The organism is Telluribacter roseus (genome assembly GCF_017355915.2).
Taxonomy (GTDB): domain Bacteria; phylum Bacteroidota; class Bacteroidia; order Cytophagales; family Spirosomataceae; genus Telluribacter.
On record NZ_JAFEUV020000006.1, the window covers coordinates 230,686 to 286,965 of the forward strand.

The 56,280-nt window shown below is 51.6% G+C and carries 59 protein-coding genes and 1 tRNA gene (2 of these 60 cut by a window edge); 25 read left to right on the forward strand and 35 right to left on the reverse strand.

Going from position 1 to position 56,280, the window contains the following annotated elements; all coding sequences use genetic code 11:
* On the reverse strand, positions 1-44 hold the start of the coding sequence (locus tag JTN23_RS13565; protein ID WP_247235381.1) for a DinB family protein. It extends 412 nt beyond the left edge of the window; the window shows 44 of its 456 coding nt (coding positions 1-44); the start codon lies at positions 42-44; its stop codon lies off the left edge, out of view.
* Between the two features lie 198 nt (positions 45-242).
* Positions 243-671: a hypothetical protein gene (locus JTN23_RS13570; protein ID WP_247235382.1), complete on the reverse strand. Its 429-nt coding sequence runs from the start codon at positions 669-671 to the stop codon at positions 243-245.
* Between the two features lie 247 nt (positions 672-918).
* Here JTN23_RS13570 and JTN23_RS13575 point away from each other — a divergent pair, with 247 nt between their 5' ends.
* Together JTN23_RS13575 and JTN23_RS13580 are read left to right on the forward strand one after the other, a co-directional pair.
* A complete protein-coding gene (locus JTN23_RS13575) occupies positions 919-2,217 on the forward strand; it encodes a dicarboxylate/amino acid:cation symporter (protein ID WP_247235383.1) in 1,299 nt (432 codons plus the stop codon).
* A gap of 158 nt (positions 2,218-2,375) precedes the next feature.
* Positions 2,376-3,794, forward strand: a complete 1,419-nt coding sequence (locus tag JTN23_RS13580; RefSeq protein WP_247235384.1) for a dicarboxylate/amino acid:cation symporter — start codon at positions 2,376-2,378, stop codon at positions 3,792-3,794.
* 57 nt (positions 3,795-3,851) lie between these two features.
* On the opposite strand, the gene JTN23_RS13585 is transcribed toward JTN23_RS13580, so the two are convergent.
* The gene (locus JTN23_RS13585) at positions 3,852-4,289 is read right to left on the reverse strand and encodes an SRPBCC family protein (protein ID WP_247235385.1); all 438 of its coding nucleotides are present in this window, start codon (positions 4,287-4,289) and stop codon (positions 3,852-3,854) included.
* Between the two features lie 111 nt (positions 4,290-4,400).
* Positions 4,401-4,751 carry a hypothetical protein gene (locus JTN23_RS13590; RefSeq protein ID WP_247235386.1) on the reverse strand — a complete coding sequence of 117 codons (351 nt, stop codon included), beginning with the start codon at positions 4,749-4,751 and terminating at the stop codon, positions 4,401-4,403.
* Positions 4,752-4,869: 118 nt separating this feature from the next.
* On the opposite strand from JTN23_RS13590, the gene JTN23_RS13595 reads away from it, so the two are divergent.
* Both JTN23_RS13595 and JTN23_RS13600 read left to right on the forward strand, forming a co-directional pair.
* Positions 4,870-5,226 (forward strand): ArsC family reductase, encoded by a 357-nt coding sequence (locus JTN23_RS13595; protein ID WP_247235388.1) that lies wholly within the window; start codon positions 4,870-4,872, stop codon positions 5,224-5,226.
* Between the two features lie 58 nt (positions 5,227-5,284).
* A complete protein-coding gene (locus JTN23_RS13600; RefSeq protein WP_247235389.1) occupies positions 5,285-6,286 on the forward strand; it encodes a glycosyl hydrolase family 18 protein in 1,002 nt (333 codons plus the stop codon).
* Positions 6,287-6,310: 24 nt separating this feature from the next.
* Here the strand turns inward: JTN23_RS13600 and JTN23_RS13605 are convergent, their stop codons facing one another.
* Positions 6,311-7,573, reverse strand: coding sequence for a THUMP-like domain-containing protein (locus JTN23_RS13605; RefSeq protein WP_247235390.1), 1,263 nt, complete (start codon positions 7,571-7,573; stop codon positions 6,311-6,313).
* A 245-nt stretch (positions 7,574-7,818) separates the two neighbouring features.
* On the opposite strand from JTN23_RS13605, the gene acs reads away from it, so the two are divergent.
* Positions 7,819-9,708 carry an acetate--CoA ligase gene (gene acs, locus JTN23_RS13610; protein ID WP_247235391.1) on the forward strand — a complete coding sequence of 630 codons (1,890 nt, stop codon included), beginning with the start codon at positions 7,819-7,821 and terminating at the stop codon, positions 9,706-9,708.
* 54 nt (positions 9,709-9,762) lie between these two features.
* On the opposite strand, the gene JTN23_RS13615 is transcribed toward acs, so the two are convergent.
* The 10 genes from JTN23_RS13615 to rsmI all read right to left on the reverse strand — a co-directional run bounded on the left by JTN23_RS13615 (position 9,763) and on the right by rsmI (position 19,347).
* Positions 9,763-12,243 (reverse strand): AsmA-like C-terminal region-containing protein, encoded by a 2,481-nt coding sequence (locus tag JTN23_RS13615; protein ID WP_247235392.1) that lies wholly within the window; start codon positions 12,241-12,243, stop codon positions 9,763-9,765.
* A gap of 325 nt (positions 12,244-12,568) precedes the next feature.
* A complete protein-coding gene (locus JTN23_RS13620; protein ID WP_247235393.1) occupies positions 12,569-12,724 on the reverse strand; it encodes a FeoB-associated Cys-rich membrane protein in 156 nt (51 codons plus the stop codon).
* A 41-nt stretch (positions 12,725-12,765) separates the two neighbouring features.
* Complete coding sequence (locus JTN23_RS13625) at positions 12,766-13,299, reverse strand: YfiT family bacillithiol transferase (protein ID WP_247235394.1); 534 nt, start codon at positions 13,297-13,299, stop codon at positions 12,766-12,768.
* 37 nt (positions 13,300-13,336) lie between these two features.
* Positions 13,337-14,098, reverse strand: a complete 762-nt coding sequence (locus tag JTN23_RS13630; protein ID WP_247235395.1) for a class I SAM-dependent methyltransferase — start codon at positions 14,096-14,098, stop codon at positions 13,337-13,339.
* Positions 14,091-15,017, reverse strand: a complete 927-nt coding sequence (locus JTN23_RS13635; RefSeq protein ID WP_247235396.1) for a glycosyltransferase family 2 protein — start codon at positions 15,015-15,017, stop codon at positions 14,091-14,093. The genes JTN23_RS13630 and JTN23_RS13635 overlap by 8 nt, the downstream gene beginning before the upstream one ends.
* Positions 15,017-16,111, reverse strand: a complete 1,095-nt coding sequence (locus tag JTN23_RS13640; RefSeq protein ID WP_247235397.1) for a DegT/DnrJ/EryC1/StrS family aminotransferase — start codon at positions 16,109-16,111, stop codon at positions 15,017-15,019. Before JTN23_RS13640 ends, JTN23_RS13635 begins: the two co-directional genes overlap by 1 nt.
* A 29-nt stretch (positions 16,112-16,140) precedes the next feature.
* Positions 16,141-16,539: a sugar 3,4-ketoisomerase gene (locus JTN23_RS13645; RefSeq protein WP_247235398.1), complete on the reverse strand. Its 399-nt coding sequence runs from the start codon at positions 16,537-16,539 to the stop codon at positions 16,141-16,143.
* Positions 16,540-16,692: 153 nt separating this feature from the next.
* Positions 16,693-17,484, reverse strand: a complete 792-nt coding sequence (locus JTN23_RS13650; RefSeq protein WP_247235399.1) for an inositol monophosphatase family protein — start codon at positions 17,482-17,484, stop codon at positions 16,693-16,695.
* A complete protein-coding gene (locus JTN23_RS13655; protein ID WP_247235400.1) occupies positions 17,481-18,674 on the reverse strand; it encodes a lipoprotein N-acyltransferase Lnb domain-containing protein in 1,194 nt (397 codons plus the stop codon). The genes JTN23_RS13650 and JTN23_RS13655 overlap by 4 nt, the downstream gene beginning before the upstream one ends.
* Before the next feature lie 4 nt (positions 18,675-18,678).
* Positions 18,679-19,347 carry a 16S rRNA (cytidine(1402)-2'-O)-methyltransferase gene (gene rsmI, locus JTN23_RS13660; RefSeq protein WP_247235401.1) on the reverse strand — a complete coding sequence of 223 codons (669 nt, stop codon included), beginning with the start codon at positions 19,345-19,347 and terminating at the stop codon, positions 18,679-18,681.
* Between the two features lie 139 nt (positions 19,348-19,486).
* On the opposite strand from rsmI, the gene JTN23_RS13665 reads away from it, so the two are divergent.
* Complete coding sequence (locus JTN23_RS13665) at positions 19,487-19,948, forward strand: DUF4112 domain-containing protein (protein WP_247235402.1); 462 nt, start codon at positions 19,487-19,489, stop codon at positions 19,946-19,948.
* Positions 19,949-19,981: 33 nt separating this feature from the next.
* Here JTN23_RS13665 and JTN23_RS13670 read toward each other — a convergent pair whose 3' ends face one another.
* Positions 19,982-20,356: a helix-turn-helix domain-containing protein gene (locus JTN23_RS13670; RefSeq protein ID WP_247235403.1), complete on the reverse strand. Its 375-nt coding sequence runs from the start codon at positions 20,354-20,356 to the stop codon at positions 19,982-19,984.
* Positions 20,357-20,500: 144 nt separating this feature from the next.
* Positions 20,501-21,103: a DUF4468 domain-containing protein gene (locus tag JTN23_RS13675; protein WP_247235404.1), complete on the reverse strand. Its 603-nt coding sequence runs from the start codon at positions 21,101-21,103 to the stop codon at positions 20,501-20,503.
* Positions 21,104-21,455: 352 nt separating this feature from the next.
* Here JTN23_RS13675 and JTN23_RS13680 point away from each other — a divergent pair, with 352 nt between their 5' ends.
* The gene (locus tag JTN23_RS13680) at positions 21,456-22,097 is read left to right on the forward strand and encodes a fibronectin type III-like domain-contianing protein (protein ID WP_262918521.1); all 642 of its coding nucleotides are present in this window, start codon (positions 21,456-21,458) and stop codon (positions 22,095-22,097) included.
* A 132-nt stretch (positions 22,098-22,229) separates the two neighbouring features.
* Here the strand turns inward: JTN23_RS13680 and JTN23_RS13685 are convergent, their stop codons facing one another.
* From JTN23_RS13685 to JTN23_RS13700, 4 genes are all read right to left on the reverse strand, one after another.
* Positions 22,230-24,404 carry a polysaccharide lyase family 8 super-sandwich domain-containing protein gene (locus JTN23_RS13685; RefSeq protein ID WP_247235406.1) on the reverse strand — a complete coding sequence of 725 codons (2,175 nt, stop codon included), beginning with the start codon at positions 24,402-24,404 and terminating at the stop codon, positions 22,230-22,232.
* Between the two features lie 186 nt (positions 24,405-24,590).
* The gene (locus JTN23_RS13690; protein ID WP_247235512.1) at positions 24,591-24,839 is read right to left on the reverse strand and encodes a 4a-hydroxytetrahydrobiopterin dehydratase; all 249 of its coding nucleotides are present in this window, start codon (positions 24,837-24,839) and stop codon (positions 24,591-24,593) included.
* A gap of 86 nt (positions 24,840-24,925) precedes the next feature.
* The gene (locus JTN23_RS13695; RefSeq protein ID WP_247235407.1) at positions 24,926-26,029 is read right to left on the reverse strand and encodes a sialidase family protein; all 1,104 of its coding nucleotides are present in this window, start codon (positions 26,027-26,029) and stop codon (positions 24,926-24,928) included.
* 48 nt (positions 26,030-26,077) lie between these two features.
* Positions 26,078-26,875: an NYN domain-containing protein gene (locus tag JTN23_RS13700; protein ID WP_247235408.1), complete on the reverse strand. Its 798-nt coding sequence runs from the start codon at positions 26,873-26,875 to the stop codon at positions 26,078-26,080.
* 166 nt (positions 26,876-27,041) lie between these two features.
* Here JTN23_RS13700 and JTN23_RS13705 point away from each other — a divergent pair, with 166 nt between their 5' ends.
* Positions 27,042-27,470 (forward strand): OsmC family protein, encoded by a 429-nt coding sequence (locus JTN23_RS13705; protein WP_247235409.1) that lies wholly within the window; start codon positions 27,042-27,044, stop codon positions 27,468-27,470.
* 97 nt (positions 27,471-27,567) lie between these two features.
* Entirely contained in the window at positions 27,568-28,362 is a 795-nt protein-coding gene (locus JTN23_RS13710) for a thymidylate synthase (protein WP_247235410.1), read from the forward strand.
* A 72-nt stretch (positions 28,363-28,434) separates the two neighbouring features.
* Here the strand turns inward: JTN23_RS13710 and JTN23_RS13715 are convergent, their stop codons facing one another.
* On the reverse strand, positions 28,435-28,695 hold the full coding sequence (locus JTN23_RS13715; protein ID WP_247235411.1) for a 2TM domain-containing protein: 261 nt from the start codon (positions 28,693-28,695) through the stop codon (positions 28,435-28,437).
* 50 nt (positions 28,696-28,745) lie between these two features.
* On the reverse strand, positions 28,746-29,027 hold the full coding sequence (locus JTN23_RS13720; protein ID WP_247235412.1) for a 2TM domain-containing protein: 282 nt from the start codon (positions 29,025-29,027) through the stop codon (positions 28,746-28,748).
* Positions 29,028-29,433: 406 nt separating this feature from the next.
* Between JTN23_RS13720 and JTN23_RS13725 the strand changes: the two genes are divergently transcribed.
* From JTN23_RS13725 to JTN23_RS13775, 11 genes are all read left to right on the forward strand, one after another.
* The gene (locus tag JTN23_RS13725; RefSeq protein ID WP_247235413.1) at positions 29,434-29,706 is read left to right on the forward strand and encodes an acylphosphatase; all 273 of its coding nucleotides are present in this window, start codon (positions 29,434-29,436) and stop codon (positions 29,704-29,706) included.
* 289 nt (positions 29,707-29,995) lie between these two features.
* Entirely contained in the window at positions 29,996-31,612 is a 1,617-nt protein-coding gene (locus tag JTN23_RS13730) for a hypothetical protein (RefSeq protein ID WP_247235414.1), read from the forward strand.
* Positions 31,613-31,695: 83 nt separating this feature from the next.
* Positions 31,696-32,181: a DUF4188 domain-containing protein gene (locus JTN23_RS13735; protein WP_247235415.1), complete on the forward strand. Its 486-nt coding sequence runs from the start codon at positions 31,696-31,698 to the stop codon at positions 32,179-32,181.
* 140 nt (positions 32,182-32,321) lie between these two features.
* The gene (locus JTN23_RS13740; protein ID WP_247235416.1) at positions 32,322-33,428 is read left to right on the forward strand and encodes a hypothetical protein; all 1,107 of its coding nucleotides are present in this window, start codon (positions 32,322-32,324) and stop codon (positions 33,426-33,428) included.
* 119 nt (positions 33,429-33,547) lie between these two features.
* Complete coding sequence (locus JTN23_RS13745; RefSeq protein WP_247235417.1) at positions 33,548-34,012, forward strand: GNAT family N-acetyltransferase; 465 nt, start codon at positions 33,548-33,550, stop codon at positions 34,010-34,012.
* A gap of 48 nt (positions 34,013-34,060) precedes the next feature.
* On the forward strand, positions 34,061-34,669 hold the full coding sequence (locus JTN23_RS13750) for a trimeric intracellular cation channel family protein (RefSeq protein WP_247235418.1): 609 nt from the start codon (positions 34,061-34,063) through the stop codon (positions 34,667-34,669).
* 242 nt (positions 34,670-34,911) lie between these two features.
* Complete coding sequence (locus JTN23_RS13755; RefSeq protein ID WP_247235419.1) at positions 34,912-35,790, forward strand: manganese catalase family protein; 879 nt, start codon at positions 34,912-34,914, stop codon at positions 35,788-35,790.
* 305 nt (positions 35,791-36,095) lie between these two features.
* Positions 36,096-36,767: a hypothetical protein gene (locus JTN23_RS13760; RefSeq protein WP_247235420.1), complete on the forward strand. Its 672-nt coding sequence runs from the start codon at positions 36,096-36,098 to the stop codon at positions 36,765-36,767.
* A gap of 227 nt (positions 36,768-36,994) precedes the next feature.
* Positions 36,995-37,882 (forward strand): alpha/beta fold hydrolase, encoded by an 888-nt coding sequence (locus tag JTN23_RS13765; protein ID WP_247235421.1) that lies wholly within the window; start codon positions 36,995-36,997, stop codon positions 37,880-37,882.
* A complete protein-coding gene (locus JTN23_RS13770) occupies positions 37,879-38,238 on the forward strand; it encodes a YrdB family protein (RefSeq protein ID WP_247235422.1) in 360 nt (119 codons plus the stop codon). Before JTN23_RS13765 ends, JTN23_RS13770 begins: the two co-directional genes overlap by 4 nt.
* Positions 38,239-38,511: 273 nt before the next feature.
* Entirely contained in the window at positions 38,512-39,159 is a 648-nt protein-coding gene (locus tag JTN23_RS13775; protein ID WP_247235423.1) for a hypothetical protein, read from the forward strand.
* Between the two features lie 201 nt (positions 39,160-39,360).
* On the opposite strand, the gene JTN23_RS13780 is transcribed toward JTN23_RS13775, so the two are convergent.
* Together JTN23_RS13780 and purL are read right to left on the reverse strand one after the other, a co-directional pair.
* On the reverse strand, positions 39,361-39,552 hold the full coding sequence (locus JTN23_RS13780; RefSeq protein WP_247235424.1) for a cold-shock protein: 192 nt from the start codon (positions 39,550-39,552) through the stop codon (positions 39,361-39,363).
* A 373-nt stretch (positions 39,553-39,925) separates the two neighbouring features.
* Positions 39,926-42,220, reverse strand: a complete 2,295-nt coding sequence (gene purL, locus JTN23_RS13785; RefSeq protein WP_247235425.1) for a phosphoribosylformylglycinamidine synthase subunit PurL — start codon at positions 42,218-42,220, stop codon at positions 39,926-39,928.
* A gap of 204 nt (positions 42,221-42,424) precedes the next feature.
* Here purL and JTN23_RS13790 point away from each other — a divergent pair.
* The 3 genes from JTN23_RS13790 (at position 42,425) to JTN23_RS13800 (ending at position 43,977) form a co-directional block, all read left to right on the forward strand.
* A tRNA-Ser gene (locus JTN23_RS13790) sits at positions 42,425-42,509 on the forward strand.
* Between the two features lie 490 nt (positions 42,510-42,999).
* A complete protein-coding gene (locus JTN23_RS13795; RefSeq protein WP_247235426.1) occupies positions 43,000-43,428 on the forward strand; it encodes a response regulator transcription factor in 429 nt (142 codons plus the stop codon).
* 120 nt (positions 43,429-43,548) lie between these two features.
* Positions 43,549-43,977, forward strand: coding sequence for a response regulator transcription factor (locus JTN23_RS13800; RefSeq protein ID WP_247235427.1), 429 nt, complete (start codon positions 43,549-43,551; stop codon positions 43,975-43,977).
* A 24-nt stretch (positions 43,978-44,001) separates the two neighbouring features.
* Here JTN23_RS13800 and JTN23_RS13805 read toward each other — a convergent pair whose 3' ends face one another.
* The 4 genes from JTN23_RS13805 to JTN23_RS13820 all read right to left on the reverse strand — a co-directional run bounded on the left by JTN23_RS13805 (position 44,002) and on the right by JTN23_RS13820 (position 45,737).
* On the reverse strand, positions 44,002-44,427 hold the full coding sequence (locus tag JTN23_RS13805; protein ID WP_247235428.1) for a response regulator: 426 nt from the start codon (positions 44,425-44,427) through the stop codon (positions 44,002-44,004).
* A gap of 288 nt (positions 44,428-44,715) precedes the next feature.
* Positions 44,716-44,946, reverse strand: a complete 231-nt coding sequence (locus JTN23_RS13810) for a hypothetical protein (RefSeq protein ID WP_247235429.1) — start codon at positions 44,944-44,946, stop codon at positions 44,716-44,718.
* 174 nt (positions 44,947-45,120) lie between these two features.
* Positions 45,121-45,351: a hypothetical protein gene (locus tag JTN23_RS13815; RefSeq protein WP_247235430.1), complete on the reverse strand. Its 231-nt coding sequence runs from the start codon at positions 45,349-45,351 to the stop codon at positions 45,121-45,123.
* A gap of 161 nt (positions 45,352-45,512) precedes the next feature.
* The gene (locus tag JTN23_RS13820) at positions 45,513-45,737 is read right to left on the reverse strand and encodes a hypothetical protein (protein WP_247235431.1); all 225 of its coding nucleotides are present in this window, start codon (positions 45,735-45,737) and stop codon (positions 45,513-45,515) included.
* 249 nt (positions 45,738-45,986) lie between these two features.
* Between JTN23_RS13820 and JTN23_RS13825 the strand changes: the two genes are divergently transcribed.
* Both JTN23_RS13825 and JTN23_RS13830 read left to right on the forward strand, forming a co-directional pair.
* Positions 45,987-46,403 carry a response regulator gene (locus tag JTN23_RS13825; RefSeq protein WP_247235432.1) on the forward strand — a complete coding sequence of 139 codons (417 nt, stop codon included), beginning with the start codon at positions 45,987-45,989 and terminating at the stop codon, positions 46,401-46,403.
* A 290-nt stretch (positions 46,404-46,693) separates the two neighbouring features.
* Complete coding sequence (locus JTN23_RS13830; protein WP_247235433.1) at positions 46,694-49,015, forward strand: PAS domain S-box protein; 2,322 nt, start codon at positions 46,694-46,696, stop codon at positions 49,013-49,015.
* Between the two features lie 119 nt (positions 49,016-49,134).
* Here JTN23_RS13830 and JTN23_RS13835 read toward each other — a convergent pair whose 3' ends face one another.
* From JTN23_RS13835 to JTN23_RS13860, 6 genes are all read right to left on the reverse strand, one after another.
* Positions 49,135-49,314, reverse strand: a complete 180-nt coding sequence (locus JTN23_RS13835) for a CsbD family protein (RefSeq protein WP_247235434.1) — start codon at positions 49,312-49,314, stop codon at positions 49,135-49,137.
* A gap of 151 nt (positions 49,315-49,465) precedes the next feature.
* Positions 49,466-50,605: an acyltransferase family protein gene (locus JTN23_RS13840; protein ID WP_247235435.1), complete on the reverse strand. Its 1,140-nt coding sequence runs from the start codon at positions 50,603-50,605 to the stop codon at positions 49,466-49,468.
* Positions 50,606-50,738: 133 nt separating this feature from the next.
* The gene (locus JTN23_RS13845) at positions 50,739-53,093 is read right to left on the reverse strand and encodes a TonB-dependent receptor (RefSeq protein ID WP_247235436.1); all 2,355 of its coding nucleotides are present in this window, start codon (positions 53,091-53,093) and stop codon (positions 50,739-50,741) included.
* A 529-nt stretch (positions 53,094-53,622) separates the two neighbouring features.
* Positions 53,623-54,381, reverse strand: a complete 759-nt coding sequence (locus JTN23_RS13850) for a LytR/AlgR family response regulator transcription factor (protein ID WP_247235437.1) — start codon at positions 54,379-54,381, stop codon at positions 53,623-53,625.
* Positions 54,378-55,961, reverse strand: a complete 1,584-nt coding sequence (locus JTN23_RS13855; RefSeq protein WP_247235438.1) for a sensor histidine kinase — start codon at positions 55,959-55,961, stop codon at positions 54,378-54,380. The genes JTN23_RS13850 and JTN23_RS13855 overlap by 4 nt, the downstream gene beginning before the upstream one ends.
* A gap of 272 nt (positions 55,962-56,233) precedes the next feature.
* Positions 56,234-56,280, reverse strand: partial view of a sensor histidine kinase gene (locus JTN23_RS13860; protein ID WP_247235439.1) — the final stretch only. Its footprint extends 574 nt past the window's final position; the window shows 47 of its 621 coding nt (coding positions 575-621); the start codon falls outside the window, past its right edge — the gene reads right to left on this strand; the stop codon is at positions 56,234-56,236.

Sequence of the window (56,280 nt, forward strand, 5' to 3'; positions counted from 1 at the left end):
TAGATATTCCGGCTGGTTTTCCAGGTTTTTAATAAGGCTTCCATTACTACTTTTTGTTCTGATAGTTTCTGCGCCTAAATGTAGAAACGATGCCAGTAAAAACTAGGAGTTGATAAATAAATATGACTGGTACAGCTTGTCAGGCACTCGTGAATGGGGTGAATGCATTAGAAGTGGAGCCATTGTTAGCCAGGTGGAAGCAGTAAAACAGGTACGGGCGCAGCGCCCGTACCCTTCGTGGCTCAGGAGTACTTGCTCCGGATCTGGAACAGGACCCAGAAGCCGATGGCGCCGCCAATGAGCAGACTCAGAATGTTGAGCTGGATGAGACTACCGAGCAGATTGAGCAGCAGGGCGTAGTACAGGATACGCCAGCCCTGGATACGGCGGTCGCGCAGCGGCGTAAACGCTACCAGGTACATGACCAGTACCAGGGCAGACAGGACAATCCCCAGCCAGAATACTGGTGTACTACCATAGGGGACTATGGCAAGCGCAACGGTACCCATACCCAGGGCCGTCAGGATGGCAAGCAGCCCCATGAGAGCCCCTATCAGCATCAGGTAGGGGCCGTACTTTACCAGAAACTCTTTCACCTCCTCCGGAAAGTCAGGGAATTTGCCCAGAAAGATAGGTTCCAGTTCTTTTTCGAGAAGCAGTTTTTGTTCCATGGTGGTTAAGGATAAGATGAGTGGGAAAGAAGCGTGTAACGACTAAAACTAGTTTATTACCGGCAGAATGTCAATAGCTTACGAACCGAAGGTGGCAGAGGTACGCGGTAGGGGCGGTTGCCAAATTGGCTGCTAACTCAGGCGATGTGCCGTTTTATGGCTATGTTTAGTGTATCAATGGCCGCCGCACGCACCTGTTTGTTCTGATTTCTAACCTAAAGTAGTCCGTATTTTCTAAGCCAAACGTATGAAACGACTCGCACTGCACTGGCAGATCTTGATTGGTATGGTAGCTGGTGTAGGCGCCGGATATGCTCTATCGGCCTTTACCTGGGGTACCCAGTTTGTCATCGATTGGATCAAGCCCTTTGGTACCATTTTCATCAATCTGCTGAAGCTGATTGCTATTCCGCTCATAGTGGCTTCGCTGATCAAGGGAGTATCAGACCTGCAGGATATCCGCCAGCTTTCGCGGCTGGGTACCCGTACCATCGGCCTGTATCTGGTTACGACCATCGTTGCCATTACCATAGGATTACTCGTAGTCAATTTGATTAGTCCGGGAAGCTTTATTCAGGAGGCTACCCGTACCGAACTCATGGGCAGCTTCGGCGCCAATGCGGATCAAAGCATGTCTGCCGCCGCGGCCAACAAGAACCGGGGGCCCCTCACGGCGCTGGTTGAGGTGGTACCCGACAACATCATCGGAGCGGCGGGCTCCAACAGCAATATGCTGCAGGTGATCTTCTTTGTGGTCTTCTTCGGCATTGGGCTTATCCTGATCGCCCCCGAAAAGGCGGAGCCGGTCAAGCGTTTTTTTGACGGAGTCAATGAGGTCATCCTCAAGATGATCGACCTGATCATGCTCGTTGCTCCCATTGGAGTATTTGCTCTGCTGGCGGCCCTGGTGGCCGAGTCGCCTTCCCCGGATATATTCAAGGCGCTGGGCGTATACGCCCTGACGGTGCTGATCGGGCTGGCGGCGCTCATCTTCCTGTTTTATCCTACTCTGGTTCGCCTGTTTGCGGGAGTGTCGTACGTTCGTTTCTTTAGGGGAATAGGTCCGGCTCAGCTACTGGCCTTCTCCACCAGTTCCAGCGCCGCCACCCTGCCCGTAACCATGGAGCGGGTAGAGGAGCATATCGGGGTAGAGAAAGAAGTAACTTCGTTTGTACTGCCGGTAGGGGCTACCATCAATATGGACGGTACCAGCCTGTACCAGGCAGTGGCGGCGGTATTCATCTCGCAGGCCTTCGGGGATGATGTCACTATTATGGAGCAGCTGACCATCGTGCTGACGGCCCTGCTGGCCTCCATAGGCACAGCGGCCGTACCGGGAGCGGGCGTACTGATGCTGGTGATTGTGCTGGAGTCCATCGGAGTCAATCCGGCGGGTATCGCCCTGATACTGGCCATTGATCGCCCGCTGGACATGTGCCGCACGGTCGTCAACATCACCAGCGACGCCACCGTGGCGATCATAGTAGGTAAAAGCCTCGGCAAACTCACGTCGCCTCATCCCAAAAACTGGGACGATAACTTCTAGATTTTGGGTTATTTGTCTTAACAATTGTATTATTCTTTATTTAAGTTGTCTTACGTAAGTAATTGTTAGTAAGCGGGGCTACGTTCGCTTTTATCTTTCCGCTTTTTTTTTATGTTTGCTAATTATAACAGACATTGTAGCCTCCCTTTACTAATCGTATGAAGAAAAATCTAATCCTACTTAATTGGGTACTGATTACAGTCGCCGCACTGACCACGGTACTAAGTGAATACGGAATACTCGCGATATCAGATCCGGTTTTGCTTTCGCTACGCTGGCTGGCGCTGGCCGGGCTGCTGACGTACGCTTTCATAAAGAAAAACCTTACGACCTCTATTCTGGTGGCCATGCTGGTCGGGACTGAAATAGGCTACGATTTTCCCGAATTTGCTACCAACCTGCGCTTCCTGCGTCAGATATTCCTGCAGATGATCAAGACGGTCATTGCTCCGCTCTTGTTTGCTACGCTGGTTGCGGGCATAGCCGGCCATTCGGACCTGAAGCAGGTAGGGCGCATGGGCTGGAAATCTCTGCTGTACTTCGAGATAGTTACTACCATTGCTCTTTTTATCGGCCTCATATTTGCCAACTGGTTCAAGCCCGGTGAGGGAATCATACCTCCGGCCTCACTCAACGAAACGTTGCCTAAGGTGGAGCAGCAGGGCTGGCAGAGCATCATCACGCACGCGTTCCCCGAGAATATCGCCAAATCCATCTACAATGGTGAAGTACTGCAGATTGTGGTGTTCAGTGTAATATTTGGAGTGGCGCTGGCCATGCTTCCTGATGAGAAGAAGAAGAAGTTTGTGGGTGGCGTAGAGCTTCTGGCCGAGGTGATGTTCAAGTTCACCAAGATCATCATGCTGTTTGCTCCCATCGGGGTAGGTGCCGCCATCGCCGAAACGGTAGGTCACATGGGTATCGATGTACTTAAGAACCTGGCTATGCTGCTGGCTACGCTGTACTGCGCGCTGCTGGCCTTCCTGGGGCTGGTACTGGTGCCGGTGGCGCTGTTTGCCCGTATTCCTATCATCAAGTTTGCCAAGAATATCGCCGAGCCGGTTTCGATCGCCTTCGCTACGACCAGTTCGGAGTCGGCCCTGCCCAAGGCCATGGAGCGGATGGAGAAGTTCGGTGTACCTCGTCAGATTGTTTCCTTTGTAATGCCTACCGGCTACAGCTTCAACCTGGATGGCTCTACGCTGTACCTGGCGCTGGCTACCATATTTGTAGCCCAGGCATCGGGTGCCGACTTCCCGGTCAGTGAGCAGATCGCCATGGTATTCCTGCTCATGCTCACGAGTAAGGGCGTAGCGGGTATACCGCGTGCTACGCTGGTGATCCTTTTGGGAGCGGTAGCTAACTTCGGACTGCCCGAGTGGCCCGTACTGCTGATCATGGGTATTGACGAGCTGATGGATATGGCCCGTACCTCCGTTAACGTAATTGGTAACTGCCTCGCCACCGGTGTAATAGCGCGCTGGGAGGGCGAACTGGACGACGCCAAAATGCAGGCTTCTGATCAGATACCTGACAATGGTGCTATCAAAGAACTGGAAGAAGCTGAACAGATCTGAACAGACTGCCGCTGATATACCTTACTCCCGGCTAGTATATGGCCGGGAGTTTTTTATTTAGGACTGGAATACCTTTCTGTAAATAGGCTTTCGGTACGCAAACTGCGCCCAGAAAACCGGGTACATCAGGTAGTCGAACAGGATAAAAGGCGTACGGTACTCGATTTCATCGGCAATGACGGTACCTGTGCCCTGGCGTAGCAGCCGGTGCTTATGGCGCCAGTACTTCAGAAAAAAGGGCAGCTTGATCCCCTTGTCTATAAAGAAGATCTCCTCCTGATCGGATTCCTGCTCGGTGATCAGGCTGGTCCATTGCTCCTGAAACAGAAAAAAATTTAGCTCCAGACTGACGGTGTCGCCTTTGTGGCTGCCGTCAAACCGCAACAGGCGTACGGGTGGAAAGGGGGGGCTCAGCTTCAGGAACAGCGATTTGTCAAAGCCTTCCCAGACCTTGCGGATCGGAGCCGACACGGGAGTATGTATATGGAGTCTCATGCTTTGCAATGATCAGCAGCCCGTTGACCAGTGACCATTTTAGAGTTTAGTGTCGGTTAGTAGTAACCGTTCAACTACTCGTGGTGGCAAAGAGTTTGGTGAGAACCCTATTTAATGAAGAGGTTTTTCTACTATATCCCGCCGACGGGGCTGCATAGGATTAGGCATGGGCGCCATCTTGTTACGGAACTGTGGCACAGGCTGCGGGAAAGCACCGGGCATGGGCTCTACCAGCCCGGGACGCAGGATGGGCATATTATCCCATTCGGAATACGTGACGTAGCTCGTATCACGCTGATTTAGCCAGGGCTGCGGGCCCGGCGGAACAAAGCGGTACTGCGGGCCCGGCAGTGAATCCAGAGGGTGTACTCTGGGTACCAGGCCCGGTACCTGGGCCAGCAGATTCCCGCTATACAACAACCCTATGGTAAGCAATGGGTACTTCATTTTTTTGATTTTCATAAAAAGACACGGCTTTCCGGAAGATGTTGCATCAGTTAGCAACAGAAACTTTTACCATAAATTTTTAAAATATATTATTAACTATTTTTATTATTGTAAAATAAATTAGAAAAGAAAGATGTACACAGTCTACGGAATCTCTAACTGCAACACCGTCAAGAAGGCACTGACCTGGCTGGATGAACAGGGCGTAGCTTACCAGTTTCACGACTATAAGAAAAAGGGCATTACTCCTGAGAAGCTGGATAACTGGCTCGGGCAGGAGCCCTGGGAAAAGCTGGTGAACCGGGCAGGTACTACCTGGCGCCAACTGTCGGAAGCCGAAAAGGCCGGAGCCAGCAGTGCGGAGGGCGCTACTCAGCTCATGCTCCAGAAGACGTCGGTAATCAGGCGGCCGTTGATCGAAGATGAGAGCGGTACCATTGTAGCGCTGGGATTTTCGGAGGAAGCCTACCACGAAGCTTTACAGAAATAAGTAATCCAATACCTGACATTCCTAACCCTTAATTCCATTTAAGTATACTGACTATTTCATGACCTTTATCTTCAAACGAGTAACTATTCTATTGGCCTTTATGGCACTGGCGGGCTGTTCAAGCCTGTCCAGGACTTCATCCAGCAGTAAATCGGCGCCTAAAAACTTTATGGTGATCGGCTACTACACGCCGGGCACGGCCGAGCCTGAGAGCATCCCCATGGACCTGCTCACGCACGTCAACTATTCGTTTGCGATACCGGCTCCGTCGGGTGATACGCTGATTCCTCTTAAAGACGACTCCGTCCTGAAGCGCCTGGTCAGGCACGTACACGACAACCGCAAGCAGGTATTTATCTCCATTGGTGGATGGGGTATTGGTGATGGTGGTGGCGAAGATGGCCGTTTTCACCGGATGGCTGAGCGTGCCGAAGGCCGCCGCGCCTTTATCGAGAGTACTATGCAGTTTGTGCGGAAGTACAACCTGGACGGGGTGGATTTGGATTGGGAGTACCCCGATGAGGACCATCCCTCGGCTGACCACTACGTAGCGCTGGTACAGGACCTGGCCAAGCAGTTGCACGCCGAAAATAAAAAGCTGACTGCCGCGGTAGTATCGTACGGGAAGAAAGGCTACGGTATCAAGAAGGAAGCGTTCGATGCCATGGACTGGATCAACCTGATGGCCTACGACGACGATTACAGCAAAGACTACCTGGCCGCTCACTCGCCGTACGCACTGGCTATCCAGAGCCTCGACTACTGGATTAAGGAAAGAGGCCTGCCGGCTTCCAAGGCGGTACTAGGGCTGCCCTTCTACGCCAAAAAAGGCTTCGGGCAGTATGGCCCCGGCTATAAGCAGCTCCTGGCCGATGGCGCCAGCCCCTACGATGATTTCTGGAAGGGCTCCTTCTACAACGGTATTGTTACCACTGAGGCCAAAACCCGCCTGGCTATTGAGCGGGAGTGCCCGGGCGTGATGATCTGGGAGATTGGTCTGGATGTCAACGATGATCGTTCGCTACTGCGGGCAATCAACCGGGCTAAGGGAGGCAAATAAATATAAGCAGGTATATATCAATAGTTAGGATAGTGGTGGCTTTTGGGTCACCACTACTAGTTTACGGCCATCGGCCAGCGTCGTAGCAAACAGGTACCGGTCGCCGCCTTCCCTGATTTTCCACTTCTTGCGCAGGTCCTGTATGGTAGCCGGGAAATTGCGCAGCGTGAGGTTAGCCTTGCCCTCGGGCAGGTAGGCGTGCAGTTCCCGGGCATCGGGCTTACATACCGCCACTACGGCAAAGCCCCTTCCGGGGAAATCGGGTAGCCACTCATCAGAGGTATAGAGGTGGCTGCTGGGGGCAATTTTGATCAGGCCAAAGCGGCTGGCTACACTGCGGAAAGCACCGGCTTTGAGCAGGGTCGCGTGCGGTTCGTACAGGTACTTCATGGGCTCTCCCAACTGTACTTCGGCCCGGGCTTCATCGGGTCGGGTAAAGTCAAAACCAGCCAACGTACTACCGTCGGCATTCAGGATACGTACTTTTAGGATAGGCTCATGCGTGGCAGGTGTATCGGTCGTGATCAGGTACAGTACTTCCTTGCATTCACTTTCCAGCCCTATCACATGTACTTCCTGCACCCCTTGAAGTTCTTTGACCGAAAGATCAATATCAAGCAGGGGCGATGTTTTGACCAGCAGGCGGGGCGCGCACCGCTGCAGAAGAGGCAGCGCCGTGACTATATCCGGTGTGCAGTCGGCCAGGCGTACGACCTTACGCTGCTGCTCGTCGCGACGGGCCGGATCGGCGTAGATCCAGTCGGCCGGAATGGGGTGCTGGCTGAGGGCCGATAGGGCTTCTTCGTTTCGAATGGTAATATGGTCTGCCCCCAGTACCTGCAGGTTATAGGCTGCCGACCGCGCTACTTCGGGCTGTTGTTCAAAGTAGGTAGTCTGCTCGAAGGACTGGCTCATGTAGTAGCAGTCTACCCCCATGCCTCCGGTGATGTCGATGAGGTGCCTGCCGGCGAGGTGCCCGCCGGCGAGGTGCCCACCGACTACCAGTCCGGCCTTATACCGGGCCGTAGCCTGCGACGACCCCTGCTCCACCGACAGCGGCGGCGGAAACAGCAACTGCTCATTCAGGTACCATTCGGGTAGTTTATAGCGGGCCTTCTGGCGGGCGGCTATCTGCTTTACTACCTTCTGAATATCCAGGTTAGGCGAGGAGCGGTGTTTCAGCAGCAGGGTAGCTACGTCATCCTGAATATGCTCCCGCACGAATGTTCGTTCGGCGGCTGTAAGGCCGGTGGCGTTGCTGTTATCGGGGGTTGGGGTACTTACCATGCTTCAAAAATAACGGGTAGCAGGCTATGTATGGTCTTTCGGACCTGTCTCCGGAAGCGAATCTGTCCCAAAATGTCTGTTCAAGGTGCTTCAGACCATTATTTTTTTCATGGATAGAAGGAAGAAGTCTCCAATAGGGGCTGGTAGGGCGGTGGACATTAATGAAAAGTACTTTTCTTTTTTAACTTTGCACATACTGACTAGAGTGTAGTAGCCTAGCTATTCATTAACCCTTAGTAAATATCATGAAAATACAAACCTTTGAAGAGTACCAGAGTGCATATAACCAAAGTGTAGAAGATCCGGAAGGCTTCTGGGCTGAGATAGCGCAGCAGTTTCAGTGGCGCAAACCCTGGAAAAAAGTACTGGAATGGAACTTCACCGATCCGACCATAAAATGGTTTGTTGGTGGAAAGCTCAATATCACCGAAAACGCTCTGGATCGTCACCTTAAGGAGCGTGGTGACCAGCCGGCCATTATCTGGGAACCCAATGATCCGGACGATCGTCCCGTCACCATTACCTACCGTAACCTCTTCGACCGGGTATGTCGGTTTGCCAATGTACTCAGAAAGCACGGCGTTAAAAAAGGCGACCGGGTTTGTATTTATCTGCCTATGGTGCCCGAGCTGGCCATAGCCGTCCTGGCCTGTGCCCGTATCGGAGCCGTTCATTCGGTAGTATTCGGGGGCTTCTCGGCCCGCTCCATTGCCGACCGCATCAACGACGCTGGCTGTACGATGGTCATTACTTCTGATGGTGCTTACCGTGGTGCTAAGGTAATACCTATGAAAGACACGGTGGATGACGCCCTGGAGCGGTGCCCTACAGTTCAGAACGTGATCGTTATGGCTCGCACCCGCACGCCGGTATCAATGCTCAAAGGCCGTGATATGTGGTGGGAAGAGGAGATCAAGCACGTGGAGGTAGACTGTACCGCCGAAGAGATGGATGCTGAGGACATGCTCTTTATCCTGTATACCTCCGGCTCTACCGGCAAGCCCAAAGGCGTAGTACATACCTGCGGGGGCTACATGGTGTACGCTACCTACACCTTTACGAATGTATTTCAGTACGAGCCGGGTGAGGTACACTTCTGTACTGCCGATATCGGCTGGATCACCGGCCATAGCTATATTGTATACGGGCCGCTCTGCGCGGGGGCTACTTCCCTGATGTTCGAAGGCGTACCTACCTGGCCGGATGCCGGTCGCCTGTGGCAGATCACCGATAAGCACAAAGTAGATATACTCTATACGGCACCTACGGCCATCCGTTCGCTGATGAGCTTCGGCCTGCAGTACGTCAAAGATTACAACCTGGGATCTATTAAGAAGCTGGGATCGGTAGGGGAGCCTATCAACGCTGAGGCATGGCAGTGGTTTAAGCAGCACATTGGCAAGGGCAAGGCACCGGTAGTAGATACCTGGTGGCAAACCGAAACGGGTGGTATCATGATATCCTCGCTGGCGGGCGTAACTCCCGAGAAAGCGACCTACGCCACGCTGCCGCTGCCGGGCATACAGCCCGTACTGGTGGACGAAAACGGGCAGGAAATTCAAGGCAACGGCGTAAGTGGTAACCTGTGTATCAAGTTTCCGTGGCCGGGTATTATCCGTACTACCTACGGCGACCACGAGCGCTGCCGCCAGACGTACTTCTCGACCTACCCCAATATGTACTTTACGGGTGATGGCTGTCTGCGCGATGAGGATGGTTTCTACCGTATCACCGGCCGGGTGGATGACGTGATTAACGTATCGGGGCACCGCATCGGTACGGCCGAGGTTGAGAACGCAATTAATATGCACCTGGGCGTAGTGGAATCGGCCGTAGTAGGGTACCCGCACGACATCAAGGGGCAGGGTATCTATGCCTACGTCATCACCGAAAGCAAGCCCGAAGATGCCGAATCACTGCGTAAAGATATTGCGGCTACGGTATCACGGATCATCGGCCCTATAGCCAGGCCGGACAAGATGCAGTTTGTAAGCGGCTTGCCCAAAACGCGCTCCGGTAAGATCATGCGCCGTATCCTGCGTAAGGTAGCCGAAGGCGATACTTCCAATATGGGTGATACGTCTACGCTGCTCGATCCGGGTATTGTAGATGAGATCAAGGAAGGTGCACTGTAAGAAGTTGATCGGAGATTCTCCTGACCATAAATAACCCGAAGAGGGACGGTAGTACTACCGTCCCTCTTCGGCTATCTGAGGCTTTTCTTCTTTTCCCTTGCGGAGTCGCTTAAAGGGATCGTACTTGATATTTACTTCACCCCCTTCGTCCACCGCTCTCAGAAAAATGTTCATCCCCTTCATGTACTCCATACTGTGCTCCGCTAATTGGTAGTCAGCGCCTCGTTTTTTCAGATTCTGAAGGGGGAGCTGTATGCTAAGATCTGTTTTCTTGCCAAAGCTGTATATCCCATTTACGAACAGAGTCAGTACGTTGGACTCGATTTCCATCTCCGGGATTTCAATTTCCTGCCCTTTCAGCACAAACTGCTTCCGGATGGGGGCAAATTTGACGTGGTCAAAGTCCCGGCTTTTGAACAGTAGATTTTTGATCTTGATGAAAGGCTCAAACTGTTTGACTTCGGCCCCAATCAGCGCTATATCCAGCTTACCACTCATGGACTCGGGCCGGAGGCTGGCGTTGTCCATCAGGTTGGAGTCAAATACAAAGTCAGCATCCAGCTTACCCTGAATGTTCTGATCGGTGATCGCCTTCTGCCCAAAGTTTTCCAGCGAATAGAATACCGACTGCACGTCGGTATTGGTAAGCTTGCCCTGGGCGTGCAGGACGGACGAACCCGCAGGACCGATGTTATCAATATAACCGGATAGCTTCAGGCTTCCTCCAAACGCATTCATGGATATATTATCCAAACTAACCTTGGTATCGGTAAGGGTCATTTTACCGCGGATCTTATTAGCAGTGAATCGCTTGTACTGCGCCTTGTTGGATTCCAGCGTAGCTACTACTTCGGTCTGGTCGATCACTTTATCCAGTACCTGCGACAAACGGAAGTTGGGATTTACTCGCGCCTGGTCGGGTGTTTTCTTTTTCAGGAAGAAGTCCAGCCAGGTCAGCTGCCAGTCCGGGACTTTTACGTGCAGATTGGCTTTGGGAGTAATAGGCGCGCCCATCACCTGGGTCAGCAGATCCACCGCATTTCCGGATACGAAGTAGGTATTCTTTCCATCATAAAACCGCAGGTCTTTGCTTTGCAGCTCATCTTCATCGATGGAGATGGTACCTTTGATCTTGCTCAGATTTACATTCTGGGGCAGGTACGAGAACGCTACATTGTCCATGACAATCTTTCCGGCCAGCTTGCCGGTAGGGCGGTTGGTCGTTTTGTCATAGTAGGAGAGCAGATTGCCCTGGTAGCGAAAGCCTACGCTGATCGAGCCGCTTTTGACCTGGTACCGGCCGGGGTCCAGCAGGGAGTTCAGCGAGGCCGGATCTGCCGTCAGAGAACTCTCGATGACGGTTTTTATATTCTTGAAATCTTTGACAACAATACTGCCCTCCAGCGGTATGCTCTCAAAGTACCCCCTGACCCGGGTGCCGGTAATCTGGGAGTTGGCATCACCCGCCGGAAGTGCCGGGTTAGCCTGATTGGTAAAGGTACCCACCGCGGTCATTTTTCGTAGCTTGCCTATGGGTAAGTTGTAGTCGAAGGTACCGGATTCATACGCTATATGCACCTTAGGCATACCTGTTCCCAGATTACCTTCCAGTTGCACTTTGGCCTTTACTACCGGTAGGATCTTCACCCGGGTAACCATTTTTTCGATGTAGCCGGGCAGGAGTTTGAGCGCGGTAGGTAGGGCTATGGTATCCGTCGTGAACTCTGCCTTTATCTTTCCCGGCTTCTGGACCAGGTCCACCTGCCCCGACAGTTGTATGGGGTGCCCCGAAGCGATCTGAAGCTCGGAAGGGCGGACGATTAGTTGCTTATTGGTTTGATGATAGGCAAATTCCAACTGCAGGGTAGTTTCCTGCTTTTTTAGGAACGAGCCTTTTTTCGGATGAAAAGTAAGTCCTTCAAAGTAGATACCGCCCTCTACCTGACCACTCCATGTGGAGTCTCTGTAGCCTACATGTGAAATAACCTCCCGCAGAGTACCGGCAAGATATTTCTGATTGAGTGTATCGGAGTAGTGTAGGGTAAAGTTCTGAAAAGACAGCTTGTTGATCCCCCCAAAAAACTCGGTGGCAGCATGACTATTGTTTTTCTTTTTGTTGGTTCTACGCGGGGTCAGGACTGACAGGTTAGAATAGCCATTCTTTTGCTTGAAGATGATCGCTGTACCATCCTCAATAGCCAGGCTCTTTACTTTCACTCTGCTGCTCATAAATTCCCTCAGATCAAGGGTTATGTTCAGGCGCTGCGCCTGCAGCAGGTGGGTCTTATGGCTGACATAGAGTGTATCGTTCAGGGTAACGTCATGCAGCGAAAATGTAAATCCAACCCCACTTCTGAGGGGGGCGAAGGTGAATTTCCTGGCTTCAAGCTGGCCGTCTATATTGTCATTGATGTACTCTTTGATTTGTTCAAAGACTCTTTCCTGGTTTTGCCAGGCCCACACACTCATTCCACCCATAAGCAGTAGAATGCTTAGGGCTACCACTACGAAGCCTTTTACTACTTTTGAAAACATAGGATTAACCACTAATTCGGAAGGCGACAGCTTTTGCTGGTTTATGTATCATCCATTCAGGAATAGCCTGATCTTCATACCCTAAGCGAGTACTTCGATAGTCATATTACAAAACCATGCCATCACATTGAGGTGGTGGCGAGGACGCCGGAGTGGCGACCAGGGAAAGAGGAGGCCTGTTATGGATGAAGAGTGAAAACCAGGCTGGGAAAGGTACCTTAGATTTGTACAATTATTTCCCCACCTGCCTACACCTCCCAAACCAGTATAACCAAAAAAAGGAGCCCCTGGTAGAGAGGCTCCTTTCAAGATATAATTAGTTCGTTTATCGTCGGGTACTGGTAGTCATCTTATCTATTTCACAGCCACAGCCCTTGCCACAGCCTCCCGCATTGCGGCGGTTCATTGACTGCCAGGTACGCCAGCCCAGGTAGCCCAGGGCCACTACAAAAATAAGGATAACCAGGATCTGCTGTGTCATAGATAAAATAGTCGGTTACTGCTCCATAAACACAGGAGAGCCTACCAATTGTTCCGCCTGGCCAGCTGATACGCGTGCTGATAGTGGTGGTCGCTGTGCCAGGCGTACATGGCAATGTACTCATCCAGCCGTACGGTCTGTTTGCTGCCGGGGTGGTAGTAGGTACGGGCCAGCCCCTTTTCATCCAGCGAGTTCAGGAGCAGTACCCACCGCAGATGCAGGTACTTAAGGAGTTGAATCGAGTACTCAACCGAAGCAGTCTGCGCATCGGGAAGCTCAGCCCAGAGTCCTTCTTCGTAGGGCCTGACGGTAGGATTATCTTCGGTAAGGGCCAGCCGCAGGCGGGTATAGGCGTTGATATGGCTGTCGGCTACGTGGTGAATCAGCTGCCGCACGGTCCAGCCGTCGGGACGGTAGGGGGTATCCAGCTTGTGATTGTCCCAGCTGCCCAGCAGATTGATAAACTTGGAGGGCAGGGCACTTATAACCTGAATGTTGGTTTTGACTTCATCCGGCGAGTAGCTGGCCTTGCCTGTAAACCGACCAATCGGATAGCGTAGTTGTTCGAGTTCCATGTGGGGGATCAAGTAGAGTAGTACGCCTAAAAATATTCTATTTCATTACTAAAAACAAAGAACTGCCAAAGGGGGCGCTCGACAGGGCGGTTTCTTCCAGCTTCATGATACCGAGCAGCAGACCATTGATAAGGTCGCCCGGGTAGCTGACGTCCGAATCAACCTCCTGCCTATTGACCCGGCCACGCCGGAGCTGGTACTGCTGCCACTGCCTGACGGCCAGGATAGGTACTGACAGCGCAAAGGGCCAGTAGGTATGGCGTTGAATAGACAGCCCTGCCTGCCCGGCGTACCGCTCAAAGTCTGCGTGCTGAAAGCGCCGCGAGCTACCCACGGCTACATCATGCGTACCGGCAAAGGCCTCAAAGGCGTGGATATTGACCAGCAGCAGCCCTCCGGGGAGCAGCCTCTTGCGGAACGAGGTCAGCGCGTTTACAATCTCTGCGTCCGTCAGGAAGTATAGGGCGTCGTTGCAGGTAATAACATCGTAGTGCTCTCCGGGCCGGAAGTCATCCACCCGGCGCAGGTCGCCAAAGCTCACGTCCAGTCCTCGTTCCTGCGAGAAGTCAATGGCGTGCCGGGAGTAGTCGAAGCCGGTCAGTTGCGGGTAGCCCTGCTCACGCAGGTAGGAGAGCAGTCCTCCGGTACCACAGGCCGCATCCAGGATCCGGATGGGGTGGTTGTCCGGGCCAAACTGCCGCTGGATCTGCCGCAGTACCCTTCCGTGCAGCGACTGGTACCACCACAGGCGGCGTTCTACATCGTACATCCGCTGGTATTCGGTCCGGTTGTCAATCATGACGGTTCAGGAGGATTTTCTTGATGACATACTGGGGCTGGCCGCTCTGTGCCATAAAGCTCTTGCCAATGTACTCACCCAATACGCTCAGCAGGGTACACTGGATACCGCCGATCAGGATGAGCGTGGCCGTAACTACCTGCCAGCCCTTGGGATCGTCGGGACCTATGACCCACTGCCCAAACAGGAACAGCAGTAGCAAACTTCCGAGCCCGACCAGGCCCAGCCCCACGGGCATAAACAGCCGGATGGGCATGGCGGAGTAGCAGAACAGGATGTTCAGGAACAGCGAGATAAGCTTGCGCCACGTGTAGCTCGACTCTCCCTGCTGTCGCTTTTGATGGCTTACCTGCACGGTACCTATGTTGCGCGTCACCCGGAAGATCAGCCCGTCAATGTAGGGGTAGGGGCCTTTGTATTTAATGATCTCCTGCACTACGTCCTGCCGTATCAGCTTAAAGCTGGACAGGTACAGGTCCTTGGGTTTGTCGAGCAGGTAGCTGGTCAGCCAGTTGACGAGCCGGCTGCCCCAGTTGCGGTAGGAGGCGTGTTCCTTTTTAGCGTAATAGGTATATACCACGTCAAAGCCACCTCGCGTGGCCGCATCTACCAGTTTGATGATTTCAGAAGGTGGGTTCTGGAAGTCATCGTCAATCATAACGCAGTACTCGCCCCGGGCGTGGTTGAGGCCGCACATCACGGCATTGAACTCTCCAAAGTTGCGTCGGAGCGAAATGAACCGGACATTCGGATACAGCTCCGCCAAGTGGGTACATACTTCTTCGGACCGGTCACGGCTGCCGTCATTGACCAGCACAATCTCAAAATCAACACCGGCCAGGGCCTGCTGCAGTGTATCGACCAGCGGACTTATCGTACCTTCACTGTTATAAACGGGTATAATGACAGATAGCTGCATCAGGCTCTTTCAAACTGGTTAAGTACCCGGATCACCTGCTCCACCTCCGCGTCGGTCATCGCCGGGTTGAGGGGCAGGCTCAGCACCTGATCATGAATCTGCTCAGTAACCGGCAGGTGGAGGTAGTTGATAGGAGCATAGGCCGGTTGCTTGTGTATCGGCAGCGGATAGTGTATTTCGGTAAGTATGCCCTCCTGCTGTAAGTACTCCCTCAGTCGCTGGCGATTGGGGTGCCTGACCACAAACAGGTGCCAGGCGTCCTCTTCCGGCCGGTCGGCAGGGGGAAGTACCAGTCCCGGTACCCTGATCTCCTGCAGATACCGTCGGGCTATCTGCCGGCGACGATCATTTTCTTCATCCAGGTAGGGGAGTTTGATGTTCAGGATAGCGGCCTGTATCTCGTCCAAACGGCTATTGATGCCCTGGTACTCATTGTAGTACTTGACACCCGAGCCGTAGTTACGCAGGTACCTGATCTTATCAGCCAGTACCGGATCATGGGTCGTAATGGCACCGGCATCACCCAGAGCTCCCAGGTTTTTGGTGGGATAAAAGCTGAAGGCAGTGGCATCGGCCAGGCTGCCGGCCTTCCGGCCCCGGTAGCAGGCGCCGTGTGCCTGGGCTGCATCGGCTATTACTTTGAGGCCGTACTTGCTGGCCAGCGCCCGGATCGGCTCCATCTCACAGCAGCGGCCGTACAGGTCTACCGTCAGGATGGCGCAGGTCCTGTCAGTGATTTTTTCCTCGATCAGGGTAGGATCAATCAGCATGGTGACTGGGTCAGGCTCTACCCACACAGGCTCCAGCTGGAGGAAGCTTACGGGAAGTACCGAGGCTATGTACGTATTGGCCGGTACAATCACTTCACTACCTGGCTGGAACCCGTACGCCTGCAGGATCAGTTCAATGGCTTCCAGGCCGTTGGCTACTCCCAGGCAGTGTGCAGTACCGCAGTAGCTGGCAAAGTCCCGTTCAAAGGTCTGTAACTCCTTTCCCATGATGTACCAGCCCGAACGAAGTACCCGTAGGCTGGCCTCTTCTATGGCTGTCTGGTGACGTTCATTGATACGCTGGAGGTCCAGAAATGGAATCATAAAGTGGTGAGGGCCGAACGAGCCAGCCGTTATTCGGAATAGGCTTTACTGATGGTAGAAGGAGAAGGATAAGGCTCGTAGATGTAGTCACTCTTGTCATAGTATTCGTTGGAAAGTACCAGCAGGATGGCATCCTGTGAAAAAGCCTCCATGGTATGCCAGTCCTCAGGCTCAAGTATCAGGCAGGTACTTGGATCATCCAGTACGTAGCAAGCCTCCTCATATCCGTCATTGACATTCACTTTGCAGTGCCCGTGCAGGCAGATCAGTGCGTTCCAGGTCTTTTTGTGCCGGTGCCCGCCTCTGGGTATTTGCCCGGCTCCATAGATGTAGAATACGCGCCTGATAGGCCCGGGGATAATATTCTCGAATACAGTAAGATTACCTGAATCCGCAGGGTATGTGTCTAGCTTTATACACTTAGGCATGAACGTGTGAGATAGTGTCACTAACAAAGAGTATGCAATGAATGGTAATAAAGCCTTACCCAATTCAGGGATCTAAAATAGTTATTTTTTTACAAAAAGATCACTCGGGATATATTAAAAAATTATTTCTAACCTAGTATAAATCAGTTACTTTTAGAAGATATCCCTGATGACGGATACCAGTTCACCCTGCATAGCACAGGCCGCTACAATATTGCCGCCAAAGAGGTAGTCGTCTCCCCCCTCAAAATCTGTGACGGTACCCCCGGCTTCCTTGATGAGGAGTATTCCGGCAGCCATATCCCAGGGGTGCAGGTTGTACTCGTAGAAGCCCTCGAAACGTCCCGCTGCTACATACGCCAGATCCACGGCAGCGGCACCCAACCGGCGTACCCCGTGCGTCTTGCGCATCAGTGTACTCAGGATCTCCATGTACTGATGCTGCTTCTCAAAGTTGCGGTAGGGGAATCCGGTGGCGATAAGGCTTTCGCTGAGGTGCTGGGCCTTAGATACCTGCAGGCGTCTGCCGTTGCACCAGGCACCACCGCCCTGCCATCCGTAGAATAGCTCGTCCTTACTGGGCTCGTGAATAATCCCAATCAGCGGCTCCTTGCCCCGCACCAGTCCTACGCTCACGCAGTACACCGGCAGGCCGTGTACGAAGTTGGTGGTTCCATCCAGCGGGTCGATGATCCAGTTCAGGGCTTCGGTGTTACTGTCTTCGCCGGTAGTACCCTCTTCTGTAATGAAACTTGCTTCGGGCAGTATCTCCCGCAGGCCCGCTACCAGTAGTTTTTCGGTTTCCTTATCGACATACGATACCAGGTTGTTAATATCCTTGTACTCGATACGCTCGGTATTGAATGTATTCGCTTCCTGCTGGATGAAGGCGGAAGCCTTTTTGACTACCTCAATGGCTTGCTGGGTGAGTGCTTCAAGATTCATGCTGTTTTCTTTTGTGGAATTTTGGATAGTGAATTATTCATGTAGTACACCCGGATGATCAGCGTCACCAGGATCGGGATGACTACGTAGTTATGCTTCAGGAGATTGCCGGTAGCCAGGAGCAGCAGTACGGTATATCCTATCAGAGCAAACTGAAACCAGGCGGGTTTGTTGGTTTTGGACAGGGAGAATATAAACGGAAACCACAGCGGAAAAGCCCACAGGATATCGTAGTTCCAGGCCGTAACGCCGTGGTCGGTACCAAACCACAACAGGACGATTAACCAACCCGTCAGACCTACAATCGTGAACAGGATCTTATCGAACAGGAAGTTGAGCTTGTTGTATTTAATCTGCCACAGGGTAAAGAGTAGTACCAGGGCCGCCAGCGCCCAGAAGAAAACCTTCGGCGTAAGCCAGGTATCATCTACCTGAACGGGTGCCGCCGTAAACAGATCTATGGTACTGGCTACCAGCGGGAGTGTCTGTCCGTTGATCAGTACCCGGGAGTCGTCGTAGGCGGCGCTCAGGTTATTGGGCAGAAAGGTGGCCTGCATTGGCGTAGCTATCTCGTCCGACGGTGCCCCGATGGCCAGGTCCATGCCAAAGTCGGCCCAGGGCTTCTGGGTATAGGCGTAGCGGTCTATCCACTGCCGGAAGCTCAGTGTATCGTGGGTATAGCCGGGGTAGTAAAGGCTGTCGCCGCAGGCGGCGATAATGGCATCCTGCAGGCGGCTTGAGCAGTTGTCGTAGAAAAACTTGTACTGGTACTCCCGGTTTTCGGGCAGGAAGTTATGCTCCAGAAACTGGTACAGCCGGTCTTTCTGCGCGGGTGTCATGTTGAGTAACTGTTGCTTCACGGAGCGGTTTTCAGTCTGCCAGTAGTACACTTGCGGCATCAGCGGACCCGTAGACAACTGATAGGGCAGGGTACCCCGCATAAACTTGATGTAGAAGTTCTCGGTATGGAAGTTGAAGGTACCGTAGTTATAGGCTTTGTCGATGCCGGTGGCAGGATCTGAGATCCAGAGTACACTATGGCCGAAGCTCGAGTACAGTTCCTGACCCGGCCCTACCGTAACCAGACTGACCCGGGCGTCAGGGCTCAGCGACTGTGCCACCGAGGAATGAATAATGAAAAATGTAAAATGAAGAATGAAAAGGAGCCTGAGGGGGAGGCTGGTACCCATACGTTTATTCTTTTCCGGCAATGACGATAACAATTTCACCTTTGATAGTTTTTTCAGCAAAATAAGTAATTATTTCCTCTAACGTACCACGCACGTTCTCTTCGTATAATTTGGTCAGCTCACGTGATACACAGGCCTGCCTTTCGGCGCCAAAGTACTCCGCAAACTGCTGCAGGGATTTGACCAGCCGGTGGGGCGATTCGTAGAATATCATCGTACGCTCTTCCTCGGCCAACTCCTTCAGGCGGGTCTGGCGGCCCTTCTTGTGGGGCAGAAACCCTTCAAAGGTAAAGCGGTCGCAGGGAAGGCCGGAGTTGACCAGCGCCGGTACAAAAGCCGTCGGACCGGGCAGGCACTCGACCGGTATCTTGTACTTGATGCACTCCCGCACCAGCAGGAAGCCCGGGTCAGAGATAGCCGGGGTACCCGCGTCGGATACCAGGGCCATGGTTTCGCCTTTGAGCATCCGCTCCAGCAGTCGTGTGATGGTCTGGTGCTCGTTATGAATATGGTAGCTCTGCATGGGCTTACTGATGTCCAGGTGGCGCAGCAGGTTGCCCGAGGTCCGGGTATCTTCGGCTAGTACTACATCCACACTTTTGAGCACATTGATGGCTCGCAGTGTAATATCCTCCAGGTTACCGATGGGTGTAGGTACAATGTATAGTTTCATGAATCAGGTCAGCTAATAAGCTCCGAAAGTACTCAATAGGAGCGAGGATGCCAATAAAGCACCAGGCAGAGTAGCAATCCTGCCTACCAGTGGCACATTATTAGTAGGTATCATTTTGTACAAATACTCACAAGTAGCCATGCGAGCAGTTTCAAAGCAAAAGTCTGCCATTTCCAATATGGAGTCGATGGCCAAATGGATGGATTCCCGCTTTACTATCCCCGGTACTAACATCCGGTTTGGACTGGATGCTTTGGTGGGCCTTATTCCCGGTGTCGGTGACTTTGGTACGCTATGTGTGTCCGGGTACATGATCTCCGTTTTGGCCAAGAACGGAGCCAGCCGATATGTGATTGCCCGGATGACTCTCAATGTTGTGATCGATGCCCTTCTGGGATCTATCCCAATCATAGGTGACATATTTGATGTGGCCTTTAAGGCCAATCAACGGAATATAAAACTGATGCGTGAGCATTATGTCGAAGGTCGCCACCAGGGAGGAGCCTGGAAGGTGGTAGTACCCGCCCTGTTAGTACTATTCCTGGTGGTCGGGGGTATGGCCTGGTTGAGTTATCGGTTTTTTGCCTGGGTATTTAGCTAATCCTACACATATAAAGTAAGTAGAAAGGCTACTTCATTGCCCCAAAAAGGTTTGCTGTCGGTATTCTTTAGGCGTTACGCCTGTCCGACTCTTAAAAAACCGACTAAAATCGCTGCTGTTAGTTTCTGAAAACCTGAAGGCGATCTCGTTAATTGACAGGCTTGTTTGTCTGAGCAGCACCTTTGCCTCCAGTACAACCATATCTCCCAATAGCTCCTGCGCCGTTTTGCCGGTAGAGGCTTTCACACATTTATTCAGGTGATCAGGAGTAATGGAAAGCATGGAAGCGTAGGTAGCCACCTTATTATGGGAATAAATATGCTGGGATAGAAGATGCTTGAACTTCCTGGTGATCCGCAGGGCTGCGGTAAGCGACGAGGTGGTTTCTACCTTCTTTACCTGACTCAACTCATTGAATAAGGCCAGTTACCTCCTTTGCCTAGGTGTACGGCATGGGTGAAACCTGGAACCCCGACCTGATTAGACGAGCCGGAGCGGTGATGGGATACGAAGCCCGTTACCTTAGCCAGAGCGAAAAATACAAGTTAAAAGTCATCCTATTTGTGCCATTTCTGATTTAAGAGACTTCATAAGATCGTTTATCCGGTCAATAACAGCTCGTGTATTTTCTTTACTTTTCGACTTAAATTCTCGCATTTGTCGGCTAACGTCATCAACTTTTTTTTGTAATTCGACTTTTTGTTTTTCACTTCTGGCTACTGCAATTTGTTTATTGTAGTTTTCAATTTCATCCTGATATATCTTAATATAAACTTTTTCTGGCTTGATCTTTTCAACAGGGACATATTTCATACCTGTACCGTGAGCACTAAAATCATAACCGTACTCAATATTCGCAATTTTGCAACGGTATGCATTATCCTTAACATCTATTGTTACAACGTATCTGATGTGTTTGAAAAGACCTCTATCTATATCAGAGATACCTTTGAAAATCAAACGTCCCCTATCTTTATCCTCCAATTGAATCACTGATTTATAATCACCATAAGATTTAGCAATCCACTTTTGAGCATTTTTAAACAATGTTTCTTTACTATTCTCAACCTCCACAACTTCAGTATATATAACTTCCCCAGTTGAGGAGTCAGTAGGCAAAACAGCATCTTGTGCATACGAGATGTAGCTAAACATGAAGATGGTTAAGATCAGGAGCGGAGACAGTTTTTTCATCAGTAGGAAGTTTGACAGTGTGCCATAGATAGTAAGCTATTAATGTTAAGGCTATTTACAATTGACCTAAAACGCTACCACAATAGACCTGCAATAATTCTATGCCAGTAGTAGAGTTACATATTGTTTTATTGGGTTTTAGTTAACTTTTCGATTGTTTCCTTCACCTATGTCCAGTCGTAATGGTGAAGAGGTAGGGTAAAACCGAATAATATCCTGCCTTTTACTTATCTGTTCAGAAAAGTAGGTAAACAAGTCTATTCCTGCCGCCTTTTCTATTGCACCCGGCGTAGTGACGAAACTACCCTAGTTCTTGTTATCTACGGCACTGACTACGTTTGGGAAGTCCACAACAATAACAGGCTTATCAGCTGTTACTTTATCTACGCATGTGGCTCAAGATCAGGGAGCTGCCATAGCAGACGTGCTGGTTGGCGATTACAATCCGGGCGGGCGGCTGGTTCAGATCTGGCCAAAGTCACTGGCACATCTGCCCCCCATGTCAGAGTACAACATCCGCAACGGCCTTACCTATTTGTACAACAAGGAGGAGCCCCTTTACCGGTTTGGCTATGGACTCAGCTACACCCGGTTTGACTACTCAGGCCTTACCCTGTCTGCCGGAAGTATCGCCAGAAATGTCTCCGCCATGGTTGAGGAGGAAGTAAAAAATACCGGTAACCGCGAAGACCATGAAATAGTGCAGCTCTACGTTCAATACCCCCAGTTAAAAGTAGTGCGCCCCCTTAAAGAGCTGAAAGGGTTTAGTCGCGTATCCCTCAAGCCAGGCGAGACCAAAAAGGTAGCTGTACCGCTCAAAGCAGAGGCGCTGGCCTGGTGGAATGACAAGACCAACCAATGGGAAGTAGAGGAAGGCCCGGTAAACATACTGGTAGGTGCGTCGTCCGCCGATATCCGGCTCCAGAAGCTGTTGCAGATAGGAAACCGTAAGTAGGCCAGAAGTTCAAAAGCTGTACCCTCAGCATGTAGTATATAAAAGCGGAGCGGTAAGTCTGATCAGGCCTACCGCTCCGCTTTTATATTTATCAATAAACTTAGCTTGATGGATTCTTTACAACAGTCTCTATTAGTTTATCTTCAGTTGAGCGCTCTTACCCAGATATACCCCCTGGGGCAGGTCTACAATAAACAGGGTGCTCTTCTGATTCTCATCCACCAGCGTGCGGAAGTTTTCTCCCTGTGCTTTGTACACACCACTCACTGATAGCAGTATGCGGCTCAATTTTCTGGACGGATCTGCCAGGGTCAGCTCACTCAGCCGCCCCCCCTGCATTTTTAGCATGACCATGCCGGGGCTATCCATTCGTACGTTTACACCTTTCTCAATATCTATTGCCCCGGCCTCGTGGAAAGCCAGTTGCGCAATGCCCAACTGACCCTGTTTTACGGCCTGTAGCGCCGGCGTATTGGAAAGGATCTCGATCGAGCGATTGTTCTGGCTGGTCTCGTGCAGCACCTGCTCCGTTACATTAGGAACTACGATATACTGGTAAGATGCTCCGCCGGGTTTGGCGCCATGATCGAACCATAGTGAGAATACCTCTTCGCTGACCAATTCATTGCTAATATTTTTCTGGTCGGTGATCGCCGACCAGCGACCTGTTTCGGCCTGATTGGATAAATGGACAGAGGCTGGCTGTGGAAAGATATAACCTACCTTATCGTGGTGTACCCACTTTACGTTCTGAAGAGGCCGGCTTCCCTTCGGGACACTTTGCCGGGTTCCGTCCTGCATCATGTGTACATCGCTCCGCATCAACACCTGGTTTAGCGTGGTAGCTACCGGCAGATTTGACTTGGATTTAATATCTGTACCCAGAGCCACATATTCTTCGTCAAAGAAGAACCAGGCTTTTTTGGCCTCCAGTGGGTCGTGCGGGCTTTTAAAATCAAAGACTACGGCCCCATATAGTCCGTCGGTGACCGCACCCACAAAATCAGTCAGTCCATCTTTCTGAATGGCGTCGGGGCCCGGTAGCTGGGGCTTCTGCACGATGGTCGTTCCTGAAATCTTCTGCCAGTCGTACACGGCCCATATGTTGTGGTACTCATCACCTTTCAGCATGAGGTAGTTCGTGCCATCGGCCCGGTGGTGAGTCGTTTTACCCGGTCCGTTGTAAGGCTCTTCCATGTTCCGGTTGCGGCTCGAAAACATACGGACGGTCGTATAAAAATGGGGTCGCTGAAATACAAAATGTTCGGTTTGCCAGAAGAATTTCGCGAACGAGGCCGAGGGTTTGGCCTCGCCTTTACGCAGCCGGATTATCTCTTCCAGTTCATTTTTACGGTAGTCGGTACTCACCAGCACCCGCTCAATCTCGAGAGTACTATATGGCTGAGGCTGAGTGGCAGCCCTGTGGGTTATACTACGGTTTTTAACGCTTATATCCTCGTATACCCCGTACACCATCTGCTTGTATATACCATCTAGATAGTAGTCGACCAGCTGGTTTATTTTTTCTTTGTTGAACGCATATTTTGTGCCCGATACGTAGTAAGACCACTCGCCGTAGGCGTTGGCATACTTACCATACCCATAGGACGACGTGTTGTTAACGCGGTCGACCCGGTGGTGAAAGCTGTAATCGTGCTGCATCCCCCGCTCGCCGGTTGCAAACTTTAATTCGCCTTCTATGATCTTAATAATGGTATCAAACTCCCGGTAGTCACCCAGGAAAAGCAGGTTTTTGGCCAGTATTCCCGCAATGACTATACGGTCACCACTGGGGCGGGCACCTGACGCGTTCATGTTGGCCCGGCCAATCATGGGCTGGGCTTTGGTAACGAGGTCTTTGGGTAGTTCATCGCCAATAACCAGCATCAGGTTTCCCAGATTAGTGGGGGTTGTGATTTGGTTGTCATGCCAGTTGTCGCCTACAAAATCATGTTTAACCCAGAACGACAAACCTTTTTCAATTGCGGCCGTGAGGGGCTTGCTCCGGTAGTACCGTGACGTTTTAGTCTTGTACGCCTTGGCCATGTATACCAGGTCGCGCGTGTGCCCGCCGTGCGGATAACTGGCTGTCCGGCTCAGGTCATCATAGTTGATGCCCTTGAAGCTGCCATCCTCGTTCATTCTGGCCAATATAGCTTCTACCGTACTGTCGTCTATTTTAGTCGTCATCAGGTCGGCAACGACCCGCTCTTTTATAATTTTTATATCGTTCTGTTGTGCCAGACAGAACGAAGGCAGCAGGAGGGTGCTTAGCGCCATTAACAGGCATCGCAGTAGGGACATCATGGAAGAAAAGGTTTGTGTACCTTATAGAGCTTCCAATGATCAATTTCTACTAGCTGACAGGGAGGGTAGGGGATGATACTCAGGACTATTTAGCTTACCGGTTATAGATAAATAGACAGACCTATAAATAACAAAAGACCCGCTCTACAATGTGTAAAGCGGGTCTTTTGTTGTAAGTTTTAAGGCTTACAGATCATCAAAATCATCGTAAATCGTGTCGATGGCCTCGGCCAGTTGCTGGTCCTTTTCGGTTACGGTATTACCGGCATCGTGGGTACTTAGTTCAATATCCACCTTGTTGTACACATTGGACCACCAGGGGTGGTGATTCATCTGTTCGGCCACTTCGGCTACCCGGCTCATAAAAGCAAAGGCCTCTCTGAAATCCTCAAACTCAAAGCTCCGCTTGAGTTTGTTGTCTTGTTCGATCCACATGACTGCCTGATCCATAGGTTTTAGTGTTGATGAATAGTTGTTTATTACTATTCAACGTCGAAAAGTAGCCGGATGTTTTATGCCGGCTATTTGCTCATCTCCAGTACCACGTGGTTAACGTTCTTCCGCTCCCAGGTGTAGGTAATGTGTACTTTGCCGTCCTGCGACTGGATCACCGCCGGGTAGCTGTACTCGCCCTTTTCCTTGTCTTCCAGTACGGCTATATCGGTCCAGGTGCGGCCATCGCGCGAGGTAGCTACGTGGAGTTTCTGACGTCCCTTATCCCACTCCTTGCCCCGGGTAGTTGGGTTGTACACCAGTACCTGGGTACCATCACGGAGTGTAACGGCGTCGGTACCGGAGTTAGGATTCAGTACTTCCGTCTTTTTAAGCTCCCCCCAGGTTTTACCTCCGTCTTCTGACCAGGCCTCTACGATCCGGTCGTGCTTGCTGCGGCAGAGGATCTGCAGGCGGTTGTTGGCGTAGGTCAGGATACTGGGCTGAATGGCATCGAGTGTTGTAGTGGGGTCTACCAGTACCAGCTGCCAGGTCTTGCCCAGGTCGGACGAGCGCTCCAGGTGTACCCGCCATGCCTCTTTGGTTTCGGTACTGGTTGGGCTAAGTATATCGCCGTTGGCGAGCTGTACGGGCTTGTTCTTGATCGGGCCGAGTATGCCGTCGGGCAGGCGCTCAGGCTTCGACCAGGTACTGCCGTTGTCGTCGGAGCTCATGACCATGCCCCACCACTCCCGCGGCGAAGGACCTACTTTATAAAACAGGAACAGCTTACCCTCTCGGGCCTTGAACAGTACCGGGTTCCAGCAGGGGTAGCGCAGGTTGGCGTTCATGATACCTTCAGCCATGAGTTTGGGCTGGCTCCATTTGCCCCCCTTCTGGGTAGCCAGCCAGATACCCACCTCCTTGTGTCCCTCGTGCGGACCGCCAAACCAGGCAGCAACCAGCTCACCGGGGCGTACCTCTTCAATCGTCGAAGCGTGACATTCCTTGAAGGGAGGATTGGTAAAGATCATTTCCTGACTTACCTTTTTCCACTGGACTGCCTGTCCGGAGGCAGGCTCTCCGGAGGCCGGCTGTTCGGGGCCTGATTGTCCGTGTGACTGTCCGTAGCTTTGCAAAGCCATGACAAAAGTAAGTCCGCCAACGAGTAGAGGAATGAGTGATTTCTTCATAAGCAGTATACGTTAGGTTAGTAAGTGAAGGAAGCTTTTGCCCTAAATCTACTTATTTCTAACGTATACGTGGCGAATATTTGACTTGCCGGTTTCGCGCTCATCTATCTCAAAGGCACCTATGCTCTTGATCAGAGGGAGCAGCTTGGAGAAGCCGTAGCTGCGGGAGTCGAAGCTGGGACGCTTCTTGATCAGCAGATTGCCCAGGTCCCCCAGGAACACCCACCCATCCTCGTCGGCCAGGTCGTTGATACTGCTCGAAATCAGGTTCCGCAGCTTCTTATCCGACGGATCGCTCTTGGGCGTTTTGCGCCGGGAGGCTGGCTTGGCCTTGGCATCCACTTGTTCATTGGGTTCGGCCGGTTCGTCCTGCTCGTTTCCGCCGGACTCCGCATCGCGGTTGCGACGAAGAATCTCAATGTAGATAAACCGGTCGCAGGCGGACGTAAAGGAGACGGGGGTTTTCTGCTCACCCATTCCGAATACCTTCATGCCGGCCTCGCGCAGCCGGATAGCCAGCCGGGTAAAATCACTGTCGCTGGATACGATACAGAAGCCATCCACCCGGCCCGTGTACAGGATATCCATGGCGTCGATGATCATGGCCGAGTCGGTGGCGTTCTTGCCGGAGGTGTAGCTGTACTGCTGCACGGGGGTAATAGCGTTTTCCAGCAGTACTGCTTTCCAGCCCACCAGGCGGGGGTTGGTCCAGTCGCCATAAATACGCTTAAAGGTAGGGGTGCCATAGCGGGCAATTTCTTCCAGCATCTCCTGAAGAGTAGAGTAGGGGACGTTGTCAGCATCAATCAGAACTGCCAGGCGCAGGTCTCGGTCAGTAGTTATCATGAAGTGTAATGAAAATGGTTATTTTTTGTTAGTACTTAAAATAACTGTGCCGCGTACTATTGAGTAAGATGTATTTGAACTTACAGAAAGTAATCGGACTTTTGTACTTACTAAGAATGGGACCGAATGCCCTCGTTTAGTCCCGTATAAACTTTGTTACTGACTCATGAAAGTTGAACTCGTACGCGTAGACGACGCGTTTCATTTTGAATCTACCGGCTCATCCGATGCCATTGTACATATTGATGGCTCGCCCGAAATAGGCGGCCACAACGCCGGAGTAAGGCCCATGGAGCTCCTGCTGATGGGGCTCGCCAGCTGCAGCGCCATTGATATCGTGATGATTCTGAAAAAGCAGCGGCAGCAAATCACCGACTTCCGTATAGTAGCCGAAGGAGACCGGGAAAAAGAGGCCGATACCGAGCGCAAGCCCTACCGTACCATGAACCTGCACTTCAAGCTGAAGGGCATCGGGCTGGATGAGGCCAAGGTGGCCCGGGCGGTGAAGCTATCCATGGAGAAGTACTGCTCCGCAACCGCTCAGTTTGAAAATACGGTAGAGATCGGCCATCAGGTAACCATTGAGGAGGCCTGATCCTGCCAAGTACCTTTATATAGCTGTGTCACCTGTCGAAACGTCAGGCGCGCGGTGCTGTCATGTTTTGTAAGTACCACAATACCCGAATAACCCCATGCAACAATACCACGATCTACTACGTCACATTCTGGAAAACGGCGACCGCAAAACGGACCGTACCGGTACGGGTACCCTCAGTGTATTTGGTTACCAGATGCGCTTTGATCTGCAGAAAGGATTTCCGCTGGTCACGACCAAGAAAGTACACATGAAGTCGGTGATCCACGAGTTGCTGTGGTTTCTGAAGGGAGATACCAACATCAAGTACCTCAAGGAAAACGGCGTAAGCATCTGGGACGAATGGGCCGACGAAGACGGTAACCTCGGACCCGTATACGGCAAGCAGTGGCGCAGCTGGATGGGCCCCGATGGCGCTACCATCGACCAGATGAAGGATGTACTGGACCAGCTGAAGAAAAATCCGGATTCGCGCCGGATCCTTGTTTCAGCCTGGAATCCGGCCGACCTGCCCTTTATGGCCCTGCAGCCCTGTCATGCGCTGTTCCAGTTCTACGTAGCCAACGGTAAGCTGTCGTGTCAGTTGTACCAGCGCAGTGCTGATGTATTCCTGGGCGTACCCTTCAACATAGCCAGCTACGCGCTGCTGACCATGATGATCGCGCACGAGTGCGGCCTTCTGCTGGGCGACTTTATCTGGACCGGCGGTGATACCCACATCTACCTCAACCACCTTGAGCAGGTCAACCTGCAGCTGACCCGGGAGCCTCGTCCGCTGCCGACCCTGAAGCTCAACCCCAGCGTGCAGAGCATCTTTGATTTCAAATACGAAGACTTCACCCTCGAGAACTATGATCCGTGGCCGGGTATCAAGGCACCGGTGGCGGTGTAGAACCGATCCTAGCTAACCAATAAGGGCTGACATACATTTGTCAGCCCTTTGTGTTGGTGTATGTATAGATGATCAGCGTTGTTCTCTGAGTAGTTTCTGGTATTCCCGCTCCACCAGGTCCCCCTTGCTGTAGTAGGCATTGTAGCCTTCGAATGCCAGCCCAATCCCCCAGAAGAAGAGCGGAAAGCCCGGCCAGAAGAAGTTGTCCCCGCCGCTGCTGAAGTACCAGATGCCGATCAGGAAAGGATTGACGATGCAGTAGGCGATCAGGTTGTTCTTGAACTTGATCCGCAGTTTAGCGAGTCTCCAGAGTCTTTCGTTTTTAGTCTCCATAGCGATTGGTTCAGGTGATAGGGTACATAATTGGGGGGGGCGGCAGGTACTTACTGGCCGTTGCGTACCAGTTTTTCGTACTCGCGCTCGGTCATGCTTCTTTCGTCTCCGGCCCTATACACCGAGAAATAATGCGTTGTGAGGCCAATGCCCCAGCCCAGCGTGGGCCATATCGGCCAGGGGTGCAGGTTGTTGCCCCACTCCTGCAGGTACATAATCAGGTACAGCAACCAAAGGCCGGTGATGACGATCAGGTAAGTGCGCAGGTGGATCTTGAAGCCAGCCCGTTTTTGGGCTATTTTCCAAAGCTGGTCGTTGCGATTGGGTTCCATAGGTACGTAGGGTATAGTGTTAGACGTGTGTTTGGTCAGTTAATTTACGAATTCTTCGTGTAATTTGCTGATTCAAAGATAGTATCCGTCGCTACCCGCAGGCCACCGTAATCTGACCAATTCCCTTTTTTCCAGGATAAACCTACCTAAAGGCCGGAATGAATCTGCTTCCAAGCGGTCAGGAGTAGCATCTGTATGGATTCCGGCTTTCAGTACCGGCTACCCCTGACCAGTGCAGACTGATCAAACAAAGACCGACACAAATGGTATATAGGTAGAGGATCTTCATCATCAACGGGGACCAGTACATCCTGTAAAGCGGGTGAATGAGTAGTAAGTGTCGTTGAACATTCGTATATAGCAGTACAGCACAATGATTGAGGGTATCATAAATCAGTATTCGCGCATGAAAAAACATCTCAACATCACGGTTCAGGGACATGTGCAAGGCGTTTGGTTCAGAGCCAGTACCGAAGAGAAAGCACAGGAGCTGGGTCTGAAAGGTTTTGTCATAAACCAGCCCAATGGACAAGTCTATATTGAAGTCGAGGGAAAAGAGGAAGCACTGGAGCAGTTTCTATACTGGTGCCACAAAGGCCCCATGCTCGCCCGTGTGGATCATGTGGAGGTAGAGGATGGTGAGGTGCAGGGATTCAGGGATTTTGAGCTCAGGCGGTAGGGGCTTCCTCTGCCGGTTTTTCTGTTTGAACAATCTTAAAACTTCATGAACAGCAGCTTGTAGTAGTATATTTTCAGTAAGACTTCCTAGGAATATAGGGATAATAAAGCTAACTTGTTGATCAATAGGCGGGTATTGTTTGTAGGCGCAGGTGGTTTACCTATTCAAGTGTAGGCCTTAAACCTGTATAAATACTAGCTTCTGTTGGTCATGCACTTCAAGTACCTTCTTCAAAGGTTTGCTCTGGTATTTTACGCCATTCTCTCATTCACATATAACAGGCGCTGCTATGAAAATCCCTATACTACTCATAGGTATATGTGTACTTACTACCTGCACTCAACCCCAACGCACCAAAAGCGGCGAAACAGGAAGCCTGACGCTGGATGTAGCGGGCTCAGAGTCAGCCATGCCTCATTTTAAGCAAGGACTGTTACTCCTGCATAATTTTGAATATACGGATGCCGCGGCAGCCTTTGCTGAAGCTCAAAAGGTGGACCCCAGCTTTGTGATGGCGTACTGGGGTGAAGCCATGACGTACAACCATCCCGTCTGGGGCGATGTGAATATTGAGAAAGCCCGTGCCACTCTGCAAAAGTTAGGAAGTACCCCGGCAGAGCGGGCAGGCAAAGCCCGCACACCCATGGAAAAGGATTTCCTGGCTGCCATTGAAATCCTCTATGGCGAGGGCTCCAAGCCCGATCGGGATCAATCGCACGCCGCCTATATGGAAAAGGTCTATAAGCGATACCCCGGGAATATAGAGACAGCCGCTTTCTATGCCCTTTCTTTGCTCGGTATGAAAGAGGACTGGAGTAAGTGGGAGAGCGTCAACGAAAAAGCCGCCGCCATATCTAAGGCTATCCTGAACAAAGCTCCTGATCATCCCGGAGCACTCCACTACTATATACATTCGGAAGATCATCCGGATCACGCCAGAAAGGCCCTGGCTGCGGCTAACAAGTATGATAAAGTAGCGAGCTATGCCGGTCATGCGCTACATATGCCCTCCCACATATACCTGGCTCTGGGGATGTGGGATGATGTGGTTCGTGCCAACGAAGTATCCTGGCAGGCCAGTGTAGACCGAAAGACTAAACGCAAGCTTTCTAATGACGCATTGAGTTACCATGCGCATCTGTGGCTGGAATATGGCTATCTACAGCAGGGGCGACATTACCGCGCACGGCAGCTGCTGGAGAATCAGATCGCTTATACCAGCGAGGTACCCTCAGCTCTGGCCCGTCACCATCTGATACAGATGAAGGGACACTATCTTTTTGAAACCGGGGACTGGGAGGGTGATCTGGCGGCGCTGGGTGTGGATACAAAAGGTCTGACGCTTGGTACCCGTACGGCCAGTTACCTCCTGGAAGGGACAAAAGCGTTCAAACAAAGAGATAAATCCGCTCTGGCCCGTGTGATACAGGCACTGGAGTCGGATCTGGCAAAGGCAACTTTGCTTAGGAATTCCAACACGGGTATTCCTGTATGTGGGGTATCACGTTTTGTTGAAAGTATTCCGTCTGAGTTGGATATCAGGGAGGCTGATGCGGTCAAGATGGAGTTGATGGGCCTGCAGGCCTGGGCGAATAATGATATGAAGGCGGCAGATAGCTGGCTGCAAAAGGCCACTGCTCAGGGCGAAGGGTATTTGTACGGGCCACCGGGTATATTCAAACCCATGCATGAGGTGTACGGTGAGTTCCTGTTAGCCGCAGATCGCCCGCAGGAAGCTTACAGGCAATTTGAAACATCGCTCAAAATGGCTCCCAACCGTATTCAGTCTTTACAGGGAAAGCTGCAAAGCGCCCAAAAAATGAAAGATATTCAAAAGGAAACAGAAGTAAAAGAACAACTGGAAGGGCTCCTGAAGCAGGCAGACGAGAAGGTAAGGAAAGGGTAAGAGGTACCTGGATTATCACTTGTAAGGCAACCTGCCTGGTGTCATCTGTTTTGGATAATTCAACTACTAACCATACTACTGCTATGTCCAAAACTATCAATCAGCGCATGACGGTACAGATCGAAGGGAGCTTTGTTGTCTTCCTGATTGGCATGCGTATCAACCGCTTCTGGAAGTTTCACAAATGGGTACCGGTAGCTATGGCTATGCCCAAAATGCTCAAAGAGCTATCGCAAAAACCGGAGAGCGGATTTCTCGGCTTTCAGATGTACGGGGGTGTACCTCCGGTCATAGTTCAGTACTGGAGATCTTTTGAGCAGCTGGAGGCGTATGCCAAAGATCGTACGGGGCAGCATTATCCGGCCTGGAAGGCTTTTAACCAGAATGTCAGGAGCAACGGCGACGTGGGCATCTGGCACGAAACCTTCAAGGTAGAGGCCGGTGAGTACGAATGTATTTATAATAATATGCCTGTATATGGGCTGGGCAAAGTAGGAAATCTAGTGCCGGTTTCAGGAAGAAGTGAGACCGCCGCAGGTAGAGTTCTTAAGAAGGATAAGGCAGAATAGTATCTTCAAGACGGTACTAAAGGAGTAGCAGAAGCTGTCAAACTACTATACCCCCATAACCCTTATACGTCCAAACTAGTTTGTTGAGGCAGGAAGGTAGTACCGCTACCTCTATCCACACCACTGACTAGTGATTGATGATGACTGATAAGACCGTATATGTGTTAGGGGCAGGCTTTTCGAAAGAGGCCTCGGCACCCGCGCAGGAGGAGCTGGTAAAGCAAATATTTGAAATAGATCGTGATAATCCCGGGGAGTTTGAGGACGGCAGCGTAAAGAAGTTCCGGTCCTTTCTGACCAATATCCTGCTGGTACCCCAGAAGTTGCACGACAGTGTACCCCTGGAAGATATCTTTACCCCGCTGGACCGCTGTATAGCCGACAATGTGTCGTTCCGGAATCTGAGCGTGAAAGAGACGCTGAAAGCCCGCGACCTGATCTACTACCTGATCGGTAAGACGCTCGAATGTACCCTGCGCAGCTCTCAGAAAGACTACATCGACCAGTTTGCGAAGTACATCACCGACAAGTCGTCCACCCGGCGGGGGCATCGGTATGCCAACCTGGACCCCGTCAGCGTGATCAGTACCAACTGGGATACACTCCTGGACGACTCCATCAAATCCCAGATCAGTGCGCACTACCCCGGCGAGGCAGTGGTAGACTACTGCTGCCATTTCAGTTCGTTTGAGTCCAACGACCAGTCGGTGATGCCAGGGCTGGAAATGCTGGGACTGGGCGGGTTTAGCGTCAAGCTCCTGAAGCTGCACGGCTCACTCAACTGGCTGCAGTGCCCCAAGTGCCTCCGGCTCTACGTCGACTTCCATAACCGCATCGCCATCGGGCAGTACGTAACGCCCGTCAACTGCCGGTACTGCGACACGCAGTTTGGCGTGCAGAGCTCCCACAAGCTGATCTCCAACCTGATCATGCCCACCTTCCTGAAGAACTTCTCCAACCCGCAGTACAAGCTGGTGTGGCAGGCCGCGGGCATCGAGCTATCGGAGGCCAGCCGGATTGTATTCATTGGCTACTCGCTGCCGCAGGCCGACTTCGAGATGCGCCAGCTACTGGCCCGGATGGTCCGGAAGGATGCCCGGATCGTAGTGGTAGACTACGGCAGCCCCGACGAACATCGCATCGCCGAAAAGATGAAGCGGTACGAGGTATTCTTTGGCAAGCGAAAGCCCCAATTCTACCTAGAGGGGGCCAGAAACTATATTCAAAATCATCTGGATGAGGAGTAGGAGCCCTTTCAGACTATTTTTTTACATTGGTCCCCATACAGACCCAGCCACTACTACTGCTTAATGGCTCCGCTGGTGGTAGAGCCGCAGGAGCGTAGTAGTAGAAACAGCCAGCCCCCATGAAATTCAGGAAAGCAGTCAAAGAAGATGTACCCCTTATCGTTCAGCTCCTGGCCAACGATAAGCTCGGGCAACTGAGGGAAGAGTACCGGGACCCGCTGCCCGATTCATACTACCAGGCCTTCGAGCGGATCAACCTGGATACCAATCAGGAGCTAATCGTAGTGGAGGACAGAGTGGGGGAGATCATAGCTACCTTACAGCTGAGCTTTATACCCTACCTGACGTACCGGGGCGGCATAAGGGCTCAGATTGAAGCCGTCAGAGTGCGGGAAGATGTGCGGGGGGAAGGCATCGGACAGCAGGTATTTGAGTGGGCTATCCGGAGAGCCCGGGAGCGGGAGGCGCATGTGCTCCAGCTGACTACCGACAAGCAGCGGCCGGATGCCGTTCGATTCTACGAGAAGCTGGGTTTTGAGGCGACGCACGAGGGAATGAAGCTACATTTGGACCTACTTTCCTAACTTCGCCAAAAAACTGCGGCTGTTGCTGCCCGTTAGATACCCTGTCCTATGAACATCCAATACATCCTCGAAATTGTCGGTACGTTTGCGTTTGCCATATCGGGGGCGCTGGCGGTACGGGATAAGGAGCATCAGGACTGGTTTGCGGCTACCTTTACGGCTTTTGTTACCTCTATCGGGGGCGGTACCGTGCGCGACGTACTGCTAGGCAGCTACCCGCTGGTCTGGATCAGTGATATTACCATTGTATACGCCATCCTGCTGGGCGTACTGGCTACATTTATCTTCTATAAGCAGTTGCTCCGGTTGCGCCGCACCCTGTTCCTGTTTGACACCTTCGGGATCGCCCTCTTCACCATTGTAGGTACCGAGAAGGCCCTGAACCTGGGCGTGCAGCCCGAGATAGCCGCCATTATGGGTGTGTTTTCGGCCGTGATGGGAGGGGTGATCCGTGATACCATGAGCAACGACATCCCTATCATCTACCAGAAGGAGGTATATGCTACGGCTTGCCTGGCGGGGGCGGTTAGTTACCTGCTGCTCGACTCTCTCGGTGCTGAGCGCAACACTGCTTTTATCCTGGCTTCGGCCGTTATTATCCTGATCCGTATCCTGGCGGTGCGATACCACTGGAGCATCCCCCGGTTTTTCCGATAAGTACCTATCCATTCTCTTTTTACGAGCGAGGTGCGGCAGTAGTATAGATCGCACCTGTGATCAGTTGCAAACTGAAAATGTATCTGTATAGACGCATAATAATTATTTAATATTTGTAACTGGTTGTTAATCAGCGAGCGTATATAAGTATGTAACTCTATTTTTTACATTATTCAAAACAACTTGCTGGTACTCAAGTTCTTGCCATGTAACCAGTTTTTCCACACTTAAACAATTTCAGTATGTTTTACCATGACAAGAAGTTGCAGTACAAGGTACGTGTAGACAAGCCCAATCCGGCATTTGCGAAACTGCTTCAGCAGGCTATCGGTGGAATCGAGGGAGAGATCAGAGTATGCCTCCAGTATCTGTTTCAGGCCTGGGGCTCACGAGGACCCGTAAAGTACCGGGATATGCTGCTGGAGACCGGAACCGAGGAAATGGCTCATATTGAAATGCTGGCTACGGCGGTAGCTCTCAATCTGGAAGGTGCCACTAGTGAGCTGAAAGATAAGGTTGCGGGCGAAAACCCCATTGTAAATAGCATCCTGGGCGGTATGGATCCGCGTCATGTACTGTCGTCGGGTATGGCTGCTATGGCCGTTGACAGCAACGGAGTACCCTTCAACGGCTCCTGGGTAGTAGGTACGGGCAACCTGGCCGCTGATATGCACGCCAACGTGATGGCCGAGTCGAGCGGACGGGTGCTGGCTACGAGGCTATGGGAAGCAACCGACGATAAGGGTATGAAAGACATGCTGGCTTTCCTGATTGCCCGCGATACCATGCACCAGAACCAGTGGCTGGCGGTATTGGAAGAACTGGGCGGCCTGGAAAACAACCACCCGATCCCGAACAGCTTCCCGCAGGCTGAGGAGCATACCCAGTTTAGTTACCAGTTTATCTCGACCAACATCGAGCGTACCGAGCCACCGCTGGGCCGCTGGACCCGCGGCCGGTCCATTGATGGCAAGGGTGAGTTTACGTTTGTACATGCGCAGCCGCACGGCGACATCCCTGATCTGGGAGCACCCGATCCGCGCGGATTTGCCCAGAAGGAGCAGATGATGGATGGCGCCGGCGATGGTATCATGAATAAGATAAAGGAGACTCTGAGCTAGGAGGGTCCTGATTAGACTGAAACGGGGGGAGGCGACCACAGGGTTGCCTCCCCCCGTTTTGTTATATACCGGCCCTTTTGGCGGTTGTATTATGGTTACTTCTTTTTGTACTGAATGGCGAAATTTCAAGATTATAGTTTTTTAACCGCCTGTTAATAAATAGATTTATCTGCGGATGGGCTTTGTTACCTTTAAAACCTATGGCTAGTGTAGTGCCTGATGCAGCACAGCAGGCGCCGAGCCCGACAACACCTCTGAATTACTCTTTTTAACCATAATAAACCTTCTATTTAACTCTTTCAATGATGAAAAAACAACTACTCTCCCTATCTGTTTTGGTATGTGCTGTGCTACTGGCAGGCGGGTGCACAAAAAGAATTCAGAATACAGAGGTGTATGCGCAGGTAGCCGGGCATCGGGTAATCGCCATCATTCCGCCGGAAGTGGCTATCAACGGCATAAAAAAAGTAAACAACGGGACCATCCGGGAGCTGCAGCAGAAAGAGTCCCTGAACTTTCAGCAGCGCATGTATAGCTGGATGCTGAAAGGAAAGATCGAGAACCGCATTTTTGTCTCTATCCAGAAATTACAGGAAACCAATGATCGACTGGAGGCAGCCGGGTACTTCGATGACCAGCCCCTTACTCCCTCTCAGATGTGTGATGTCCTGGGGGTGGACGCCATACTGGTATCCAACTACCTGGTCAAGAAAGTCATGACCGATGCCCAGGCTCAGAACCTGGGCCTGGCCGTGTGGAAAGCGGGAGTAGGTGCCCCGAGAGGAATGAGAGGCCCCACCAACAAAACCGCAGTGAACCTGCAGATATTCGATAAGCAGACGGGCCGCATGGTGTGGGACTACAGCAACCGGCTGAATGGCGACATCAAAAGTACACCGGCTACCCTGGTGGATGATATGATGCGGATGGCCAGCCAGAACAGCCCCTACTACTACAGAAGAGGAAAGTCTATCTAAGAACCGGAGGTGCTGGTAGCGACTTCATTCGTAGCCGGAACCACAATCGTATATGCGTGAGGGGCTGCCATAGGCAGCCCCTTTTTTTCTCTTTCCCGAAGCTAACCGGTTGGGGTTCATCATTTCGATCGTCTCCTTCATACCGTTATTTTTCCACTTGGTCTATATCCACTGGCTACTCTCTGAAGTCGGCTGTAGCTTTGAGTATCTATTAGCTATGATACGTTATGAAGTGTGAACTAGTGCATACCCCCCGGGGCACGGTAGAAGTAAGTACCTATGGGCAGGGCCCCCATGGATATGGAGTACCGGTACTCTTTATCCACGGCGGTCAGGGCAACTGCCACGAAACCCTCTTCCATAAGGGCTTTGACCCCGGCAGGTACTACCTGATCACGCCTTCGCGGCCGGGCTACGGCCACACGCCCCTACTCGCCAGTACAACACCCCGCTCTACGGCCGACCTGTTTATGGCTCTGCTGGATGAACTGGATATAGACCAGGTGGTGGTGGTAGGCATATCGGCCGGAGGGCCTGCGGCTCTGGAACTGGCTGCCCACTACCCGGGCCGGGTATCCGCCCTGGTGCTGGTCTCGGCGGTAACAAAGGAGTGGCTCACTCCTGATCACCCCAGTTACCGTAAGGGAAAGATGCTGTTTAGTCCGGCTCTGGAAAGGTACAGCTGGGGCTTGTTTCGGGGATTATACAGTCTGTTTCCCCGCCTCATGGCCAAAACCATGTTTGCGGAGTTCTCCAGTGTCAAGGGTGCCACCATCTCTATGGAAGAGGTAGCCGAGCTGTACGGGGTAGTTAGTAAGCTACGTTCGTACTCGGGCTTCATGAATGACCTGGACCAGACCATAGAGGCAGGCACAGTAGCTGAAGTCAAAGTGCCTACGCTGATTCTGCACAGCCTCAACGACGCCGCAGTACGTGTGGAGCACGCTTACCACGCACACAAGCTCATCAAGGATTCCAGGCTGTACACCTACAAAAATAAGTGGGGACACATGCTTTGGCTGGGTCCTGATAGTTCCAATCCTATTCTGGACGTACTAGCTTTTTTAGAAAAAGATTATCAGTGGAATGTAGACCCTCAGACCCCAATCCTATGAGCCAGCATCCGATCAACCTGGGAATACGCTTTTTACTCGAGATAGCCGCCCTCGTAGCCGTAGGTATGTGGGGCTGGCAAAAGCCCGAAGGCAATATGCGCTATGTACTCGTCGTGCTGCTGCCGGTACTGTTGGCGGCGCTGTGGGGCGTATTCAGGGTACCCAATGATCCCGGCGTCCCGCCCGTGCAGGTGTCGGGCGTAGTACGGCTGCTGATCGAGGCCTTTGTGTTTGGGTCGGCGGTAGCCGCCCTCTATGACCTGGGCCAACTCCGCAACAGTATAGTCCTGGCCGGACTACTGCTGGTACACTACCTGGTGTCGTATGATCGGGTACAGTGGTTGCTGAGGCAATAAGCCCACCCGGATAAATAGAATGTATAGGCAAGCTCTAAGTAAAATTCAGTAGCACCGACAGGGAAAATTGGAGTTCGGCCTCTATTTTGCTTATATACTGACTAAGCATCCCAATAGTTGCTCCTCTTGTGAATGAACAGCTTTTTCTTGGGCCGGCTATATATACTTTTAACAGATTGACATTTGTGGATAAATTACACTCTAACTTCACAAATTCTGATATCTCTAGTACCTATAAGCTGCGTCTTGCCGACTATCAATAGTTTAGATGAAATGGAATTGAAACAAAGAAGGATCTGGGACAGAAGACATTTTAAGCTTCTGGAAGATGGTGTTTGGCTACGCCAGATATCTCCTACCGACGACGTAGAATTGAAAGTTAAATACGAAGAACTTGGCCTGGAGGTTGCATATATACGGAATAAGTCAGCAAGTCTTGTATATGGCTCACTCCTCTTTCTGTCAACAATCACAGGTAGAATGGTTCTGAGGGATATAGATTTGAATGACACCTCGGATATCGTACTACTCACTGCTATCTGTGCATTTGTTTTGATTCTTCTGCTGATGGCTTGGATGGATTCGAATAAGCCCCTGATCATCATCAACGGGGGTGAGAAGAAGATTGCCCTTCTTAGAAATAGCCCTGATGCTACTACCGTCGATCAATTTATAAATGAGTTGCACAGCAGAATTGTTGATAGGATCATTAAGGTAAGGGTTCGCCCCCATGATCCGGAATTAAACTACCGGTATAAAAAGAGCTCGCTTGATCTACTGCTGGAAGAAAAGGTGATAGATGAAGTGAAGTACGACCAGATACTTAGGCAGATCAGCGAAAATAATCAGAATCGAATTGGCTTTGCCAATAGCTTTTCTGAATTCGAAGATGAAGATAATGAAGAGGACTTGGACCTTTAATTGCCTTCCACTACTATTTAACACCTTTACTTTAACTCCTCCCTGAATACGTTATTAATTGCATCACAAATGTCTATCCGTCAATCTTGAATTTCCTGAGCAATCAGGTGCATACAGAGACAGACAATGTAGCTGCATAAGCAAACAAAAAAGCCCTACGTTTCCGTAAGGCTTTTTTGTTTGCTATATATGTTGCTAAGACTAAACTAGCTGAACATTAACTGCATTTAGTCCTTTTCTTCCTTCCTGAAGGTCAAATGACACTTCATCACTTTCTCTGATCTCATCTACTAGTCCAGAAACGTGTACGAAGTACTCCTGACCTGATTTGTCATCCTTAATAAACCCGAATCCTTTTTGGTCATTAAAGAATTTTACTATTCCGTTATTCATGTTGTTGTTGTTATAATACATAGATACTACATCCCCGGTAGTATATAGGTTCATTATATTTTTGCCCCAATGCATCGAATTGGTTACAAAGTACCTCAGGAGGCTTCAAAGGCACTAAAAGAATCCAAAATATAGCTGTAAAGCTGGTCTTGGGGATGAGTAGCGATGGCTGGCTGAGCGACAAGGGGCACTGGCGGTAACCAGTCTCTTGCCAGACTTCTTCCGTTCGAATATTAGCTTTGATGAAGCCCCTGAACACGAGAAAGCCTTCCGTGTAGTAGTTCGCACCACTTACGGAAGGCTTTCCTTATTACGCCATCCCGAAACTCCGGGAGGGCTTATGTCGATTTATTTGCTTGATATACTAGGCTTCTTACCGAACTACCTCGGGCGTCCCCTCCAGGATGTTGGCCAGGGAGTTGTCGTACAGGTCTTTGGCGGCGGCGGTGCCGATCAGCGTCTGACCATCTACCACAAAGCCTTCACCGGTCACAGTACCCAGTTGGCGGAATGCCGTGTTGAGGCCGCTTAGTAGCTGCTCAAATGCCTGCTGCTTATCCGCTTTTACGCTCACCAGGACGCGACTCTGCGCTTCGCCGAACAGGTAGGCATCTTTGCGGAAGCCTTCGTCCGTAGTGATGTCAAATCCCAGCTTACGGAACATAGCTGACTCGGCCAGGGCCACAAACAGACCTCCATCCGACAAGTCGTGTACCGACGCTACTACACCGGAGGTGATGAGCTGACGCACGGCCTGCTGCAGGCTGTACTCCTCGTCCAGATCAAAGGCCGGAGCGGGCGACTGCTTCACGCCCCGGTAGCTGTACAGGTACTCCGATGACGCAGTGTCGTTCTTGGGCGTACCTACCAGATAGATCAGGTCACCTTCGGCCTGGAAAGCCAGTGGTGTCTGCAGCTCGGGCTTCTCCACCAGACCGATCATACCGATGGTAGGCGTCGGGAATACCGGTCCGTCGTCGGAGCTCTGGTTGTAGAAGCTCACGTTACCACCCGTTACGGGCGTTCCGAATTTCTCACAGGCCTTGCCCATACCCTTTACGGCCTGTACAAACTGCCAGTATACTTCGGGTACGTAAGGGTTACCAAAGTTGAGGTTGTTAGTCACGGCCAGGGGCTCGGCGCCGGCGCAGCTCAGGTTACGGGCGGCTTCCGACACGGCGATCTGCGCGCCAATGAATGGGTCAGCGTTGACGTAGCGGCTGTTACAGTCGACGGTCATAGCCAGTGACTTTTCGTAGTCAGGACGGGCCGCGTCGCGGATACGTACCACGGCAGCATCCGAAGGCTCGTTGGTGGTGCGGGTAGCCGTACCTACCATCGAGTCGTACTGCTCCGCTACCCAGCGGCGCGAGCAGATGTTGGGGTGGGAGAGGAGGTGCTTCGCCACGGCTGACAGCTCGTCGCCCGCTACATCGGGTACGCTGTCGATGCTGAATTTCTTGAACTCCTGGTAGTAAGCCGGCTCGCGGTACTCGCGGTGGTACTGCGGAGCGCCACCCCCCAGCACGAGGTCGTGCGCGGGTACATCGGCGATCAGCTGGCCGTGCTGGTAAAAGTACAGACGACCCGTATCGTTATCGCCGGGGGCTATTACTTCACCGATCTGTACGCAGTGCAGATCCCACTTATCGAATATGCCTTTTATAACGTCTTCCTTGCCTTTGTCTACTACTACCAGCATGCGCTCCTGCGACTCCGACAGCAGGATCTCCCAGCCGTGCATGTTCTGCTGGCGGGTAGGTACCTTATCAAGGTCGATGATCATACCGTGCTCACCTTTGGCGCTCATCTCCGACGTAGAGCAGATAATACCGGCGGCACCCATATCCTGGATACCGATCACGTGGCCCGTAGCGATTACTTCCAGCGTAGCTTCCAGCAGGAGCTTCTCCATGAAGGGGTCACCTACCTGTACCGCGGGGAGTTTCTCGTTGGATTTGTCGGTGATATCTTCCGAAGCAAAGGTAGCGCCGTGGATACCATCCTTACCCGTAGCCGAACCTACGATAAATACGGGGTTGCCTACGCCGTACGACGTAGCCTTGGCTACCTTACCTACCTCTACAATACCCGCCGAGAAAGCGTTAACGAGCGGATTGGTGTTGTATGATTCGTCGAAGAACAGCTCGCCACCTACGGTAGGGATACCGAAGGCGTTGCCGTAGTCGCCGATGCCCTTCACCACACCCTTTACCAGCCACTTGGTCTTGGGCAGGTTGGGGTTACCGAAGCGCAGGGAGTTGAGCTGGGCGATGGGGCGCGCGCCCATGGTAAATATATCGCGGTTGATACCACCTACGCCCGTAGCGGCGCCCTGGTAGGGCTCAAGCGCGGAGGGGTGGTTGTGTGATTCGATCTTAAAGCTACACGCCAGGCCATCGCCGATGTCCACCAGACCGGCGTTTTCTTCTCCGGCTTTGGCGAGCATACGTTCGCTGTCGCGGGGGAGGGTCTTGAGCCATACGATGGAGTTCTTGTAGGAACAGTGCTCCGACCACATCACCGAAAAGATACTCAACTCGGTGAAGTTAGGGTCACGACCTAGTATTTCTTTGATGCGATCAAACTCTTCGGGGAGTACACCCAGCTTGCGGGCGGTTTCGACAGTGGGGAGGGCATTGCCGTCCAGAACTTCGGTAGATGACACTTTTTTCTCAGTTTACAGGTACATAGTCCGTGGTACGTAGTAAATGGCTACAGTACCTACCATTTTTCGGACCTCTTTACTCACGCAAAATTAGGCTTTTAGCTCGACACAAGACAATTTCTGAGAAATATTTCTGGCAAACTATTGACTGGAAAGATTTCCTTCTTAATTTTGCACCACGTTTGCGACACAGCAGATCTTCTTAGAGGGATGGCGGAGTGGTCGAACGCGGCGGTCTTGAAAACCGTTGTAGGGCAACCTACCGGGGGTTCGAATCCCTCTCCCTCTGCAAAGCCTCAGAACGACAAGTTCTGGGGCTTTTTCTTTTCTCGGATTACTTAGGTCTGGGCTCCTCTATAAATATCTTAGAATTTAATCAGTGACGTTATCTGTGTTGATTTTTCAATCTTCCAATTGTCCAAACCAAGTACTTTCCCAATATCTATTTAAGTACCTCCTGTACCTATATAAGTACTTATTAAATTCGGCCAGAAGCCCTTACCCGCTCAGCCTTCCAGAAGTTGACGAAATTTTTATTTAAATAAACAGCCTCCAGCGTCTTGAAAGCCACAAATTGAAATAATTTATTGATTATGAGGGATATATATATATATACAATAGCGTAACTTTGTCATAGAGAAGTCTAAGACTTTCCATAGGACATTAGTTTCCTCATCGCCGACCGCACCTTGCAAGGTACCACTGACCATGATCGATCCTGACTAGAGCTGAGTAGTTCGATGTGGTTACCTTCACAAAACTCCTTCTCACCAGCTATTATGGTCAAAAACATCTTTCTGATTGAAGATGATGAAACTACCATGCTTCTGCTGCGGAAAACTATTCTACGCTACAGCTTCGCGGAGAACATCATCGAGCTCAGGCACGGGAGGCAGGCTTTGGACTATCTGGAACAGATTATGAGCGGGCAGGAAGAATTAGCCCCGGACCTGATCATGCTGGATCTGGATATGCCCGTTATGGATGGATGGCAGTTTCTGGATGAGTATACCCGGCGGTATAAGCACCACTTTCCTCACACGCAGATATGCATACTGACTACATCTGATGATGAAGAGGAGTATCAGCGCGCCAAACAATACCCCATTGTTACTTATTTCCTGAAGAAACCTTGCTTCCTGTCTGATCTGGATCAGGTAAAACAACAGGTATTTCTGAAGTTGCTCAATAAAAATACCGTCGGATAGATAGCCGTAGTAGCAACTATCCAATCAGGTACGTATACGTAATTATCGTCAAAAGGTAGGTAGGTGTATTACCAGTCTAACTTTGACAAAACAATACCTCTTACCTACTCCACCCCCTGCATGATTAAAAGTCTTTACCTGGTAGAAGATGATGATATTACTTTGTCGCTTTTACGATGGATTATGAACCGAGCCCATTTTGCTGAGCATGTGACCGAGTTCAGGAACGGAAAGCTGGCCTTTGAGTATATGGAACAGGTAGCTACGGGCCAGGCCGGACCAGCCCCCGATCTGATCCTGCTCGACCTGGATCTGCCCATCATGAATGGCTGGTTCTTTCTGGATCTGTATACCGAAAAGCTACGGCGGTACTTTCCCCAGACCAAAGTATGTATACTTACGGTATCCGACGATCCCGAGGATGAGCGGAGGGCTATGGAGTATCCGGTGGTAGGCAGCTTCTGGCGGAAGCCCCAGTTCATCAGGGACATCGAGAAGTACAAGACCCATGAGAGCCTGAGGCACTTCTTTGAGAAGAAAACAGACTAGATCATGCAGGCTCAGCCGCCGGTGCTACACCTCAGTAGTAGTGAAGAAGTGACTGGTGTTGGTAGAAAGAGCAGCCAGGGTTTGGCGCAGGATCCGGACGATTTCATTATACCCGTTGGGCTTTACTATGTACCCTACCGCTCCCAACTCCCGGCAGGCTATGATGTCGCCGGGGTAGTTGCTTGTCGAGTAGATCACTATGGGTACCTCTCTGATCCGATGCACCTCTTTCAGCCTCTCCAGAATTATTTTGCCATTCAGCTGAGGGAGATTCAGGTCCAGGAAGATGTAGGATGGGGTAAAGCTTTCATCATTTTCCAGCCTTTGCAGGGCTGCGGTGCCGCTACTCTCTATAACCAGTTCAATGCCAGGATCAATGGCGGCTATAGCAGATTTAAAAAAATGATGATCATCATAATCATCATCAATGAAGTAGCAAACGGTATTCAAGGTATGGATAAGTTTATAATCTATCAGGTCATTCGGGGTTGCGACAAAAGTAGACACTATCAACTAATTTGCGTGGTTTATTTTTAAATTATTTTAATAATCTATCGGGTTGACACCGGTGAAGGGGTTACGCAGTGCTTCTCCTCTTCGAATTAAAAGCTCCGGAACACCTGGTTCCGGAGCTTTTACAGGTCTATACATAAGGTCTGCAGTCGTACGACTGCAGATAGTATACGTCTCTTTTCCGTTTTTGTTTAGTTAAAGGAAACAGGTATGGGCTGGGAGCTTTTACTCCAGCTTCAGCAGAAAGCCCAGTTCTTCGAGTTGATTAACAATCCGTCTATCATCACGTTGGTCAATCTGCTCACCGTAAAACAGGAATACCCGAAGCGACAGGGAATCCAGGTACTTTTCCCATTGTCGGTTGGCGTCATAAAATGTCGAGTTCTTCAGGTCTCTTAGAACTTCCAGTGTAGAAGCTCCCGATATGATCTTTCCATTTGCAGTTAGGTATCTCATCTTCACTACGTCTTTCATTACTACTAACTTACGACCTTGTATGTAACCGCTGTTGAAAGAATATGTTGGTAAAAAATTCTAATTTTTTTCTAATAAAATAAAATTCCCCCGCCAGTAGCTCCAGCGGGGGAATCTTGACTATATAAACCTTATACTCAAATTATTATCAATACGCTACTCAATCCTTAGCAGCAGACCTGCCTCCTCCATGTGCTTAAGTAGCTGATGGTGACAGCATCGCTTGATCTCCTTATCAAAAAACCATTGGATTCGCATCATCAGGTCTTCCAGGAAAGGGTCCATCGGAAGGTGTGCATCACTGGGCGACGAATTCTTCAACTCCTCCAGAATATCCCAGGGAGAATAGCCCGATAGTATAGTTCCGTTTGCTGTCAGGTATCGCATCTGTCTCTGCCGTTGTCTCTCAAAGCACTAACGTTGCCTGCTTAAATATGTTTAAAAAAATCTTTGATTTATTAAATCGTTGTAATTTTTTAGTGAAAGGAGGAGCAGAGTACTTCCTGCCTGCAAGTGCTTGTATTGAAGCAAAGAAATAGAAGGCCGTACTAGTTGATTTTGAGCAGGTAAGCCTGGTCGAGCAACTGCTCGAGTATTTCGTTGGGGTCCTGCGAGCTGATGCTGATGCAGTAGTGGGTATGGAGGTAGCTGGCAAACTGGTCCAGAAAAACCTCCATGTCGGCTCCGGAGCAGAAGTCGTTCCTGATTTGCATCAGCACTTCCTCAGACGTATGGCCCTCAAATACGGTACCGGTTAGTGAAACAAACTTCATCGCTCAGATAAGTAGAACTAGAACAAAAATAGCAGTTTTGTTGAATCAAAAGTAAACATAATTCCGTTAGTAAAGTAATTAATACCGACGGACTGTCTACCTGTACCAGGTGTGGCATATCTGGAGCCGAAAATCCAGCATATATGATTATTAGGTACTACGAAGTAGGTTGCTATGGCAATAGCATGTAACTTTGTGAACAATATTGTTGATATTTGTATAGACACCAATAAATGCCCTCTTTAGACTATGATAAATAATCTGCTGATCATTGAAGATGAAGAAGATACCGTCGGTATACTGAAGCGATTGTTGTCTGCTAACCATTTTGCCAAGAATATCCACGTGCTCCGGAACGGGAAAGAGGGGGTTGATTACTTTGAGGCACTCGCTGCAGATAAGAATGGCACGGCCCCGGAGCTGGTTCTGCTGGATATATATATGCCCGAAATGACCGGATGGGATTTTCTGGACTGGTTTACCTACCGTTATAAGAATGATTTTCCTAATACGAGTGTATGTATGATCACGGTATCCGACGACCCGCAGTACCAGCAGCGGGCTTCGCGTTACTCCTGCGTAGTAGAGCTGATTCAGAAGCCCCTCTCCAGGCAACACCTGTCGTACCTTCGCAATTTCCAGATACACCGTAAGCGCCTGTACTAGCAGGGGAGGCCCGGTACTATATTCGCTCCTGCCTTTTCTTCGTCTCTTCCACCCGTTTTTATTACTGCCTCCTACTTTTTTTGGTACGATGGTTGTACTGGCTGGTGTACCTGGCCGGAATAAATATATCCTGTCAGCATAGGGTAGATTAGCTCTGGTACCACTTGTATAATAACTACGAATACCGAAGATCACGAATTGATACACAGAGGAGGCTCCGGCATACCTCTGGAAACAACCTCTGTCCATACCGGAAGAGTTTAGCATTGGCGTATATGTAATTATTTTTCATGCTTCGGATTCCCCTCAGAATTTCGCTTATCTACTTTATAGTAGGGACGACCTGGATAGTAACCACGGATTTACTGCTGCATTTTGTGTTTCAGATTGATCGGGGACTAACGGTGGCTATTGCCAAAGGATTGCTGTTTGTGACGGTCAGCTCGCTGTTGCTCTACCTGCTGTCCAGGAGAAACTACCGTCAACTAAGCCAGTCGGAAAAGCAGTACCGGGCCCTGTTCGAAAACAACCCTTCGCCCACCTGGATCTACAAGCTATCCGATCTGCGGTTTCTGGCGGTCAATGACGCGGCCGTACAGAAGTACGGTTACAGCCAGGAGGAGTTTCTGAGCATGACCTGCCTGGAGCTTCGTCCCCCCGAGGAGATGGAGCGCTTCTTGAATTTTGTGGGTACCTACCAACAGGAGTACATGTCGGCCGGAACGTGGCGCCACCTGTTAAAAAACGGTCAGACCATATACACGACGATCAATACCTACCCGGTGGACTTTGACGGGGAGGAGGCCGCGCTGGTGATAGCCCAAGATATTACCAAACAAATAGAAAAGGAACGGGAAGCCGAACAGAAGAACCAGGAGCTGGAAAAACTCAACGAAAAGCTCCTTGAGAAGCGCGAACGGCTCCGGTACGTTCAGAAGCTGGCTAAGGTAGCCGGCTGGGAGTACTACCCCGACGAGGACCAGCTGGTGGGAGCGGATGAGATCCTGTCGCTGTTCAGCCACGAAGACCAGGGGGCGCTTACCTACGCCGAACTGTTTGAGGCCATTGTACCGGAAGATCTGCCCCGGGTACTCAGAGCCAATAAGCAACTGCTGCGGACAGGGCAGAAAACGGAGGTATCGTACCGGATCAGGTGGGAGGAGCAGATCCGGTACCTGCGGCAGGTGGGCGAGGCCGACCTGCTGGATGGGGAGCGGATACTGCGGGGCATGGTACAGGACGTAACGGCCATGAAGAAGATGGAGGACGAGCGCGACCAGGTCGGAAGTACCCTGAGACGCACCCTGGACAGTATTACCGATGGCGTGATCGAACTGGACAGAACCTGGCGGGTAACCCGCATCAACAAAGCCTTTGAAAGACTACTGGACATAGAGGCCGGTAACGTAGTGGGCCTGGCCGTGCTGGATGTATTTCCGGATGCGGTATCGCTCAGGTCCTATCCGGAGTATACCAATGCCATGGAGAAGGGCAGCGTGAGCCGGTTTGAAGAGTACTATGCTGGCCGGGACAAGTGGTTCTTTGTGACGGTGATACCTACGCAGGAGGGTATAGCGGCGTATTTTCAGGATATTACAGAGCGTAAAAAACACGAGGAGCAGGCGCGTATATGGCTACACCGTTATGAGTCGGTGGCCAAAGCTACCCGTGAGGCCATCTTTGATTTTGACCTCACTACCATGATCCTGGTCTGGAACCAGGGGCTCGAGCGGATATACGGCTACGGGCCGGAGTATCACGAAACTCCCCTGAGCTGGTGGGAGGAAAGGGTGCATCCGGACGACCGGCATAGAGCCAGTAAGAGTTTGAATGAGGGGATCAGCAACGGGTCCACCTTCTGGAGTGAACAGTACCGGTTCAGGTGCGCCAATGGTGTCTATAAATACGTCGAAGACAGCGGCCACATTATTTTTGACAGTAATCAGGAGGCCGTACGCATGATCGGCTCCCTGCGGGATATTGATGATCTCACCAGGGCCAATGCCGAGAATAAACGACTGGCCGAGATCATTACCAAAGTGAATAACGTGGTCGTAATTACGGATGTGGAAGGACGGATCAACTACATTAACCCGAGGTTTACGGAAGTAACGGGCTACACCTTTGAGGAGGTAGCGGGCCGGAAGCCCGGCGAGGTACTGCAGGGGCCGGAGTCAGATCTGGAGGTGGTCCGCCACATGGGTGAATCGCTCCGCGAGCGGCAGTACTTTTCGGTCGAGATCATCAACTATACCAAAGACGGACGTAAGTACTGGATGCATGTTGACTGTACCCCCATCTACGACGACTTTGGCAACCACCAGGGATTCATCGCCATCCAGAACGAAGTTACCGAGCGCAAAGAGAAAGAAGTGCTGCTGCAGGAACACGTTAGGGTACTCAAGGAAATATCCTGGCTGAACTCCCACGAGATCCGACGTCCGGTTACGGAGATTATGGGCCTGATGTACCTGATCAAGGATACGGACTGCGACGAGGAGAAGAATGAACTGTACGGGCTGGTCAACGAAGCGGCCCATAATCTGGACCGGATTGTACGCGAAGTAGCGGTAAAGGCCTACTCTCTGTACGGCGAAAAAGGATTCAGCTAACCGGCGTAGCCGTTGGGCAATACCTGCGTACAGCTCCCGCTGCCTTGGCCGGTGGTGCTACTAAAAAGGTCCGGAGCCCCATGCCCCAGACCTTTTATAAGCGGTATGTACCAGGTACTCTAGGAGAATTCCCTATCGATTTCTTCTCTGGTCTTACCTACTTTCTTCTGAATCTTTCCCCACATTTCATCTTCCTTACCTTCTGCGTAAGTCAGATCGTCGTCGGTCAGTTCGGCGTATTTCTGCTTCAGCTTACCTTTCATCTCGTTCCAGTTTCCTTTGGCAGTTTGCTCGTTCATGGCTTCTAACGTTTTAGTGTTTTATGACTAATTACTTATACTACTAAACATAAAGAAACCATACCAAACCCCACTACGAGCCCTGTAACGCCTGTTTTGCAAGTAGCTGTGTAAATTTTTCCCGGAAATATCCAATAGATTCTCAGCAGGCTTACACCTTAAGGAATATGCGGTGCCGGTAGAGAAAGTACAGAAACAGCCACACCAGTGCCAGAGCTCCCAGCGCATTGGCTACCTCGTGCCAGGGTTCGGCCAGGTGCTTGTAGAGTCCTTCGAATAGTAGTCGGGAGGTTTTGCCAAAGTCAATAAAGCGGTAGGCCAGGTAGATGGTCAGGGAGTTCATGCCGATGACCTTGAAGAAGAACGCCCAGCGGGTATAGCCCCGGATGTCAATGATCCAGTAAAACAGGGCCAGCATCAAAAACGCCATACCGGCTGTCAGCAGTATGAACGAGCTGGACCAGAGGTGCTTGTTGATCGGCAGATGCAGGTCCCACAGGAGCCCGAGCGCGACTCCACCGAGGCCAAACAGGATCAGGTTCTTAAGGGGGGCACTATCCCGGCGCAGAAAATCACCGGCCACCGAACCCAGGATGGTGAGGCAGAAAGCCGGTAGCTGCGTAGTGAGGGCCAGCTCGTCATAGGTTTTCTGCAGGAGGCGGCCGGGCATCACGTTCCGGTCGATCCAGCCCACCAGGTTGCCTTCGAAGGTAAGGTTACCGGCTCCGTAGCCGGGCACCGGTATCAGGAACAGGGCCGCGTAGTAGGCCAGCAGGATACCGCCTACGGTCCACAGGCGCTGCCGCAGGGAAATATTGAGGTACAGGAGCGTAGCGAAAAACGTAGCCATCCCGATGCGGCCCAGTACGCTGCCGTAGCGGATGCCCGCCGGATCAAACAGGTCAATGGGGGCATTTTTATCAAGAATCCCCAGCAGGATCAGGATCAGCATGCGCTTGGCTACCTTGGAGTAGAGGGTACTTTTGGAAAGCCCCCGCGCTACGCCGCTGCTGAGGCTGTACGACAGGGACACGCCCGCCATGAACAGGAACAGCGGGAAGATAAAGTCATAAAACGTGAAGCCGTGCCAGGCCGGGTGCTCAAACTGCTCGGCCAGGGCATCTACCCAGGGGAGGCCGGTCTTGCCGTGGAGCAGCGAAATAAAGGCGCCCCCTCCGGCGATCATGAGCATGTCGAACCCGCGCAGGGCATCGAGCGACTCGAGCCGGGCTGGACGGGTGGTAATGACTAGTTCCGGGTCGGGTGGAGCAGGCGTAGTAACGGTTTGCATGGGTCAGGGCTTTAGGAATAGACAAGATTTTACATCTTACTACTAAAAGCCCTGACCATCATACTACTACCCAAAAAGCCCCGGAGGTACCGTATACCTGCGGGGTCTTTTAATGATCAATGCCTGAGCCGGCTCAGAACTCGATGCGGTAGTTGAAGTTGGGGAAGAAGCCCATCTGGTACTGCGTACGTACCTGACCCGAGCGGCTGTCAAACGAATGGTTGAATACGTTCCGGGCGTTGGTCAGGTTCTGCAGGTCTACAAACCACTCCTGTGTCAGGTGGCGGCCGTTGTGGCGGAAGGTGATCTTGAGGTCTACCCGCAGGTAGTCTTTGAAGCGGGATTCAAAGGCGCGTGTGTCGTCGTAGATAGGTTTACCTTCGGCTACTGAGCGGCTCAGGTCAAAAGGCGTGTAGGGGCGACCGCCGGCGCGGGTCATGCGGGTATCGAGCGACAGGCTTCTGGTATCCCCCAGCTTCCACTCCTTACCCACCAGGGCATTGGCGATGTAACGCCCGTTGTAGGCCGTCTGGCGCCATACCTGATCGCTGCCCCGGTACCTTGACTCATACAGCGATAGGGTAGTCAGGAAGTAGTATCCCCGATCAAAGCTGCGCTCCAGCGTCAGCTCCAGACCGTAGTTCTTCCCCTTCCCGGTATTAACCAGACTATCCACATTGGGAGCCGCGAAGGTAGCGCCGTAGTTGAGGATGGAGAGTGATGAAAGCCTCTGCTCCACGGGTACATGGTACAGGTACTGGTAGTAGGCTTCGGCCTTAAGCCGGATGTTGTGACCGAACGAACGTTCGTAGCCAGCCACTCCCTGCGCACTGCGGGTCAGGTCCAGCGAGCGGTTGGTCTGGACGTAGCGGCCGGGAGCTACCTGGGTTTTGTAGAAGTAGAGCTGGATGGGCTGCAACTGGCTGTTGAGGCTTGCACCCACTGACACTACCTGCCGGGCAGGCAGCTCGTAGCGGGCGGCCAGGCGAGGCTCGATGGCGTAGGTAGTATTCAATAGGAAGTAGGTACCGTGCAGGCCGCTGTTGAGCGTAAGCCGGTTGGAGGGCTTGTACTGCCACTGGGCGTAGGCCTGGGCCAGCTGGGTACTTCCGCGCTCGTCGCGCAGGGTGCGGAAGCCCTCGTTGTAGACGTACACGCTGTCGGTAAGGCCATAGAACAACTGGTGAGCGAACACTCCCGCCGAAAACAGGTGCCGGGCGCTGAGCTTTCTGGTAAACTGGGAGGTAAGCGTCAGCCTGCCCTGGCTGGAGGCATCGCGGTAGGAGGGGATAGCCTGACGGGCATCGTTGAGGGAGTCTATCTGTACACCAAATTGGGAGCTTGTGGCCGCCAGCGTAGTCTTCAGGTATGTCTTCTCATTGAAGTAATGCGTGTAAGATGCCCCGGCTACACCCATACGGGCCTTGTTATACAGGTTGTTGTAGGGATCGTTGTAGAAGTTGGCGGTGTCTTTCAGCTCTCCCTTGAATGCGATATGACTGGTACCACCTACGCCAAACAGGGTCCAGCGGCTGCCGGTACGGCGGGTCGGCAGATCCACCTTAAAGGACAGGTCCTGGTAGTTGGGTACGTTGCTGCCCGTACCGGTGCTCAGCCCCAGCTTATGTACTACGCTCAGCACCGAGTAGCGGTAGTGTACCAGGTAGGTACCCTTTTTGCCTTTCACGAAAGGTCCTTCCAGTCCTGCCTCAAAGCCGTTGAAGCCGATCTGGCCGGTGTACTCGCGCTTATCGCGGTTGCCGGTACGAAGCTGCAGGTCAAATGCGCCGCCCAGCGCGTTGCCGTACATGGCTGGAAAGGCTCCGGTAAAAAAGTCGGACTGCGCCAGCAAATTATTGTTGAGCATACTCACGGGGCCTCCCGTAGCCCCCAGCGCGCCGAAGTGGCTGGGGTTGGGTATGTCCACGCCTTCCAGCCGCCACAGCAGACCGGTAGGGGAGTTGCCCCGGATGACAATGTCGTTGCGGGAGTCGTTGTTGCCTACTACGCCGGCAAAGTTGGCAGCCATGCGGGAAGGGTCGTTGCGGCTGCCCGCAAAGCGGCGGGTGTTTTCGATGTTGAAGGTTCGGGCGCTCAGCGTACCAAACTCGTTGTTGAGCCCATCGGGGTCGCGTCTTGCCTTTATGGTTACCTCCTGTCCCGTTATGACCTGCTCCTGCAGGCGGATATCCAGTACTACCTCTTTGCCCGCCGTTACGAGCACGTTCGGCACAGTCTGCTCGCCGTAGCCCAGGTAGGTTACTTTCAGGGTCTGGCGGCCCAGCGGTACGGCCGTGAGCCGGAAGGTACCTTCTCCGTCGGAAGTAGTACCTTTCAGCGGTTCGCTGTTCAGGAGCAGGATCGTAGCTCCCGGCAGGCTGCTGCCCGTCTGGGCATCCGTAACGGTACCTTTGATGGTCTGGGTGGAAGTTTGCGCCCACAGGGGCAGCACCACACAGTACAGGACAAGTACTAGTAGAACTCTCATTTTCATAGCTAACGAATGACTGGTTACACTTGCTGAGGCAAAGGTAGGAGCACCACCTACGGCGTTCACGTCTTTTCTGACGACGCTGGGAATTGGGGGGATGAAGTGGAGATGTGGGGGGACGAAGCAGGGCCGTGGCAGCAGAGCCGTATTCGTAAAAGAACAGCCCCGGCAGTTGACCAGGCTGGGGCTGTTTCACCAGTAGTAGGCAGTAAGTATGTTAAAGTATTAAAGCATTCAAACCTGCTACACCTCCCACGCGGCTGCCGCCTCAGTCCCTCCGGAGGGAAGCTTTACGAACTAGTTCATTTATTAATAACTCACGAATCAGGAGTGTACGAAGGAATTGTTTTTGGTCCAAAAGCGGCCCCAGCGGGGCGGCATATCTAGTGCCTGGTGTCGCCCCGCTGGGGCTGAAAACCACCTTCGTCCAACTATTTCTACTAAGGTACCGCCCCTACGGGGCTGAATTGAAAGTCCTTCATATACCCAAAATTCAGCATTCAGAATTCACTAATTCAGAATTCCATCACTTATCCAGCCAGTCTTTGAAAGGAGTGATTTTCTCTTTGCCGATGAATACCTCCGCCTTGGGAGCGGGAGCCAGTTCCAGCTTGAGCTTGCTCTGCGAGTAAGTATGGATGTTTTTGATGCTGGACAGCGACGCCAGAAACTGGCGGTTGGCCCGGAAAAACTCGTCGGGATTGAGCATCGTTGTGAGCTTGTCGAGACTGTAATCGATCGGCAGGCGCTGGTTGTCCTTTGTGACCATGAAGGTGACTTTCTCTTCCGAAAAGAAATACGCCACCTCGGCTACGTCGATGGTACGGATGCGGGTACCTACCGTCACCATGAAGCGCGTCTTGTACTCGGGCTTATTCTGCCCGATGGCCTGGAGCAGGGTGTCCAGATCAGTGCGGGAAAACTGCCGCTTCATGGACTTGAACTTGTCAATGGCGGCCGAAAGGTTCTCAAGACTCACGGGCTTGAGCAGGTAATCAATGCTATTGACCTTGAAGGCCCGGATCATGTATTCATCAAAGGCCGTGGTGAATATGATAGGTACCTGCAGATTGATCTGGTCAAAGATGCGGAAGCAGAGGTCATCTTCCAGGTGGATATCCATAAACACCAGGTCGAGCTCCGACATATGCCCCTGCAGAAACTTTACGGCTTCCCGGACGGAGGGAATCTTGTCCAGTACCTGAATGGTAGGGTCGTAGCGGAGCAGCAGGCTTTCTAACCGCTCGGCGGTCAGATCTTCATCTTCTATAATGAGTACGTTCATGACTGTACAGTTAAATGTATGGGTAGTTCAAAGGCAAAGGTGGCGCCGCGGTCGGGATGGTTTTCGTACCAGATGTCGCCGTTAAGTTGCTGGGTTAGTTTTTTGGCAATGGCCAGTCCCAGTCCGTTGGAGCTTTCGCCCGCTGTGGGCCGGGTAGAGAGGCGTGTAAACTTCTGGAATAGCTTGTCCAGCTCATCCAGCGGTATGCCCGCTCCCTCATCCTGCACGCGGATAACCAGGTATTCACTGGAGGTTTCCAGACTGATATGAATCGTACCGCTGACCGGCGAGTACTTAATCGCGTTTGAGATCAGGTTGTCCAGTATCTGGTACACGGCATCGGGGTCGGCCCACGCCTGGGGATATACGCCGGTAGTCTGGGCGCTGACCTGGATGTTCTTGGCCGACAGTGTATCCTTATACACCCCAAGTACTTTATCGATCTTCTTCCTGAGGTCGACAGGCTGCCAGTTGAGCAGTACCTTGCCGGATTCGATGGCATGGATGCTCAGGAAGTTCCTGATCAGGTTGAGCATCTTATCGGTGCACTGCAGGATATTCTGAGCTTGGGTGGTACAGTCGCCGGTATGGGTTAGGATCAGGTTGGCCTGGTGCTGGATGTTGTAGAGCGGGTTCTTGAGGTCGTGCGAGACGATCTGGAGCAGCTCGTTTTTCTCCTCATTTAGCTTTTTCAGCTCGCGGTTTTTGATCTTGATCTCGAGGCTGTTCTTTTCGATTTCGCGGGCGTCTTCTTCGGCCTTCTCCTTAGCCAGCCGCAGTGATTCTTCCAGCTTTTTCCGCTGTGTGATGTCCCGCACGTTGGCCAGTATGCCGCCAATAGCCTCGTTATTGAGCTGATTGGAGGCGTGGGTTTCCAGGTGGCGGTAGTATCCGTTTGCGTCCTGTACCTGGTACTCCACCGTTACTTCCTGCATTTCACCCATGACTAATTTAGCGAATGTATCGAGCATACTGGGCCGGTCGTCCGGATGAATCCACCAGAGGGGCTCCTTTGGCTCGTTGAAGCTCTGCATGGAATATTCTAGCAGGTGGCTCTCCCGGTTGGTAAACAGGATCTTGCCTTCCGCGTCGAATATCTGGATGGCATCCTTGATACTTCCCATGATGGTCTGGAAGCGCTGGGCACTCTGAGCCAGCCTGTTTTCCATTTCCTTATGATCGTGTATGTCCCGGATGTTCAGGATGATGCCATTGACCAGCGGGTTGTCCAGCTGATTGGAAGCGGTGGCTTCCACCCAGCGCCAGGTACCATTCTTGTGCAGAAAGCGCCAGCTGAATACAATAGGAGCGGGTTTTTCGCAGCACTGGTTAACAAACCCAAAAAACGTATCGCGCACCCGGTCGCGGTCGTCAGGATGATGAAGAAGGTACTGGCTCCGCATCAGAAACTCCTCCGGCTCGTAGCCCAGTACGCGCCTGACGGAGGGGCTCACGTAGCGCTCTATGCCCTTTGCGTCGGATATGACAATGACGTCGGAGCTGTGTTCGATCAGGGCTTTGAATAGCTCAGACTGACGATGAATCTCTTCGGGACTAATGCCGCTATCTTCATTATTCATGGGGGGTACGTACATTTATTATTAGAGGGTTATCCACAAAATGCCGATGAAGCGCGGGCAGGCTTCACGGTATTTTATGGAAAGTTACATGATTAAACATCACCTTCCAAAGGTTTTGGTACTGTACCTCGTTTAGCATACCAGTAGTATATTGAAGAACAGGAGTATGTTAGGTTTCTAAATTGAAGTATTCAAGTGTAGGGCGGATTCTGTCTGGTTAATTATTTCTGAACGACCGGTTGGTTACTCGTGTTACAGGCTATTGTGTGGTACTAGAAGGCTTCTGCCCGTTCGTAATTGGACGGAAGGAGCGGAACCG

Excerpts from the sequence above, each read along its gene's own strand:
- JTN23_RS13570 (WP_247235382.1), bottom strand. The coding sequence starts at position 671 with ATGGAACAAAAACTGCTTCTCGAAAAAGAACTGGAACCTATCTTTCTG.
- JTN23_RS13575 (WP_247235383.1), top strand. The coding sequence starts at position 919 with ATGAAACGACTCGCACTGCACTGGCAGATCTTGATTGGTATGGTAGCT.
- JTN23_RS13580 (WP_247235384.1), top strand. The coding sequence starts at position 2,376 with ATGAAGAAAAATCTAATCCTACTTAATTGGGTACTGATTACAGTCGCC.
- JTN23_RS13585 (WP_247235385.1), bottom strand. The coding sequence starts at position 4,289 with ATGAGACTCCATATACATACTCCCGTGTCGGCTCCGATCCGCAAGGTC.
- JTN23_RS13590 (WP_247235386.1), bottom strand. The coding sequence starts at position 4,751 with ATGAAAATCAAAAAAATGAAGTACCCATTGCTTACCATAGGGTTGTTG.
- JTN23_RS13595 (WP_247235388.1), top strand. The coding sequence starts at position 4,870 with ATGTACACAGTCTACGGAATCTCTAACTGCAACACCGTCAAGAAGGCA.
- JTN23_RS13600 (WP_247235389.1), top strand. The coding sequence starts at position 5,285 with ATGACCTTTATCTTCAAACGAGTAACTATTCTATTGGCCTTTATGGCA.
- JTN23_RS13605 (WP_247235390.1), bottom strand. The coding sequence starts at position 7,573 with ATGGTAAGTACCCCAACCCCCGATAACAGCAACGCCACCGGCCTTACA.
- acs (WP_247235391.1), top strand. The coding sequence starts at position 7,819 with ATGAAAATACAAACCTTTGAAGAGTACCAGAGTGCATATAACCAAAGT.
- JTN23_RS13615 (WP_247235392.1), bottom strand. The coding sequence starts at position 12,243 with ATGTTTTCAAAAGTAGTAAAAGGCTTCGTAGTGGTAGCCCTAAGCATT.
- JTN23_RS13620 (WP_247235393.1), bottom strand. The coding sequence starts at position 12,724 with ATGACACAGCAGATCCTGGTTATCCTTATTTTTGTAGTGGCCCTGGGC.
- JTN23_RS13625 (WP_247235394.1), bottom strand. The coding sequence starts at position 13,299 with ATGGAACTCGAACAACTACGCTATCCGATTGGTCGGTTTACAGGCAAG.
- JTN23_RS13630 (WP_247235395.1), bottom strand. The coding sequence starts at position 14,098 with ATGATTGACAACCGGACCGAATACCAGCGGATGTACGATGTAGAACGC.
- JTN23_RS13635 (WP_247235396.1), bottom strand. The coding sequence starts at position 15,017 with ATGCAGCTATCTGTCATTATACCCGTTTATAACAGTGAAGGTACGATA.
- JTN23_RS13640 (WP_247235397.1), bottom strand. The coding sequence starts at position 16,111 with ATGATTCCATTTCTGGACCTCCAGCGTATCAATGAACGTCACCAGACA.
- JTN23_RS13645 (WP_247235398.1), bottom strand. The coding sequence starts at position 16,539 with ATGCCTAAGTGTATAAAGCTAGACACATACCCTGCGGATTCAGGTAAT.
- JTN23_RS13650 (WP_247235399.1), bottom strand. The coding sequence starts at position 17,484 with ATGAATCTTGAAGCACTCACCCAGCAAGCCATTGAGGTAGTCAAAAAG.
- JTN23_RS13655 (WP_247235400.1), bottom strand. The coding sequence starts at position 18,674 with ATGGGTACCAGCCTCCCCCTCAGGCTCCTTTTCATTCTTCATTTTACA.
- rsmI (WP_247235401.1), bottom strand. The coding sequence starts at position 19,347 with ATGAAACTATACATTGTACCTACACCCATCGGTAACCTGGAGGATATT.
- JTN23_RS13665 (WP_247235402.1), top strand. The coding sequence starts at position 19,487 with ATGCGAGCAGTTTCAAAGCAAAAGTCTGCCATTTCCAATATGGAGTCG.
- JTN23_RS13675 (WP_247235404.1), bottom strand. The coding sequence starts at position 21,103 with ATGTTTAGCTACATCTCGTATGCACAAGATGCTGTTTTGCCTACTGAC.
- JTN23_RS13685 (WP_247235406.1), bottom strand. The coding sequence starts at position 24,404 with ATGATGTCCCTACTGCGATGCCTGTTAATGGCGCTAAGCACCCTCCTG.
- JTN23_RS13690 (WP_247235512.1), bottom strand. The coding sequence starts at position 24,839 with ATGTGGATCGAACAAGACAACAAACTCAAGCGGAGCTTTGAGTTTGAG.
- JTN23_RS13695 (WP_247235407.1), bottom strand. The coding sequence starts at position 26,029 with ATGAAGAAATCACTCATTCCTCTACTCGTTGGCGGACTTACTTTTGTC.
- JTN23_RS13700 (WP_247235408.1), bottom strand. The coding sequence starts at position 26,875 with ATGATAACTACTGACCGAGACCTGCGCCTGGCAGTTCTGATTGATGCT.
- JTN23_RS13705 (WP_247235409.1), top strand. The coding sequence starts at position 27,042 with ATGAAAGTTGAACTCGTACGCGTAGACGACGCGTTTCATTTTGAATCT.
- JTN23_RS13710 (WP_247235410.1), top strand. The coding sequence starts at position 27,568 with ATGCAACAATACCACGATCTACTACGTCACATTCTGGAAAACGGCGAC.
- JTN23_RS13715 (WP_247235411.1), bottom strand. The coding sequence starts at position 28,695 with ATGGAGACTAAAAACGAAAGACTCTGGAGACTCGCTAAACTGCGGATC.
- JTN23_RS13720 (WP_247235412.1), bottom strand. The coding sequence starts at position 29,027 with ATGGAACCCAATCGCAACGACCAGCTTTGGAAAATAGCCCAAAAACGG.
- JTN23_RS13725 (WP_247235413.1), top strand. The coding sequence starts at position 29,434 with ATGAAAAAACATCTCAACATCACGGTTCAGGGACATGTGCAAGGCGTT.
- JTN23_RS13730 (WP_247235414.1), top strand. The coding sequence starts at position 29,996 with ATGAAAATCCCTATACTACTCATAGGTATATGTGTACTTACTACCTGC.
- JTN23_RS13735 (WP_247235415.1), top strand. The coding sequence starts at position 31,696 with ATGTCCAAAACTATCAATCAGCGCATGACGGTACAGATCGAAGGGAGC.
- JTN23_RS13740 (WP_247235416.1), top strand. The coding sequence starts at position 32,322 with ATGACTGATAAGACCGTATATGTGTTAGGGGCAGGCTTTTCGAAAGAG.
- JTN23_RS13745 (WP_247235417.1), top strand. The coding sequence starts at position 33,548 with ATGAAATTCAGGAAAGCAGTCAAAGAAGATGTACCCCTTATCGTTCAG.
- JTN23_RS13750 (WP_247235418.1), top strand. The coding sequence starts at position 34,061 with ATGAACATCCAATACATCCTCGAAATTGTCGGTACGTTTGCGTTTGCC.
- JTN23_RS13755 (WP_247235419.1), top strand. The coding sequence starts at position 34,912 with ATGTTTTACCATGACAAGAAGTTGCAGTACAAGGTACGTGTAGACAAG.
- JTN23_RS13760 (WP_247235420.1), top strand. The coding sequence starts at position 36,096 with ATGAAAAAACAACTACTCTCCCTATCTGTTTTGGTATGTGCTGTGCTA.
- JTN23_RS13765 (WP_247235421.1), top strand. The coding sequence starts at position 36,995 with ATGAAGTGTGAACTAGTGCATACCCCCCGGGGCACGGTAGAAGTAAGT.
- JTN23_RS13770 (WP_247235422.1), top strand. The coding sequence starts at position 37,879 with ATGAGCCAGCATCCGATCAACCTGGGAATACGCTTTTTACTCGAGATA.
- JTN23_RS13775 (WP_247235423.1), top strand. The coding sequence starts at position 38,512 with ATGGAATTGAAACAAAGAAGGATCTGGGACAGAAGACATTTTAAGCTT.
- JTN23_RS13780 (WP_247235424.1), bottom strand. The coding sequence starts at position 39,552 with ATGAATAACGGAATAGTAAAATTCTTTAATGACCAAAAAGGATTCGGG.
- JTN23_RS13795 (WP_247235426.1), top strand. The coding sequence starts at position 43,000 with ATGGTCAAAAACATCTTTCTGATTGAAGATGATGAAACTACCATGCTT.
- JTN23_RS13800 (WP_247235427.1), top strand. The coding sequence starts at position 43,549 with ATGATTAAAAGTCTTTACCTGGTAGAAGATGATGATATTACTTTGTCG.
- JTN23_RS13810 (WP_247235429.1), bottom strand. The coding sequence starts at position 44,946 with ATGAGATACCTAACTGCAAATGGAAAGATCATATCGGGAGCTTCTACA.
- JTN23_RS13815 (WP_247235430.1), bottom strand. The coding sequence starts at position 45,351 with ATGCGATACCTGACAGCAAACGGAACTATACTATCGGGCTATTCTCCC.
- JTN23_RS13820 (WP_247235431.1), bottom strand. The coding sequence starts at position 45,737 with ATGAAGTTTGTTTCACTAACCGGTACCGTATTTGAGGGCCATACGTCT.
- JTN23_RS13825 (WP_247235432.1), top strand. The coding sequence starts at position 45,987 with ATGATAAATAATCTGCTGATCATTGAAGATGAAGAAGATACCGTCGGT.
- JTN23_RS13830 (WP_247235433.1), top strand. The coding sequence starts at position 46,694 with ATGCTTCGGATTCCCCTCAGAATTTCGCTTATCTACTTTATAGTAGGG.
- JTN23_RS13835 (WP_247235434.1), bottom strand. The coding sequence starts at position 49,314 with ATGAACGAGCAAACTGCCAAAGGAAACTGGAACGAGATGAAAGGTAAG.
- JTN23_RS13840 (WP_247235435.1), bottom strand. The coding sequence starts at position 50,605 with ATGCAAACCGTTACTACGCCTGCTCCACCCGACCCGGAACTAGTCATT.
- JTN23_RS13845 (WP_247235436.1), bottom strand. The coding sequence starts at position 53,093 with ATGAGAGTTCTACTAGTACTTGTCCTGTACTGTGTGGTGCTGCCCCTG.
- JTN23_RS13850 (WP_247235437.1), bottom strand. The coding sequence starts at position 54,381 with ATGAACGTACTCATTATAGAAGATGAAGATCTGACCGCCGAGCGGTTA.
- JTN23_RS13855 (WP_247235438.1), bottom strand. The coding sequence starts at position 55,961 with ATGAATAATGAAGATAGCGGCATTAGTCCCGAAGAGATTCATCGTCAG.